Below are 49,716 nucleotides of genomic sequence, written 5' to 3'. Positions count from 1 at the left end.
CTAACCGTGAAATAAGATGACCGAAATAAGAACATTTCCAAATGTGTTTTGGATAGCTATTAATGTTGTGATTACTTTATTTTTCTTTTCATTGACTGTTTTTTTAACTTCAGTTTATTTAAAGGATAAAAATTCGGTGATTTTATTTCCAATATTTTTCTTATTCTTTTTTTCAGTTTTATTTTTTTATCAGCTTTCAAATCACTTTGTTTACATTAGTAAAGATGAGCATGGAATCACTATAACTCAACCACTAAAATTTAAGATTGTGAAATTAGATTGGGGGCAAATAAGAGGCTACTCAATTTCTGAAGTTTGGTTTGGCAAAAACTTACATTCATCGAAATCCTTTGTAATTTACACCATTGACAAAAAGATTTTCGAAATAATCAAAATTTGCAATTTCAGGTTTGACAAGATGTTACTGTCCTTTGACAATAACAAAATTCCAAATCTCGGTTATGAGCCATATCAAACCGGAGTCTATAAAAGAAAATATAAATATACCTGATCAGAAGCTAAAATAGACTATATGAAATAGCTGAAGCCGGTGCACAATTGAACTATTCGGAACAAAAGTCATTTCATTGTTCAATATTTCCTTTCATTTTCTTGGGTATATTTATAAGCATCAGTAATTAAAACACTCAACTCTATAAAGCAAAATACCACATCACTTTCATCATCTATTATCAAGAAAATCAACCGATTGAGAATATTTACGTAATTTTACAGGTAAATCCTAAATAAATAGCATCATGATTCGAAAATTAATACTCTATACGGTAACAGCCGTTGCCTGCGGTCTTCTATTCGTGAATCTTTACACTTCAATAGTTGATGCAGTCAATTGGGGCAGCAACATTCCTACTTCAATTCAGACTACCAGGGATTATTTTCAAACAGGCAACCCAGGTAAGTTCTTTCGCATTTTTTCTCCTCTCAATCAAATACTTGCCATGATTGCGTTGATCCTTTTTTGGAATGCGAGCAAAAAAATCCGGATATATTGTGGATTAGCTTTACTGACTGCCGTTGCAGTTGACGGTTTTACATTTGCATATTTTTATCCTAGAAACGATATTATGTTTGCTCAACCAATGGAAGGCAACCTTGAGACAATTAAATCTGCCTGGTCGAGTTGGAGTGCAATGAACTGGGTACGCAGCGGACTAATCTTAGTTAATGTTATCATTAATTTTACTGCCTTATCACTTGTATTAAAAAGTGAAAAATAATTTCAAAGATTGTCTCCCTACATCTATTTAGACAGAGACGGGAAATTTTCACGAAAACAATTCTTTAGGTGAACTCTTATTTTGATTACTGTGGGAATGCAGTATCAGACCAAAAATAACGAACCTCTAAAAACACTTTTGAATAAATTAGGACTAGGTAAATAATGACAATCTGGAACAAAAAATCTTTACTCCAATCCATCATTCTCCTTTTAAATCTTCTAACCAGAGAACAGATTAACTAACAATATTTAGTTTAAAAACACTTCAAACTAACTTCTAAAAAATGATACATTAAAAACCAAAATAGCAAATTTAAAATTAACAATATCAAATTCAAGAGAAATCTCTTAAAGTAATCTTCATACTGCTAGTGAATAAAGAAACTGTGATCAATTAAGTTTAAACATATTCCTAATCGAATGAAGCATTTTTTTCTACCTTTTAGTAATCATTTTTGTATGTGTTGCGCCAGATACATCCTTTAAAGTCATCAGATAAACACCTTGACTTAAAGAAGAAACATCAATCCTGGAAGTGTTTTTATCCGAAAGCATTAATTGTCCTAAGTGATTATAAATTTCAATGCTATTAATTGAAACATTGGAAACAATATTCAAAACTCCATTGGTAGGATTAGGATAAACAGACACCTTATCAACTTTAAAATCAACCGCAGACAAAGTTTCAACAAATTCTGTTGATTCAGTATTGGTAACAACCGGAGGATTGAAATCAAAATAAATAGCTGCAGTCGCGTTTATGATATCACCTACCTCAACATCTCCCTTTGGCTTAATTTTATAAGCGATAAAACCATGTGAGTTGGGCTCATCATTAGTACTGTCAGGTAAATTCATGTTGTTAAAAACAAAACTTACCTCACTACCATTGCGTATACTAACGCTACCCGGATGACTTAAACTTTCCAATTGCATGGTGGTCCAATCTAGTTTGTTGTCCAAGATATTGTCTACACGAACATTGACCGCATCAGCTGTACCCGTGTTTTGAAAACGGATAAGATAGTGCAGGTATTTATCTGCATCTCCTATCAATACTTGGTCGCCTTCAAGACAAGTGATATCATTAGGGTCTAAAGAACCAACTACAACTTGATTATGATAAATTACATTGTCTTGCGGAGTAAAATCACCAACAACAGGATTTATGGTTGCTTTAGCTATCAAGACATCTCCAATACTTGTGGTAGGAGGCACAAAAACATTAAATCGTAAATCTATGGTTTTTGTTTCAAAAGGATTTAAGTCTGTAAAATTGAAAGTCAAGGTGTTGCTTGTTTGTGATGCAATGTTTTCAGTAGCGTTTAGGAAATTTAGTTTTGAAGCGTCAAACTCAAAAGACACATCCCCACTTAATTGTGTAGTACCTGTATTTTTATAAACGATACGATACCCAGTCATAAAACCGGGTCTTGGGTTATTCATCACTTGATAAACACTAACCGATAAATCATTGATAGTAGCAATAGGTGCAATACAAAAATTGACATTATCGCTATTTCCTAAGCCCGTAAAATTTGATTCAAAATTCACTGGAGTTGCAGCATAATAGGTAGGCAATTGCGAAGTCAATTGGGTAGTTACCAAACCTTCCTCTGTGGTATAAATCTGAAATTGTCCATTTTCTTGAGAGAAGGTAGCATTAGTAGTCGTGTTATCTGTAGCAACCAACAAAATGCCGCTTACTAAAGCATCGGTGTCGGTGCAGCCGTCACCCAACAAATCAAAACGCACGGTTCCACTGATACTATTGGAAGACAAAACACCTAAATTTTTATGCCATGAAATCTTATCATCAAAGTTAGAGATGGATACAATATCAACTCTGTTATTGTTATCGATATCCGCAGCAAATAGATCAAACGGGCTGTTGGAAGTTTGAGAAATAATCTGTTGTGTATTGGCAAAAGTACCTTGGCCATCAGTATTCTCATACCATGCTATTACACCGCCATCACCTTGGGCAGAAGAAGCAACATCCATATCACCATCATTATCAAAATCGGCAACAATAACGCTTTTAGGAGTTGAAAGTATTGTACTGATGATTTGAAGCGAACCAAAACTTCCTAAACCATTCATATTTTCAGACCAACCTACAAAAGAGCTAGTAGCGGAGGTGCCTATATAACCTATGTACACAAGGTCATTATCACCGTCGCCGTCTATGTCTGTGATTTTAGTTGAAACCGCTTTATGATTACTAGTTTCAATGAGTAGCCTGGTGCCAAAAGTACCCTGACCATTGATATTAAGATAGCGCATCATTCCATAAGTTCCGGCTACAGAAATATCCAGATCACCGTCGCTATCCAAATCGCCGAAACTCATATCATACATCGTGAAATTGTTGATATTGTCTATCGTCTGCGGGGTACTAAAACTCCCTTGCCCATCAAGATTTTTGTACCATGCGATTTTAGTGCTTCCTAAAGCAAAAACATCCAGATCGCCATCATTATCGATATCTGAAAGATACACCCTTGAGGATTGATACAAGTTAGCATCTATAATTTGCGGAGCTGCAAAGGTGCCCAATCCATCTGTGTTTTTATACCATACAACAGTATTGTCTATATAAGAAGTAGTCAACACATCCTTAAAACCATCACCATTAACGTCGCCAACAAATACTGAAGACGCTCCATTAATCGTTGCAGATATAATGGTTTGCGAATTATAGAAATTGCCTTGACCATCCAGATTTTTAAACCATGAAATTTTATCATCCCAATAGGAAGCCGCAATGATGTCTTTATCTCCATCTCCGTCTAAATCATCAGCAACCACAATGCGTCCGCCATCGATGTGTTTGGTAAGGATACTAGATGCAAAATTGCCTGTACCATCAGTATTTTTAAACAATTTAATGTTATTGTCGATATTTGATGCGGTAAGAAAATCCAAATCGCCATCGGCATCCATATCAGAAAAATAAATATCGCGAATGTCCCCGGAATTTGGAGCAATAAAGGTTTCACTACTGAAATTACCCATGCCATCTATATTTTTGAACCAACCGATAGTTTTATCGTCATTAGATCCAAAAATCACATCCTTGTCATTATCACCATCTACATCGGCTATGCGTACCACAGCAGCTGCATCTGCCGTCAAAGACAAAACCTGTTGCGCGCCAAAAGTGCCAATACCGTCCAAATTTTTGTACCATGCAATTTTATCATCCCCTCCCGATGCAGATACCACATCCATATCACCATCGCCATCCAAATCACCCGCATAAACAGAAGTGACATAGTCTACAGCATTAGAAATTACTATTTTACTTCCAAAAATACCAAATCCATTATTTTTATACCATGTTACACCATGGGAACCGCCATCTGTCGCGTAACAAGACACAATATCGTTGTCTCCATCACCATCCATATCGGCAGGGTAAAAACTCATTACCGAAGATACATTGTTTTCTAGATTGAATGTAGTGGCAAAAGTTCCCAATCCATCGCTGTTTCTGATCCAATTGATTGTGCCATCATTTTTAGATGACCATACAAGATCCAAATCAGTGTCATTATCCATATCTGCGGCCATAACAAGATTAGGTTGATAGGCATAGGTAGCCTGCTTTAGAACAAATGTACCGTTGCCATCTGTGTTTTCATACCATGTAAGTCCGTTACCAGACAAAGAGGCTACAACCACATCCAAATCATCATCACCATCCAAATCTGCTGTATAAACTCCCCAAGCTGTCTGAATTGTTGACGAAATAACATGAAGTGCAACATCATCACCCAAACCGTTCAGATTCTCTAACCAAACCAATCTATTCCCATAATACGATGAAGTCAATACATCCTTATCACCATCACCATCCAAATCAGCAGACACAACAGAATTAGGCGTATTCACATAGAGCGCAGGGTCAATAACCACATGCTCCTCAAACTCAACTTGAGCGTTTGCCAATAAAGCAGTAAATAGCACTAATGAGAAGGTAATTATTGATTTCATTTAATCGTTTTTTAAGATACACAAATCTAAACAATTATTAATCTGTAACAAGTTAAAATGTAGGTTTTTATGTTATTTCCACACAAAATGAAACAAAAAAAATGTAATTAAAAACGAAAATAAAAATAGAAATTAAATAAAAAATACTCCTCTCAAGAGCTGCTTAACCCAAATAGGCAAAATGAGCCATACAGAAATCGCAACAGATTTCCAAAAATCATTTATACTTGAAAACTTTTATATAGCTTTACCTTACTATTCTCCTCAACGGATCCTTAACTATAATGTTCCAAGATTGTGAACCAAATGATAATAAAAATGAACGAAAACGAAAAAATATCCAACGAAAAAGGGAATTGGTATGTTGCAGAAATTATTGAGAAGCGTGAACCAACAAATCGAAATAAAGATAATGATTTACGCCGTGTTGTAACTTGGGGGAATCTTCATTTGATAAAAGCTGAAAACCCAAAAATGGCTTATGAAAAGGCAATAAAAATTGGTAAAGAAGCAGAAATTAAATTTATCAACTCTGACAATATTGAAATGGAATATTCTTTTGTTGGAATTGCTGATTTAATTCCTATCTATGACGATACTATTCAAGATGGATGCGAAATAATGTGGACTGACTATGGTTCAATAAGTAATAAAAAAACAAAAAGCTATATTCGTAGTGAAAAAGAAATATTAGAAAGTATCAAACCTAAAAAAGATTAATGCACAACAGTAACACCTTTTTGAGCAAACGGGATTTGGTTAAATTATTGGAGAAAACTGCGGTTGCACTTCTTTCCTGTTTTTTCAACTTTTTCTTTCAATCTTTTGGAATCTTTGTAAGTATCAGAAACAAAATAATCACTACTTAATTAACCTGTCTGTCCGTTAGGCATTATTCCATCAAAATATACAGAAGCAACTTTGGCTTACTCTAAAACAACTTTAAAACTAAAATTATGGCACTTATTAACCCTCACATCAATTTCAATGGAAATGCCGAAGAAGCATTTAATTTTTACAAATCAGTATTTGGTGGAGATTTTGCCACAATTATGCGGTTCAAGGATCTGCCCAATCCTGAATTCCCTATTGCAGAAAATGAAGCCAATAAAATAATGCACATTGCTTTACCTATTGGTCAAAATACTTTGATGGCTAATGATGTTCCCGAAATGCTTGGCCGGGTGAATGAAAATGAAAATAGATCCAAGATATGTATTAGTGCAGAAAGTCGTGAGGAGGCTGATAGGCTATTTTACGGGCTTTCAGCAGGCGGAAAAATTGAAATACCAATTGATGAAAGCCCATGGGGTTCCTATTTTGGAATGTTCAGAGATAAATACGGTATTGAGTGGATGATAGATTTTACTTCAAAGAAATAACACAAACCAACGAATACCTAGCAGCGACTTTAAAATTGGCAGATCCGATTCATATTTAGAGGAAATGGTACTTGTACTCTCTCCTGTTTTTTCAATTTTTTCTTTCAATCTTTTAGGCATAATTGTATACATGAGCAACAAAATAGCCGACACCTTATAAAAACTATCTTAACGTTAGAAGTAATTTTACTTAGAATAATCATGCAGAAATTACAATTTAAAAAAGAAATAAACGCATCAGCTCAAAAAGTATATGAAACGATGCTAGGCCTAAACAACAAAGCCACTTACGAATATTGGACAGCAACTTTTAACCCCACTTCAACTTATGAAGGCAGTTGGGACAAAGGAAGTAAAATCCATTTTGTTGGAACAGATGAAAACGGTAAAAAAGGAGGAATGGTTTCTGAAATTGAAGAACACAAACCTGCTAGTTTTATTTCCATTCGTCACTACGGATTTCTGGACGGAGATACCGAAGTTACCACAGGTGAACAGGTTGAAAAATGGGCTGGCGGACACGAAAATTACAGTTTTCAGGAAAATAATGGCATTACAACCGTAATGGTAGAGATGGACATTATTGATGAATATTTGGATTACTTCAACAACACTTACCCAAAAGCATTAGATAAATTAAAGGAAATTTCAGAACGGTAAAAAGAACTGTTGAAAAACTGACACTAAAAGCTACCTGACAGCTAAATAAAAGCAACAGAAAACTGCATCTAACAGGCAGTTAAGGAAAAGACTAAAACAAGTTTATATTTGGAGGATTTTGTTCATACAGTTTCTTCTCTTTTTAAAATTTATCTATTCAATCTTTTCGATATTTTGTGGCTTTAATTATTCTTATTGTCTGTACATTTATTGGAGTTTTAAATGGTATTAAACATTTCTTTTTAAAATAATTTATCCGCTAAATATTTGAAAAGCTAATCCCACACTTCTCTCCTATTTTTTTCAACTTCAATTAAACCGTTTCTACGATTTAAATTTCAGCAAAATAAACAAACACAAAGCCTTTTGAAGGTTAATAGAGTTTAGACTATATGAATAATTTTTCGTAAATTAATGGTCTAAAATATTTAATTATGTTTCTGGAAATCAATATAGAACATTCCGTTTTAGTTCCTGTACTTTCAGAAGTTATTGTTTCTTTATTATTAGTTAGCGGAGGTTACTTTTTGGGAAAATACCGTGAAAGACGCAAAGAAAAAGGAAAAAATCTCGACGAATATGATTTCTACCCCTTCGAAGTGGATAAAAATAATTTTCCTCAATTTAACATCAAAGATTTCCGGCTTGCAGTTCATTATTTCCTAAAAAACAAAGATTATACAGCCGCTCGACAACTTATCTTTATTGGCGAACAAAATAACATTCGAAATCAATTAGAATCGGTTGAACTGAAACAATACGAAAAACTATATCATATTTATCAAGGATCAAAAATTGAAAATGACAACAATGAATTTCTTGAAAATTACAAGCGTATCGTTCATCTTTTAGGTTTAACATTCAAAAATATGGGGATTGAAATCCTTCTGCACAATCTAATGAATCCTTCGCGTTCTATTATGGAAATAGAAAATGGTGAAGTTACGGGAAGAAAAACAGGAATGGGCACAACAATGCTTGTACTTGATTTAAAAAAAAGAAAAGAACTTAAAGAAGATAAGTTAAATTATGAATTGAATATTGGTTCAAGGAGATTCAAATGTACTACAATTCCAATTTATAGAAATGATTATGGTTTAATAGGAGCCATTTGCATAAATATTGACATAAATTACATTAGCGATGAAGTCTTAATGGTCAAAGAACAACTGGATGAGTTTTTTAAAAATTATTGTGCAACGGAAATGACTCTTGATGAGAACATTTTAAGCAAAGACGAATTCGAAAAAGCAAAAAACGGCAAAAAACATTGGAAAGAACATTAGAATTATACCAGAGATTTAAAAGTTGTTTTACAAAACGCTAGACAAATAAATTTGGGACAATATAACTTTGGATAAAGAAGACCTTTCTAAAAACACACGCTTAAAAACTACTTAAACCTTACTCATATACCATGACAAAACATAATTTACTCAGAATGGACAATGTTGGAATTGTGGTAGAATCTCTTGACGAAGCTATTTCATTTTTCCTTGAACTTGGCCTGCAATTAGAGGGAAGAGCGATGATTCAAGGCGAATGGGCTGGTCGCGTAACGGGGCTTAACAATCAATCGGTTGAAATTGCCATGATGATTACACCCGACCGAAACAGCCGTCTGGAACTTTCGCGATTTGATACCCCTAAAGCAATTGAAGATCATCGTAATGCTCCCGTAAATTCATTAGGTTATCTACGCGTTATGTTTGCTGTTGCCGATATAGATGATACACTTACCAGACTTTACAAACATGGTGCACAACTTGTTGAAGAGGTAGTGCAATACCAAGACACTTATAGACTTTGCTACATCCGTGGTCCTGAAGGAATTTTAATCGGAATTGCCCAACCACTTAAATAAAATATTTTGAGATAACATAATTTTTGTAAAATGTTCAAGTTCAATTTTGTATTTTTTAACAAAGTACAATTTTTCTTTCAATATTTTAATATATTTGTATGCAACTGTAGTATATTACCGCAACATAGTAACGTCGGTAAAACACATTAGCAGGAAGTACAGAACAAAAAACAACATGAAATAATATTTAATCCAAATTAAATATGACACAGAAAAAAATTGAAAATTTAACCGATCAAGAATTGCTTCAGCAACAAAAAAATGCAAAATTAAGCACTATCATAAACGCTGCTATTATGGGCTTGTTTATAGGAGTTGCAATATATAGCACTATAAAAAAAGGATTTGGTTTTTTTACCGTTTTTCCACTAATTTTTGCCTATCTTTTATTACAAAATAAGAAAAAAATAAAGGCTACTGAAGAGGAATTAAAATCTCGAAATTTAAACGAAAAGTCATCTAAAATATAGACGACAATATAACCTTAAATTTGATTCATAATTCAACAATTAAATGAAACAAAATACTTACCAAAACCTTACAAACGAACAATTAATAAAAAAGAGAAATTCATTAAAAGGAGCTTCGATTGGCTTTGCATTACTGTATTTTTTAGCTATAGTTGTTTTAATTTATCTCTTAACAACTAAAGGATTTAAAAACTTTTCGATTGCAACACTTATTCCTCTGTTTATAATGCCGATAACGTTTATTCCTTTGTTAATTAGCTTAAATTTAATGAATAAAGAATTAAAAAAACGAAATTAAATTTAGTAAATGGCGGAAAACTGCAAAAATTGTACTGAAATAATTACAGGAAACTTCTGTGTTAATTGTGGACAAAAAAAATATACCAAAATCAACAAAAAATATTTGTTGGATGAACTGCAATACACTCTACTCCATACTAATAAAGGACTTTTATATTCCGTAAAAAAAATTATTAGGAACCCAGGCAAAACAGCTAAGGAATATATTGAGGGCAACAGAGTCAACCATTACAAGCCTATATTGCTGGTTTTTGTCTTGAGCGGGCTCGCTACTTTTCTTTCATTTAAAGTTTTGAATCTGAAAGAAGTGATGACTTTATATTTTTCGCAGCAACACATCAACTCAAATTTGATGAGCGACATATTGTCTTTTATGTCCAGTTATAATTCAATATTAATGCTGCTTTACATTCCGCTATTTGCTTTGACAACCAAAATTGCCTTTAGAAGCTGGGGAAACAACTACTACGAACATGTAGTTATGAATGCTTACATTTTGGCATTTTACACTTTGATGAGCATTATTTTCTTGTATCCGATATTGTTCTTTTTCAGACATTCACCTGTTTCCTTTTATAACGTTACCCAAATTTCAGTATTACTTGTCCCGGTAATATTGCTTTTCTTTTTTAAAGAATTTTACAAAGACAAACCCCTGAAATCAATCATCTTACGAATCTTTGGTGTTTTAGGTTTGACGGTCTTGGGCTATTTAATTTTCATTTTAATAGCTGTTTTTATAGGTTTCGGTGTAGCGCTTTTAAAAGGTCCAGAGGCATTAGAGTATTTAAAAATGAAGTAAAGCAATCTTATTTTTAAAAAGGCTAGTCGAGGATACTCAATTGTAAATTGAAGAAATTAGCATTTTATCTCCCGTTTTTTTCGACTTTTGACTCCAAATCTTTCCAATATATTTGCAATAATCAACAACTTTCTAAAACAGAGAAGAAAGAAAAAATCGGTTTTTGAGTCGTTGATAGCATTTAACCAAAAGATACAACAGAAAATTTCATATGAGCATAGAGGAACAAATCAAAAATTACATTACAAGCCAACCAGAAACGAAGCGAAACGATATGCAAGTGTTGCACCAACGTATCCTTCAACTGTTTCCGAAATGTAAATTATGGTTCTTAGATGGTAAAAACACTGAAAATAAAATTGTCTCTAATCCTAATATAGGGTATGGCTTTCAGATCATAAAATATACTGATGGAAAAACCAGAGAATTTTATCAAATAGGCATCAGTGCAAATACTACCGGAATTTCCGTATATATTCTTGGTATCGATGATAAGAACTACTTAGTCAAGACCTATGGAGATAAAATTGGTAAGGCTAGCGTAAGTGGCTATTGCATCAAGTTCAAAACACTGAAAAATATAAATATCGAAGTACTTGAAGCAGCAATACACTACGGATTTGAACAAAATCAGTAATTTCATGGCAAACCTCGAAAAGTTTTAACAATTCCAAAACCACAATTCATTTAACTGACAAATTACTATCAAAGTAATAATCATAAAGAATTTGAACAATAAAATCAATGAAAACCAATATTTTAAAATTATTTTTTGTTTTTAGCCTCTTATTAAATTTTAATTCTACAACGGCGCAAAAATTATCTTATGGCGTTATTTTGGGAATAAATTTTTTTAACGATCAAAGTTCCAATGGTGGACCAAATGATGTTTTTTTTGATTCTGGAAACGATCAGTTTATTGTACCAAACCTAGGGGGTTATTTAGAATACGAAGCTACTCAAAACATAGGACTTAAATTAGAGTTAACAGCAAATACCAAAACTTTTGAAAAAGGATATGCCAATAAAAGTTTGGGAGAACAATACAAATTGAGTTTCATTGATTTCAACCCGAATTTTAAATACGATTTTGGTTCTGAATATCGAAAAGGATTTTATATGATCTTAGGTCCAAAAATCGCGGTATTAACCAAAGCTTCGTTTAACAGTCAAAATGTTACTTCAGATTTTGAAAAAGTTACTTTAGGTTTAGAATTAGGTTTAGGCCAAAGAATGTTGAAATTCCTTGAAATTGAAGGCAAGTTTGATTATGGATTAACTCCGTTTTATAAAGCTAACGGAAGTAAACCAAATAAGATCGCAGGTTTTTATCTTTCATTGCATGTTGATCTTCAAAAAATTATTTCCTCGAAATAAAACAAACTGTTACTACAGTTTTTAATAAACGGATCAAATCATTTTTTTTAACTTCATAAAGTCAAAATAGCGATATCATTGACATTTGGGGTTGAAACCATCCTTCATGATTTTAGCCAAATACTGCTTATTTTTTTGTAAATTAGTAAGAAAAAATACCATGACAGACAATAGCGTATCATTACATCGAGTGTTCTCAACTTCTCCCGAGAAAGTTTATCGCGCATTTTTAGATCCAAATGCGATTGCCTCCTGGCTTCCTCCCTACGGCTTTTTGTGTGTAGTTCATAATATGGAACCAAAAATCGGCGGTAGTTTTAAAATGTCATTTATTAACTTCAGCACAGGTAACAGACATTCTTTTGGAGGCAGCTATATTGAACTTAAACCAAATGAATTCATTAAATATACAGATACATTTGATGATCCGAATTTACCAGGAGAAATGACAACTTCAGTTTGGTTAAAAAAGGTTTCATGCGGAACCGAGATAAAAATAGTTCAGGAAAATATACCTTCTGTTATTCCAGCAGCAATGTGTTACCTTGGATGGCAGGAATCACTTGAGAAATTAAAAAAGCTGGTAGAGCCCGAAATTCCTGACGCTTAAAAAATAATCTATTGTGAAAAAACGTTTCAAAAACCAAATAGTGCTTAAAAACAACTTTAAAATAATTTAATTAGATATCGATGAAAAAAGTCTTATCCTTTTTGCTGATATATTGCTCCTGTTTACAAATAGTAGCGCAAAGCACAAAATACGACACTCTTCAATATTCAAAAGAGCATCATCAAAACCGATTGATTACTTTTAAGAGTGAGCCAATAGAGAAAAATCAGATTATATTTTTAGGAAACAGCATCACAGAGTTTGGTAACTGGCAAGAGCTTCTTCATGACAAAACCATTCTCAATCGAGGTATTGCGGGGGATAATACTTTTGGAGTTTTAAAACGTCTAAATGAAATAACAGAACGTGAGCCAAATAAACTCTTTCTTAAAATCGGAATCAATGATATCTCGCAAAACATTCCTGCAGATGTTATCCTTGAGAATATATCCGCAATAATCGTTAAAATTAAAGAGCAGTCTCCAAAAACTAAAATATTCATTCAGAGCATTTTACCTACTAACAAAAATTCAAAAAATGTATTTCCCGATGCCTACAATAAAAATGAAGTCGTAGCTTTAATAAATGCTAGTCTTAAAAAAACAGCTAAAAAAAACAACGCAACTTACATTGATATTAATTCATTGCTCAAAGATTCAAATGGCGAACTTGACACAAAGTATGCAAATACTGATGGGCTACACCTCAATGAATTAGGCTATAAAACATGGGCTGAATTTCTTAAAAAGAAGAAGTATTTATAAGATCCAAATCTTGCCAAAAAGTTTACCAACACCCAGAAGTACATAGAGAATTAACAGTTATAATACCATTACAAAATGGATTTGTTCAATCAGGAAAACCCGGAAAATAAAAATCACCTTCCTAAAGACGGAACGGTAAATTATTACGGTAAACTGTTTTCTCAAGAACAAGCCAACCGCTTCTATCAAATACTGATGGATTCCATTGCATGGGATAATGATCAGGCCGTCATTTACGGAAAACTGATAACCACTAAACGAAAAGTAGCTTGGTACGGCGATAAAGAATTTAGTTACACTTATTCGAATACTACCAAACTAGCACTACCCTGGACAAAAGAACTTCTTGAATTAAAAGAAATAGTCGAGAACAAAACCGGTGAAACTTTCAATTCGTGTCTTCTTAATTTATATCATAATGGCGAAGAAGGAATGGCTTGGCACAGCGATGCCGAAAAAGATTTAAAGAAAAACGGCGCTATCGGTTCGCTAAGTTTTGGTGCAGAACGAAAATTCGCTTTCAAACATAAAAAAACCAAAGAAACGGTTGGATTACTTTTAGAACACGGAAGCCTTTTGGTAATGAAAGATGAAACCCAAACGCATTGGCTGCACAGGCTTCCTCCTACCAAAACTGTATCGAAACCTAGGATCAATCTGACTTTTAGAACGATAATCGAATCAAGATAAGTCTTAAAAAGTTGCCTTATCTTTGTGCCTTAATGCTGAACAAATGAATATCAAACTGCTCGCCATCGGAAAGACCGACAACAAATCCCTACAAACCCTGATTGACGATTATACCAAACGTTTGTCGTTTTACATCAAATTTGAATTGGAGATCATTCCCGATATCAAAAACGTTAAGAACCTTTCCGAAAATCAGCAAAAAGAAAAAGAAGGCGAATTGATTTTAAGCAAACTCTCCCCTACCGATCAGCTTATTTTATTGGATGAAAACGGAAAATCCTTCTCCAGCGTTGGTTTTTCGGAAGAATTACAGAAAAAAATGAATTCCGGAGTAAAGACTTTGGTGTTTGTAATTGGCGGCCCTTACGGATTCAGTGAAGAAGTATACAAAAAAGCCCAAGGAAAAATATCGCTTTCCCTAATGACGTTCTCCCATCAAATGGTACGTTTGTTTTTCATCGAACAGTTGTACAGAGGTTTTACGATTTTACGAAACGAACCGTATCATCATCAGTAAACATATTCGGTAACTCCGGTCATTTTGTGCTCAATCGTGTTTAGAAACAATTTATTTAAAATGTAATCATTGTACAACATGTTTTTATCAAAACAATAATGAACCTCTTTTAATTCCTGATTCAGGTTAACAATTTGTTTCTGAAGATTTTCGCGTTCCACAAGTGAATCGTTTACATAAACTTTATTGCTTTTATCGAAATAAACAACAATACCTTTCAATGGTTTTTGCAACTTATAAACCGTGTTGGTAAAACTGAAAAAGGCAAGGTTTTTTCCGATACTGTCTGCATAAGAATAATAATTAGCGGTTTTGGCAACTGCTCCCTCCTGTTTTTTACGTTTCTTTTCCTGAAGCTTGATTATATCCGGCAGAATCGTTTTTAAAGGTAATCGCTTGTCAATATTAAAAACCCAATTGGTCGTTGAGATTACGGTATTTTTGCTCACATTGGCAATCGTATCGTTATTTTCAGTAGTAAAAAAGAAATCGATTGTTGAAATATCATCTACATTTTTAACCACGGAAACATTCGCTTTCGGCAAAAGGATTTTCTTTTTTTCTCCACAGGAAAAAGCCAAAACGGCTAAAAATAAAACGACCAGTTTTTTCATCTTAATAAGGGTTATGCATTTTTTCATATAAACGAACACATTCCACAGCTTCTTTTACATCATGAACTCTAAGGATTTTTGCGCCTTTTAGTAGTGAAACCGTATTTAAAAAAGTGGTTCCGTTGAGTGCTTCCTGTGCACTGGTTTCCAGTAATTTATAAATCATTGATTTTCTGGATATTGCAGAAAGCAATGGCAATTCCAACATTTGGAACAATTCGAGTTTTTGCAGTACTTCATAATTCTGCTCCAAAGTCTTTGCAAAACCAAATCCGGGATCAATAATGAGGTCGTTAATTCCTAAACTTCTCGCAGCTGCAATTCTTTTAGAAAAATATAAAATCATCTCCTTTACAATATCCTCATAATCCGTTAAAGAAGTCATGGTTTGAGGTGTCCCGCGCATATGCATCATGATGTAAGGCACTTTTGCATCGGCTATGGTTTTCAGCATTTTATCGTCCAGTAAACCTGCGGAAATATCATTAATAATTGCGGCACCGTTATCAATAGCGACTTTGGCAGCTTCGGCACGAAAGGTATCAATTGAAAGGATGATTTCCGGAAATTCTTTTACCAATGAAGTGACAATTGGCTTTAATCTAGCAATTTCTTCTTCTTCGGAAACAAAAGCCGCATTTGGTCTGGAAGAATAAGCACCGAGATCAATAATCGAAGCACCCTCACCTAGCATTTTCTCAGTCTGATTTAAAAAATCCGAATCGGTTTTATATTTTCCGCCGTCAAAGAACGAATCGGGAGTAACATTGAGAATCCCCATTACTTTAGGCGATGTTAAATCAAGAAGTTTACCTTTACAATTGATTGTCATTGTCTTACAAAATTCAGATTGCTAATAAAATGTTACAAAGCAGCATAAACTTTGAACTTCATTTGAATTTCTTTACATTTGAAAATTCAAGAACAAAGATAGACAGAAATGAGTAACACCTCACAGGAATTTGATAAAGTAATCGCCATCTGCCGCGATTTATACAGCAAAAAAATGAAAGATTACGGAAGTGCATGGCGCATTTTACGGCTTCCATCCCTAACCGACCAAATTTTCATTAAAGCACAACGTATCAGAAGTTTACAGGAAAACGAAGTGCGTAAAGTAGACGAAGATGAAACTTCAGAATTCATCGGAATTATCAATTACTGCATTATGGCATTGATTCAGTTGGATTTAGGCGTTGTAGACCAGCCGGATTTGGATTGGGAAACTGCAGTTCGTCTTTATGATGAAAAAGTACTGATTACCAAAACTTTAATGGAAGCTAAAAACCACGATTACGGTGAAGCCTGGCGCGATATGCGTGTAAGCTCCCTAACGGATTTGATTTTGCAGAAGCTTTTACGCGTAAAACAAATCGAAGACAACAAAGGAAAAACCTTAGTATCGGAAGGTATTGATGCAAATTATCAGGATATGATTAATTATTCTGTGTTTGCTTTAATTCTGATGGGATTTACAAAATAACAATCAATAATGATTTTCAGAGAAGCCCAAATAGCAGATATACCTCAGATTCAAATCGTTAGAAATTCGGTAAAAGAAAACACTTTGTCTGATCCTGCACTGGTTTCCGATAAAGATTGCGAAGTTTTTATGTTTGAACGAGGCAAAGGCTGGGTTTGCGAAATTGATAACAGAATTGTAGGATTTGCCATTGCCGATTTACAAGACGATAATATTTGGGCTTTATTCATTCATCCTGATTTTGAAAAAAAAGGAATTGGTCGAAAGCTTCAGGAAATAATGCTTACTTGGTATTTTGAGCAACCCAAAGAAAAAGTTTGGCTTGGAACGGCATTCAATACCAGAGCCGAACAATTTTACAGAAAAACAGGCTGGAAAGAAACCGGAATGCACGGATCCAAAGAAATAAAATTTGAAATGACCAAAAACGACTGGTTAAACATTAGTAATAGATAATATGAAATACTTAGTACACTTATCACGCTTAATAGTTGGTGTTTTATTCATCATTTCCGGGTTAATCAAACTCAATGACCCGACAGGTTTTTCTTTTAAACTAGAAGAATATTTCTCGGAAAGCGTTTTAAACATTCCCGCTTTAGTTCCTTATGCTTTGGCAATTGCTCTTTTTGTAGTAATTTTTGAAGTGGTTTTAGGCGTAGCTTTACTAATCGGTTTCAAACCAAAATGGACGATGTGGAGCTTACTGCTAATGATCGTATTTTTCACGTTCCTTACTTTTTATTCGGCCTATTTTAATAAAGTTACCGATTGTGGTTGTTTTGGAGACGCTTTAAAATTAACGCCTTGGCAATCGTTTTACAAAGACGTTGTTTTGTTGTTTTTCATACTGATCTTGTTCTTTAATCAGAAGCATATCAACTCGTTATTACCTCCGATGCCATCAGCTTTGACGGTTTTTATATCGTATTCGCTATGTCTTTTCATGGGCTATTGGGTTTTGAATCATTTGCCTTTGAAAGATTTCCGAGCTTATAAAATAGGAACCAACATCCAAAAAGGAATGGAATTCCCGGAAGGCGCTCCGCGTTCGGTTTACGAGATGAATTTTGTCTATAAAGTAAACGGAAAAGAGCAAAATTTCGGGGAAAAAGATTTAATGAGTTTGCCAGCCGGTGCAGAATTTGTCCGTCGTGAAGACAAACTTATTTCTCAGGGTTATGTTCCTCCTATCCATGATTTCACCATCGAATTAGACGGTCAGGATTTTACTCAGGAAATGTTAAACGCACCAAAAGTGGTTATGTTGATTTCCTATGATTTAAACAAAGCTAATCCGGAAGGTTTATCTAAACTTGAAGCTTTCTCTAAAAAAGCTCAGGCTCAAGGCTATAAAGTATTAGGTATGACTGCATCCGGAATTGAAGACATTGCAAAATACCGCAAGGAACATAAAATCACGTTCGATTATTATTTTTGTGACGCCACAACGCTTAAAACTATCGAAAGAGGAAACCCAAGTATCGTAGTGCTTCACAAAGGAACGATTATTGATAAGAAACATTGGAACGACATTGAGGACGTAAACTTATAATTAACTACACATGAAAAAGATTTTAATGTTTTTGGTATTTGGAATTGCCGCTTTTGTGACCTATTCCTATACTCAGAAAAAAGAAGACACCAGTTTTAAAAAAGAAGCGCTTGAGAACGTTATGCTCGCTTCAGACGGGAGTCAGATCACTTTCAAAGAGATTCTAAAAAAATACAAAGGAAAAACCATTGTTATGGACGTTTGGGCTTCCTGGTGTTCCGATTGCATCAAAGGAATGCCGAAAGTAAAAGCATTGCAAGCAGAAAACCCAGATGTTGCATATCTTTTCATCTCTATGGATAAAACGCCGGAAGCTTGGAAAAAAAGTATTGAGCGTTTTGAAATACAAGGTGAACATTATATGGCTACCGACGGAATGAAAGGTATTTTCGGAAAATCAATTAATCTGGATTGGATTCCGCGTTATATGGTAATCGACAAAAAAGGAAAAATTGCTTTATACCGAGCTATTGAAGCAGATGATACTAAACTAATTGAGACAATAAAAACACTAAAATAATGAGACACAACATAGTTGCAGGAAACTGGAAAATGAATAAAAATGCAGGCGAAACTTCACAATTGTTAGCCGATATTTTAAATCAGCTGCCTTCAGGAAAAGAAGTAGAAGTACTTGTAGCACCATCATTTGTAAATTTATCACAGGCCATTCATGTTCTGGAGCATACCAATATCGGAGTTGCTGCACAAAACATGCATCAGGCAGAAGGTGGTGCATTTACAGGGGAAATTTCTGCAGATATGTTAACTTCCATCGGAGTAAACAATGTAATTCTTGGACATTCTGAAAGACGTCAATATTTCAAAGAAACCGATGCACTTTTAGCCAATAAAGTGGATACAGCTTTAAAACACGAAATGCGCATTATTTTCTGTATTGGTGAAGAACTTAAAGACCGTCAGAACAAACAGCATTTCAATGTGGTTGACACTCAATTACGCGATGGATTATTTCATTTAGGAGCTAATGCTTGGGTAAATATCGTTTTAGCTTACGAACCAGTTTGGGCCATCGGAACTGGAGAAACTGCTTCGCCGGAACAGGCTCAGGAAATGCACCAATTCATCCGTGAGACTATTCGTCACAAATACGGAAGCAGTGTTGCTGAAAACGTTTCCATCCTTTATGGAGGAAGTGTAAAACCAGACAATGCCAAAGAAATTTTCTCAAAACCAGATGTAGACGGAGGTTTAATCGGTGGAGCAGCATTAAAAGCTGAAGATTTCGTTGCAATTGTAGACGCTTTCTAAACTAGAAAAGTACAACTTCATGAAGACCGCATATCCTGCGGTCTTTTTATTTGCCTAAAGTTCTGTTAAAACAATTTCTTACAAAATCTTTACTCTTTATTTTTATCTCATTAAAGCATCAATCATGAACAAAATCAGTTACTTTCTTTTATTTGTCCCATTCTTTATCACTGCCCAACAGGCAAAAATTTATGAACCCGGAATCATTTCTAACGATGGTGTGTTCGGTTTTACACTTTCCCCTGATTCCAATCGGGCATTGTGGGTAAATTCAAATGGAGGAAGAGACACATTGATAATCATGGAAAGCGTTAAGAGAAACGGAAAATGGCAAAAACCGGTAAAAGCATCGTTTTCCAATCAACTTCCACATAAAGATATTGATCCTATTTTTAGTCCGGACGGAAAAACCGTTTTGTTTCAATCGAACCGACCAGTTAAAGGATTGCCTAACCGAACCCGATTCGATATTTATTCCACAGAAAAAACCGAAAACGGATGGTCTGAACCTGTAAATCTTTCAGAAATTAATACCGATGCTTCCGAATCGTTTGCCTCCATCTCAAAAAAGGGAACGATTTACTTCATGAAAGACAATGAAAACGGTACAGGAAAGTCAGACATTTACTTTTCAGAATTCATAAACGGAAAACATACCGCAGCTAAAAATTTAGGGGAACCGATAAACACTAATGAACGGGAATCAAACCCCTATATTTCTGAAAAAGAAGATTATATCATCTATTTTTCGACCGATCCGAAAGGTTTTGGCGATGTGGATTTGTACATCAGCTTCCGTAAAAACAATAAGTGGACGATTCCTCAAAATTTAGGTTCGGAAATCAATTCTGAAGTTGCGGAATTTTGCCCGTTTGTTCACCAAAAAGAGAACCGCCTGTACTTTGCCCGTCAGAAAAAGAAAGACGAAAAACGTTTTATCGAAAATATCTACTATTACGAAAATTTCAATGCGTTACTTAAAAAACTAAAAAAGAAAGCTGTGCTGCCAAAAGCATAAACAATTCGTAATTTTGTGCTACTTTAGCAACATGATTACAGTAAACATCATAGGATCCGGAAATGTAGCGCAGCACTTGATCTCTGTTTTTCAACAAACGGAAAGCCTTGTGTTGCAACAGGTTTTTTCGCGCAAACGGGAAAACATCAGCCATTTGGTTTCCAATGATACAATTGTGACGAAATATATTGATTTAAAACCTGCTACCGTAACAATAATTGCAGTTTCCGACGATGCTATCTCAGAAGTTTCTAACTTGATTCCCTTTGAAAATCAGCTGGTTGTTCACACTTCAGGAAGTATGGGTTTTGATGCCCTGAACGACAAAAACCGTAAAGGTGTTTTTTATCCGTTACAAACATTTTCCAAATCGAAAGCAATTGATTTTTCTGTGGTTCCTTTATGTTTGGAAACGCAAAATGAAAGCGATTACGGAATTCTGGAGAATATTGGCAAATCGATTTCCGAAAAAGTCTTCAAAATCAGCTCCGAGCAACGACAAAGCCTTCATGTAGCCGCTGTTTTTTCCTGTAATTTCGTAAATCATTTGTATCAACTTGGAAATGAAATCTGTGAAGAAAACAACGTTCCATTCGAGATTTTATACCCACTGATTCAGGAAACCGCCGATAAAATTAAAACGCTATCGCCAAAAAAAGCGCAAACTGGTCCGGCAATCCGTCACGATCAAAAAACAATTGAAAAACACCTTGATTTTCTGAAAGACCAAAGCAGAAAAACGATCTATAAACTCCTAACCCAATCCATACAAAACAATAATGAGTAAAAGCTATAAAGAAATCATGAACGACATCACAACTTTTGTATTTGATGTTGATGGCGTTCTAACCGACGGAACCGTTCACATTACCCCAACCGGAGAAATGCTACGCGAGATGAACATTCGAGACGGTTACGCAATGAAAGCTGCAGTTGAAAATGGCTATACCGTTTGTATTATTTCCGGCGGAAGTAATGAAGGCGTTCGCATCCGTTTAAGAAATCTTGGAATTACCGATATTCATTTAGGCGTTCACGATAAAGTGGAAGTTTTCAAAGAGTTTACTGACATTTACAACATTAAATCAGAACAGGTTTTGTATATGGGCGACGATATCCCTGATTTCCATGTGATGAAATTGGTAGGATTGCCGACCTGTCCGCAAGACGCTTCTCCGGAAATCAAAGGAATCAGTAACTATATTTCTCATAAAAATGGAGGAAAAGGCGCCGTTCGTGATGTAATTGAACAGGTTATGAAAGTTCAGGGCAAATGGATGGAACATTTCGATGCCAAATACGATTAATTTTTTTCCAAAACATTATAAATCTTTACACTAACGAATGAAATTTCTAAAACTAATCCGTTACCAAAACTTATTGATGCTGGCCTTGATGCAGCTTGTTTTTCACTTCGTGTTTTTTAAAAATCAAACAGATATTTTTCTTGCCTTAGCCGATTGGCAATTTCTTTTACTGGTACTGGCAACAGTAACTATCGCAGCCGGCGGTTATGTGATCAACAACATCATGGATCAGGAAACCGATCAAATAACAAAGCCTGAAAATCAGGTTGTGGGCAACTCTATTTCGGAAGCAGCGGCCTACAATATCTATGCGGCATTGAATATAATTGGTGTTGGAATTGGATTTTATCTTTCTAATCTTATAGGAAAACCAATGTTTTCGGGAGTTTTTATTGGCGTTTCCGCTACTTTGTACATGTATGCGACCAACTTAAAACAAAACTTATTAGTTGGAAACATTATTGTAGCTTTATTGCTTTCATTCAGTGTAATCCTTGTTGGAATTTTTGATTTGTACCCGGCCACTTATGAAGAGAATCGAGTTCAGATGGCGATGCTTTTCAGTATACTTCTCGATTATGCGGTTTTTGCGTTTATTATCAACTTTATCCGTGAAATTGTAAAAGACATTGAAGACATGGATGGTGATTATAATGCGGGAATGAGTACCCTTCCTATTATTTTAGGTAAAGAACGAACTACAAAACTGGTGTTCGGATTAACATTCATTCCGATTGCCTTGTTATTGTGGTATTTAAACGAAAACCTTTTATCGTTGGAATGGGTGCTGTTTTATCTTTTGCTTTTTGTATTGGCTCCGTTATTGTATTTTCTGATCAAAATCTGGAGTGCTAAATCCAAAAAAGAATACAGTCATTTAAGCCTTATCCTGAAATTAGTTTTACTTTTTGGAATCTTATCCATTGTAGTAATCACCGTAAATATGAAATTCAATGCTTAGGGAAAAATTAAAGAAATACAACCTTATTCTTGCTTCAGGATCACCGCGCAGACAACAGTTTTTTAAGGAACTGGATTTGGATTTCGATATTCGACTAAAAGATATTGAAGAAGTCTATTCCGATGATTTAAAAGCTGAAGAAATCACCAATTATTTAGCCGAATTAAAAGCCAATGCTTTCTTAGGAGAACTTTCTGAAAACGATATTTTGGTAACCAGCGACACTATTGTCTGGCATGAAAACAAAGCGCTTGGGAAACCTAAAAATTATGAAGATGCGTTTAAAATGCTACAATCGTTATCCGGAAAAACCCATGAAGTAATTACTTCGGTTTGCATCCGAACAAAAACAAAAACTGATACTTTTTACGAAGTGACAAAAGTTACCTTCAACCCGCTTTCCGACGAAGCCATCACCTATTATTTAAACAACTACAAACCTTTCGACAAAGCCGGATCGTATGGAATCCAGGAATGGATAGGTCTTGTTGCCATTTCAAGAATCGATGGTTCTTATGCCAATGTTGTAGGGTTACCTGTTGATAAAGTTTATAAACATTTGCTTACATTTGTATAGAAATACAGATGTATGTTAGACAATCATTTTTTAGTCGAAACTATAGCAACCATAGTAACCGTGGCGTTATTTGTAATGGTTCGTTTTTTTGTGCCTAAAATTGTCCGAAGTTTTGCTCAGGACTCCAATATAATTGAGCATCGTCGTACTAATCTGGTTGTTAAATACATAAAAATTTTACTTAACCTTCTTTTATTAATTGTACTTTTTACCATTTGGGGGATACGCACAACGCATATTCTTCTTTTTGCATCGTCCATTTCTGCAGTAATTGGTGTGGCGATGTTTGCTCAATGGTCTATCTTGAGTAACATTACAGCGGGCATCATTTTGTTTTTTAATTTTCCTTTTAAGATTGGGGATGTAATTCTCATTCACGACAAAGATTTTCCTGTAGAAGGAGAAATTGTAGATATTACAGCATTTCACGCGCTTTTAAAAACAAAAGACGGAGAACGCATTACCTACCCCAACAACTTATTAATCCAAAAGGGAATTACCATTGTTAAGCAGTACCGCGACGAGCAGGAATTCATGGATTAATAACAATCCTTTAACAGTTTTTGTGATTTTCTTTATACTTTGAAAAAATATTTTGCGTTTTAACATGAATAAACGTAACTTATTTATTCAAAAAACAAAAAATTATGAAAGCACTTAAAGTTTTAGTATTAGGTTTTGTTTTATTATTTGCTGCCGGCACGAAAGCGCAAGTTTCTGTTAATGTCAATATTGGAACACCTCCGCCTTGGGGTCCCGTTGGTTATGCTGAAGCCCGTTATTACTATATTCCGGATATCCAAACCTATTACGATATCCGAACCGCGAACTTCATTTATTTTGGTCCTCACGGATGGATCCATGCAACAGTATTACCTTCGATGTATGCCCATTTTGACTTATACAGTGGCTATAAAGTTGTTTTGAATTTCAGAGGAGACAATCCGTACCGTTATTACGAAGTTCATAAAGTGAAATATCCGAAGGGTTACAAGAAATACAAACAAAAATCTTATAAGATGAAACACGATAATGGCAACCATTATGGTGAATTCAAGGGTGGAAAAGTAAAAAGCAAAAACGTAGTCCGTTACAATGATAATTTTCATGAAGGAAAACACGACAAAGGTGGAAAACATGATGGAAATGATCACGGTGGTGGTCATGGTGGTGGAAACGGAAAAGGTCACGGAAAAGGTAAATAATAATTAGCCTAATAATTATAAAAAAGCAAGGTTTTACAGCCTTGCTTTTTTATTTTTTTTTAAATTAAAAATCCTAGTAAAACCAACACTTTCAGACAAAAAATTAAAATCAATTTCAGTATTTTATTCCTCAAAAAACAAGTTTTGGCACGGTAGTTGGAATTAGTCTAACATCAAACGAATATTGATTTATTTAAAATATAAAATTATGAAAGCTATTAGATTTTTACTTGCAGGATTTTTGTTCATGACGTTAAGCTCTCAGGCACAAGTTTCGGTTAATGTTAATATCGGTGCTCCACCGGTTTGGGGTCCGGTTGGATATGCACCTGAAATCAGATACTACTACCTTCCGGATATTGAAGTGTACTACGATATTCCAACCTCAATGTTTATTTATTTTGATGGTGGCGGATGGATTAGAGCGGCCTATTTGCCTTACAGATACAGACATTATGATTTGTATGGAGCCTATAAAGTATGTTTAGATGATTACGGACCAAATCCATACATTTATTACAAAAAGCATAAAGTAAAATACTACCATGGTTACCGAGGTGGTTATCAAAGATCAATCGGACCTAGACCACAAGTAGTATACAACGGACCTAGAGGCGGTTATTACAGAGACCGTGATGACAATGATAGAAACGACGACAGAAACTATTATAGAAGAGAAGAAAGACGAAACGATAACTACAGAAACGATAATTACAGAAACGATTATCGTCAGAATAATGAATTTCGTGGCGGGCGCGACAATGGAAATGGTAATGGTCATGAGCCAGGACGCGGTCACGGAAATGGAAACGGAAACGGTCGAGGACACGGAAACGGAAAAAGAGGGTAACCTAACCCAATTAATTTAAATAAAGGCAAGGGCTGTGAAGTTCTTGCCTTTTTTTAATTTCCTGTTAAATATCTTTACCAGCGCTCGGTTTTCACTATATTTGAAAGACCTGAATAACATTACATTTATGAAGAAGTATTACTTACTTTTATCTACCATTTTATTGCTTCTGACCCAATCCATTTTTGCGCAACAACCTCAAAAATGGAATGCTACCGATATCTATAATCAGATTGAAAAACTGAACTTTTTAGGCTCAGTGCTTTATATAGCAGCACATCCGGACGATGAAAACACCAAACTCATCTCCTATTTATCAAATGAAACCAAAGCAAGGACTGGTTATTTATCGTTAACTCGCGGTGACGGCGGCCAGAACCTCATCGGAACAGAATTAAAAGAATTGCTTGGCGTTTTAAGAACTCAGGAACTTTTAGCGGCCAGAAGAATCGACGGCGGTGAACAGTTTTTTTCCCGCGCTTACGACTTCGGCTATTCCAAAGAACCAGAGGAAACTTTTGAAATCTGGAACAAACAAGAAGTTTTAAGCGACGTAATCTTAACCATTCGAAAATTCAAACCGGACGTTATCATTAATCGTTTTAATCACAGAACACCTGGAACTACACATGGTCATCACACTGCTTCCGCAATGTTAAGTGTAGAAGCTTTTGACAAAACAAACGATGCTTCGGTATTTCCAGAACAGTTAAAATCAACAAGCACTTGGCAGCCAAAACGTTTGTTTTTCAATACTTCATGGTGGTTTTATGGTAGTGAAGAAAATTTCAAAAAAGCAGACAAAACCAACTTATTCAACATCAATACCGGAGTTTATTATCCTTTAAAAGGAAAAAGCAACGGGGAAATTGCCGCTTTAAGCAGAAGTCAGCATCAATGCCAAGGTTTTGGAAGTACAGGAACAAGAGGCAATGAAACCGAATATCTCGAATTTTTAAAAGGCGATTTCCCGAAAGACAAAACCAATATTTTTGAAGGCATCAACACCACCTGGTCACGTGTTAAAGGCGGTGAAGCAATCGGTAAAATTTTATACGATGTTCAAAACAACTTCAACTTTAAAAATCCTGAAGTACATCTAACCAAACTGGTTGAAGCTTATAAATTAGTCAACCAACTCGAAGACGAACACTGGAGAACTTTGAAAAAGCAAGAACTTGAAAACATTATTGTCGCTTGTTGCGGTTTGTATTTGGAAGGTGTTGCGTCCATTCAAAACACAAATCCAAATGGGGAAATTACTCTTAAAATTGAAGCGACCAATAGAAGTAATGAGCCAATTGAAATAGCTTCTGTAGATTTCTTAAACACCAAAATCCTGGAAAACAAAAAACTGGAAAATAACGTTGCCTTTAAGGTTGAAAAAAACATTACTGTTCCAAATACGAGCTCCTTCTCCTCTCCTTATTGGCTGAACGAGAAAGGGACTTTAGGTTTGTTTTCCGTAAACGATAAAAACCAAATAGGAAAACCGGAATCGGATTATTTAAAATTACGTTGGAAACTAAACATTTGCGATACGACATTCGACATCTATAAGAACATCGTTTATAAATTTAATGATGCCGTAAAAGGGGAACTCTACCAGCCTTTTGCAGTTTTACCTGAAGTTACAACGGAAATTTTAAACAAAGTCGAGTTATTTCCGAACAACCGAAAGCACAAAATATCCGTAAAAATAAGAGCCGGAAAAGACAATTGTAAAGGCGATGTTCTTCTGGATTTACCCGCCGACTGGAAAGTTTATCCAAAGAGTATTCCGTTTGAACTAGCTCAAAAAGGAAGTGAAAAAACCGTTTCTTTTGAAGTAACGCCACCTTATTATGCCACAGAAGCTATTGCAAAAAGCATTGCTATAATAGACAACGTCCGTTTTGATAAAAAACTGGTTACTATTGATTATCCGCATATTCCATTGCAACAGGTTTTATTGCCATCGGAGGCAAAATTCAACAAAATTGAAATTGAAACCCGTGGAAGCAATATCGGTTATGTAATGGGCGCTGGTGATGAAATCCCGGAGAGTTTACGCCAAATGGATTACAACGTAACGGTAATTGCTCCTGAGAAAATTACAGCGGAAAGCCTTTTAGAGTATGATGCCATAATTATGGGAATCCGCGCCTACAACACGGTTGATCTGTTAAAATTCAAACAGAAAATCTTGCTGGATTATGTAAAAAACGGTGGAACAATGATCGTGCAATACAATACCACCGGAAAATTAGTAACACCAGATCTTGCTCCTTACGATTTACAAATTTCACAAGATCGTGTTACGGAAGAAACCGCAGAAGTGACTTTTCTAGACCCTAAACACACAGTTTTGAATTATCCGAACAAAATCACCAACAAAGATTTTGAGTGTTGGATACAGGAACAGGGACTCAATTATCCAAACAAATGGGCAAAAGAATTTACCCCGATTCTTGCCTCAAATGATAAAGGCGAAACAGCTAAACAAGGAGCTTTATTAGTATCAAAATACGGGAAAGGGCATTATATTTATACTGGATTGAGTTTCTTTAGAGAATTGCCTGAAGGTGTTCCCGGAGCTTTTCGATTAATGGCCAACCTTATCGCAATAGGCAAATAATTTATTAACCGAACTATGAAAGAACAGGAATTTAAGTGGAAAAAAAGTTACACCATTGTATTGTTACTCAATGCGTTCTACATTTTATTGTTCTATTTTTTAATGCAAATGTATTCGTAACCTATGCAAACAATTGATTGGATCGTACTTTCGGTAACTCTTTTATTCATAGTAATTTACGGATCATTAAAAACAAGAGGAAGCAAAAACGTAGAAGAATTTATTTTAGGGAACAACGAAACCCCTTGGTGGACAGTTGGTTTATCGGTAATGGCAACACAAGCCAGCGCGATTACCTTTCTTTCTACCCCAGGACAGGCCTATCACGACGGTATGGGATTTGTTCAGTTTTACTTTGGTTTACCTATTGCCATGGTGGTCATCTGTATCACCTTCATCCCGATTTATCACAAACTCAGAGTTTTTACGGCCTATGAATTTTTAGAACAGCGTTTTGATGTTAAAACTCGTTCACTTGCTTCAATATTATTCTTGGTACAAAGAGGATTAGGAACCGGTCTTACTATTTATGCACCGGCTATCATTCTATCAGCCTTATTGGGATGGAACTTGACCTTTATGAACATTGCCATTGGAATTTTGGTAATCATTTATACATTTTCCGGTGGAACTAAAGCGGTAAACGTAACTCAAAAGCAACAGATGTTTGTAATCATGACCGGAATGTTCATCACGTTCTTTTTGATTTTAAGTTATTTACCGGAAGAATTGAGTTTCAGTAATGCCTTAGGAATTGCGGGTGCCAATGACAAAATGAACATCGTCGATTTCTCTTTTGATCCTGAAACCCGTTATACATTCTGGAGCGGAATTACCGGCGGATTCTTTTTAGCGCTTTCATATTTCGGTACCGATCAGTCTCAAGTTGGACGTTATTTGACAGGAAGATCAATTCGCGAAAGCCAAATGGGCTTGATCATGAACGGTATATTAAAAGTTCCGATGCAGTTTTTCATTTTGCTAACCGGTGTGATGGTTTTTGTGTTTTTTCAGTTTCATTCGTCTCCTTTGCATTTCAATCCGACCAACAATGCTTTGGCAAAAAAATCGGAATACAAAACCGAATATGAAAAACTCGAAAAAGAATTGGAATCGGTTCAAAACGAGAAAAAAGAAATCAGTATGCTTTATGTTGGTCAGTTAAATCAGGACTTTGACAACCCTATCCTACAGCAAAAAATGGTTTCACTATCTGGAAAAGAGAAAGATTTACGCGAACAGGCAAAAGAAATCATCAGTAAAGTAGATGCTAAAACAGAAACCAACGACAAAGATTATGTCTTTTTATATTTTATTCTGAATTTCCTACCAAAAGGTCTTATTGGTTTATTGTTGGCCGTTATTTTTTCGGCGGCAATGTCTTCTTCGGCTTCTGGATTGAATGCATTGGCATCTACTACAACCATCGACATTTACAAACGTAATTTAAGAGCTGATAAATCTGAAAAACACTTTGTTACCGCTACCAAACTTTTCACCTTAATGTGGGGAATAATCGCAATTTTGTTTGCCTGCGTTGGAACTTTGTTTGAGAACCTGATTCAATTGGTTAACATAGTAGGTTCCATCTTTTATGGTACTGTATTAGGGATCTTCTTGGTAGCATTTTATGTGAAGTTCGTAAAAGCACGTGCGGTATTTTGGAGTGCGGTTGTTTCACAGCTAACGATATTCTACATTTACTATTTAGATATTGTCAGCTTCTTGTGGCTTAACTTTATTGGGGCATTCCTTACCATTATTCTAGGAATCTTTTTTCAATCGTTCCTTAAAACCAAAGAATAAAAAAAGGCTGTCTCGATAAAAGACAGCCTTTTTAAATACTATTGACTACTTAAGATTTCTTATTCCATTCTGCAATAGAATCTTTGTTCATCTTTACATAATCCTGATTGTTCGCTTTTTCAGCTCCGGCTAAAGAAAGTTTAGCAGTTTCAATAGCTCCCATTTTATCTCCTTTTTTAGCTTGAATTAGAGATTTTAAACGTAAATACCAAAATGGAGTATCTGCGCCTTTCATTTCAACTGCTTTATTTACCCAAGTTAATGCTTTTCCTAAATCTCCATTAGATTGATATAAATATTGAGCAGAAGAAAAATAATCGTTTGCAGAAGGCCCAGCTAATGTAGTTTCGATGCTTTTTAAAGCTACTTTTTGCGTAGGAACTTCAAACTTAACAGGAATTAAAGTTTTTTCCCAAAGTAATTCCAAAACAGCATAATCATTGTCTACATTATTGATGTCGATTGTAAAGGTTTCCACTTTTCTGGAAATAGTTTCAGGTTTAACAGTTGTACGCAATGCCACGTTTGCTTCGTCCCAGTTTTCAGGATTTCCCCAATTGTCTGTGGTTGTGTAAAAAATCACTTCCCAGCTATCTGCTTTTGGCAATGTATATAGTGAGTACTTTCCTTTTTTTAAAGTCTTTCCACCAATAACAATGTCTTCGCTGAAAGAAATTGTAGTATTAGCGTTGGCTCCGGTTCTCCAAATCTTTCCGTAAGGAACCAATTCTCCAAAAACTGTTCTTCCTTTCATACTAGGACGTGAATAGTCAATTTCAACATTGGTTAAGCCTACCATTTGTTCTACTTTAGAACTAGGACTCGCCTGTGGGGTTTTCACCTGTGCCTGCATTGCCACTGTAGCAAACGCAAACGCAGCGGTAAGGATTATTTTTTTCATACTATGGTTTAGTTTTTATTTTATGCAAACGAAAATAACAAAAATTACATTTTTAAAATGTTAAGAATACCCTAAATAGAATTTCTTTACATAATATTTTCAAATAATTCCAAATAGTAAGTAATTTTACAAAAAAAGATGTTTGCAATTAAAGTAAGACAGCAGCTTCCTATTTCATTGGAAAAAGCCTGGGACTTTTTTTCCGATCCGAAAAATTTAAACACAATTACTCCGGATTCGATGAAATTCCAAACACTTTCCGGCGACGATAAAAAGATGTTTTCCGGTCAGATCATCCACTATAAAATAACTCCGTTTAAAGGAATTACAATGGAATGGGTAACCGAAATAACTCATGTAAAAGACCAGATTTTTTTTGTCGACGAACAACGCTTCGGCCCTTACAAATTCTGGCATCACAAGCATTTTTTCAAAGAAATTGATGGTGGAGTAGAAATAGAAGACATTGTTCATTATAAACTGCCTTTTGGTTTTTTGGGCAAACTGGTTCATCCGATTATTGTAAAACCAAAACTGAATGAAATTTTCAGTTACCGAAGAGCAAAACTTGAAGCACTTTTTGGAAAATATTAAAACATACCTATGACAATTTTTTGGTTCCGCCGTGATTTACGACTGGATGACAATACGGCCCTTTTTCATGCCCTAAATAATGATTCCGCAGTACTTCCTATTTTTATTTTTGATGAAAATATACTTTCTCAACTCGAGCCAGACGATTCCAGAGTTACTTTTATACACAATCAACTGGAAAAAATTCAACGCAGTTTAGAAGAAAAAGGGAAATCATTGGCTGTTTTTTATGGAAAACCTGAACTTGTTTTTAAGCAATTAATTTCTGAAAATAAAATTGTAACGGTTTACACTAACCATGATTATGAACCTTCAGCCAGAAAGCGTGATAAAGAAGTTTATAACTTATTAAAAGAGCATCAAATCGAATTTAAAACCTGTAAAGATCAGGTGGTATTTGAGAAAAATGATGTGGTCAAAGACGACGGTAGCCCGTATGTGGTTTTTACACCTTACTCTAAAAAATGGAAAGAGCAACTTTCTAAAACTAAACTTATCTCTTATCCCTCAGAGGAATTATTAGACAAAATCACAGTTCACCCCTACCCTTTTTTAAGTTTAAAGGATATTGGTTTTCAAACATCGGAAATTACTCCATTGCCTTTTAATATTTCAGAAGAACTAATTTCCAATTATCAAGCAACCCGAAATTATCCTTCCATAGCAGGAACTTCCATGCTTGGTATTTATTTACGTTTCGGGACTATTTCAATTAGAAAATTAGTACTTACGGCAAAAGAATTTAAAAACGAAACTTTCCTGAATGAACTTATCTGGCGTGAGTTTTTTATGCAAATTTTATGGCATTTTCCTCATACCATAAACCGAAGTTTCAAAGAAAAATACGATGCCGTTAAATGGAGTAATGATGAGGCTCTATTCGAAAAATGGTGCGATGGAAAAACCGGTTATCCTTTTGTGGATGCAGGAATGCGGGAACTTAACACTACCGGCCACATGCACAACCGCGTTCGGATGATTGTGGCGAGTTTTTTGTGCAAACATCTTTTGATTGACTGGCGTTGGGGCGAGGCGTATTTTGCCCAAAAATTATTGGATTACGAACAATCCAGCAATGTTGGTAACTGGCAATGGGCCGCAGGATCTGGTGTGGACGCCGCCCCTTATTTTCGAATATTCAATCCTACGGAACAGATTAAAAAATTCGATCCCGATTTAAAATACATCAAAAAATGGGTTCCGGAACTGGAAACTTCTTTATACCCAAAACCTATTGTAGACCATAAAGAAGCGCGAGAAAAATGCTTAAAAACATACAAATCTGCGTTAGACAATTTAACTTGAGGAATAAACTCCAAAAGCAAATATGATTACCAAAGTGCTCAATACTGAAATTAGAACCGAAACGATAACAGTTTTTACAAAAAGAAGGCTTTTATAGCGATAATAAAAGGAGAAAAACTGATAGTAGAACACAATTATATAAAGCAAAATCAGCAGTTGCAACCCAACATATAAAACACTTATCAAATCAATGTCTTTCACAAGAATACAACTCAGGTAAAACAAAAAAGTAAACAAATATTCAATTGCGGTACGGTACGAATTCAATACTAAATTTTCGGCGAAATTGAGTTTGCTTTTTCTGAAGAACAAAAAACTGAATATCGAATAAACTGGGATTGAAAGCAGAAGATAACCCTTTGGATATTTACTCTGGAATTGCTGAACTTCTGAAAAAACCCCTTGCCCATTTTTCTCATAAATTTGGGTAATATTGACCTCTGCAAAACGACTTACAAAAAAACAAAGCGTTACCAAAATGATCAATAACGTAAAATAACTGAAATGTTTGGCTCTTTTGCCTTGAATGTACTCTCTTATACTATGTCCGGGCCTTGTCAGCAACTCTTTCAAAGTATAGAAAAACCCCTTTTCCAAATGAAAAATTCCATGCAAAAATTCGGAAAAAACAACCTCTGAGAGGGAAAACCTATGCGTAGATGCCTTTTGCCCGCAGAGGCCGCAATAAGCAGACGCTACTTCCGAATTACATTGAAGACAATTAATCGGTTCACTCATAAGCCTTAGTTTTTCACTAAGTTATGCTTTTTTCTTAATGTTTAAAAGTGTTTCAAAGTCTATTTCACTGAAATCATGGATGATATGATCTGCCAAAGACAAATCCTGATGTTTAGAATTATCACTATTGTAACCTATACAAAAAATCTCTGCCGCTTTAGCTGCTTTGATTCCGTTAGTACTGTCTTCAATGATGATACAGTTTTCTTTCGGAGCTAAAGATAAAGAAGCAGCATGAAGAAAAATAGCCGGATCCGGTTTCGATTTTGGAAAATCTTCCCCGCTTACAATATGGGTAAAGAACTGATACAAGTCGAAACGTTTAAAAACGCGGTTAATAGTACTGTTTGATGCTGAGGAAGCCACAATAAGCTGCATTCCGTTTTGGTGCAGGTTCCGGATTAGTTTGTGAACGCCTTCAATTAATTCTAAATCGGGTTTGGTATCGAACGCTTCGTTAAACAAGTGACGTTTTCTCAAAACCAAATCTTCTACGTTATGATCAAGGTTGAACGTATCTTTTATTTTCTGAAAAACATTTTTAGTCGAATTTCCGGTAAAGGAAGCATACATTTTCTCAGGAACCTCTATTCCCAATTCGTCAAAATGTTGATGATAGGCAAACTTGTGAACAGGTTCTGTGTCTACAATTACCCCGTCCATGTCGAAAATTACTGTTTTGATCATTGTTGTTGTGTTGTAAAGCGGCAAAGGTACAAAGTTACCGGCTTATTTTAGTTAACAAAAAGAAAAATGGTTTCCTCTCCAGCCCTGATGGGAGCGGCACCTTGTAAAGCGTACAGCAGGAATTACCATTCCCGACACAAAACGACCTTTCGCTCCAAAAAATTTTTCTCTACTCCCTTTCCCTTCTCCCTCTTCCCATGTCTCTTTTCCCTATTATCTACACTCTAAATTAAACCTTTTCCATTATCTTTAGTCTTAACAATAAACCGAGATTCTCTTGCACAACGAAAAGGCTTTTATCGAAGAGTTGCTCAACCCAAAAACGCAAAACGAAGCGTTTGGGAAATTGGTGCGCGAATATCAAAAACCTTTATACAGTCACATTAGAAACATTGCTCTTAATCATGACGATACTAATGATATTCTGCAAAATACGTTTGTGAAAGTATTTCAAAACCTGAAGAATTTTAAAGGCGAGAGCAAACTTTTTTCGTGGATGTACCGCATAGCAACCAATGAAGCAATCACTTTTATTAATCAACGGGCAAAAAAACAAGGGATTTCAAGCGAAGAGCTTCAGGAGAAACTCGTAAATAATTTAGAAGCCGATGTGGATTATGATGGTGATGAAATCCAGTTGAAACTTCAAAAAGCCATTGCCACCTTGCCGGAAAAACAACAATTGGTCTTTAAGATGAAGTATTTTGAAGAATTGAAATATGAGGAACTATCGGAGATTTTAGATACTTCCGTTGGAGCGCTGAAGGCTTCTTATTTCCATGCAGTTAAAAAAATAGAAGAATTTTTAAATGAACATTAAACCTTTCGGGTGTAAATTTGTCCAATACATATGAAGAAGTTTGATTTACATAACGGCGAGAAAATCGAGAGCGGTTTTAAAATTCCCGATAATTATTTCGAGGATTTTGAAGCACGACTGATGGAGCAACTTCCTGAAAAAGAAGTAAACGTGATTTCTTTTTGGCAAAGAAAATCGGTTTGGATTTCAAGTGTTGCTGCGGTATTGGTTTTGTCTTTCGCTACCTGGATGTATTTGAAAAATGCTTCGGAAAACAGTTTATCCACACAGGAATACCTTGCTTACGACGCAGACATTTCCACAGAAGATATTGCCATGCATTTATCGGATGAAGACATTACCGCTGTGGAAAAATCCCTGAATTTATACCAGAAAGAATCTGAAACTTATGTTAACGAATATTAGAATTAAGATGAAAAAATTATTTGTATTTATTTTACTTTTTACTTCCATCTTTTCTTTTTCTCAAGACAAGGAAAAACGAATTGATCGTGTCAAAGCCTTGCGTGTGGCTTTTATTTCTGACCGTTTGGATTTAACCACAGACGAAGCGCAGAAATTCTGGCCGGTTTTTAATCAATATGATGAGCGTCAGCATGAATTGCGCAAACAAAAAAGACATCTGATGCACCAACTCAGACCGGAAAACACAATGGGTTTGTCAGAAAAAGAAACCGCTGCTTTAATGACCCAAGACGATAAACTGGAAGACGATATGCAGGAAAACAAACGAAAACTTGTAAAAGACTTACAAGGTGTTATCCCTACTCAAAAAATATTGTTGCTCAAGCAATTAGAAATAGAATTCAAAGAAAAACTATTGGAACAAATGCGTAACAGAAAATCACGCAAGCCTTAAACACTTTTCATTTTACTAAACCGGTTGCAAATTGTAACCGGTTTTTTTTTGCTTTAAACAAAGCTTTTATAATTAAGAACACCTGATTTTTGTCATATTTTATTGCTGTTTATTTGAATTTCTTTGCCCCATCAAAAACCTATTAATAATCAATATTTTTAATAAAATGGAAGTATTAGAAAGACCAACCCCGATCGACAAAGAAGTTTCCTGGGACAAAACCAAAACCATCATGAGCAAAACAGACCGTTTCGGCACCATTGAATATGCCAACGAGGTTTTCATCGATGTTTCCGGATACGAAGATTACGAACTGATGTCGCAGCCTCATAACATTATTCGTCATCCCGACATGCCAAAAGTGATCTTTAAAGTGCTTTGGGACAATTTAAAAAAAGGAAACAATTACCATGCTATTGTAAAAAACATGGCCAAATCCGGTCGTTATTATTGGGTAATTACCGATTTCGATATTTCTAAAGACGAAAAAGGAAACATCGTTAATTATTTTGCCCGAAGAAAAGCCGTTCCGCAAGAAGTAATAACCAAACACATCGAGCCCTTATACAAAAGATTACTCCAAATTGAAGCCGCCAGCAGCATGGAAGCCAGTGAGAAATACCTGATCGGTTATCTGGAAGAACAAAACAAAACCTATGTAGATTTCATCATGGAGATCATGAGTGAGCATGAAAAATCCGTTGAACTTCAAAATGCGGCCGCCGCAGCTACCAATGAAGTTAAAACTGAAGACAAAAAAGGATTTTTTTCGAAATTCTTTGGTTAGTTAAGTTTTAGAAAGGTCGGTTATTCCGGCCTTTTTATTTGAATATAAATCTCAATATTTTTTTATTTCCGGCTGCAATTGCCGTTTTATTATCAATAAATCGAATGGTGAACAAATCTTTGCAATCGGCAATTTTAGCCCAGCTTTTTCCTTGATCAAAAGAATAATAAACTCCGGAAGCGCCAACACTAATGAGTTCCTTTCCATTGCTGTTCGGCACAAACTGTACACATGAACCATAACCGAAACCTTCATTTTCCGCTATTAAATTCCAGCTTTTTCCTCCATCGGTTGTAATGATTTTATTTCCGAAATTCTGCTGTGGTTTTTCATAATCACCTCCCGTTGCAAAACCAAGGCTCTCATCATAAAAATCTGCAGAAAAAATCCCTGTCATGGAACTCCCCTGAACAATTGGAGTTTCTGTAACGCTCCATGATTTGCCTTTATCTTCCGAATAAAAAACACGTGATTTCTTACCTCCGGAAACGATCCAGGTTTTAGTTCCTTTTATAATGATATTGGAATTACTGGCTGCAAAAAAAGCTTCACCCTCTGCAAGTTTGGGTAAGGTTTCACAACTGGTTTTAGTCCAGCTTTGACCACCATCTCTTGTAATAATCAAAGAAAAACAGCCCTCGGTAGGATCTCCAACAGCAAGGCCTTCATTATCATTCCAAAACTGCATGGAATCGTAAAAAACCTTCTCACCTTTTTCCTGATACACCAATTGGGTTTCTTTTCCGTCTTTGGAAATTCGGTACAAAAGACCCGGATTGGCAACACTTAACACGAAAATATTGTCTTTCGCTTGAGCAATACTTCGAAATTCTAGTTTAAGCGAATCTTTTACAATGTTCCCGACGAAATGCTTACCATTTTTCAAATCAAGATTTCCGTAATTCCCGTTATTGGCTGCATACCAGATCTTTCCTCCATCAATAGTTAATCCACGGATGCTTAACTTCTCCTGCAACAAAGTGTCTATGGTTACGGATGTAAAACTAGGTTTTACAACTTCAATTGCCGTGTTGTTTTTAACTTCTTCCGTTTTTGGCGTTTCGGAAACCGATTTCACACCACAGGAAAAGCAAAACAAAGTGATCCCGGTAACTACGATTTTTCTCATTCGCTAAGAATTTATAGAGCGAATGTACAAATTAGAAATCAGATTTTTTTGTCTTTTCCGTCAAGCAGGTAAATCCATAACATTCTGGAAAACCTAAAATTAAATGTGCTCATAATCAAAGAAAGAAAAGCAATCATAATTACAATAGTCAAATAGCTTTCAACAAACTGATTTACAATAAGAAAGAAAACTACCATTTCAGCCACTGCAACAGCATAACTCACAAACATAGATCCGAAAAAATAACCCGGTTCTTTTTCAAATTTGTGATGACAATGTGAACAGCTTGTGTTCATTTTCGGCATTCGAAGCAAAAAGATGTTTCCTTTTTCAGCAAACACTTTTCCTTTTTCACATTTAGGACATTTTTCACCTAGAATATTCATTAAAACTGACATAACTTATTTTTTATACAAATTTCGTTAGTTTTCATTTATCAGCTACAAACAAATTACACAAATATTTGTACTTTTAAGACATATTTCATCTTTACAGACAATGAAAAAAATTACCATTTTAGATATTCAGCAATTTGAAACCACAGAAAAAAGAAAGGAATTTTATACCAATACTATAGAAAATCATTTAATTACCAGCCATAAAAACATTCACAAACCTCACAAACACAACTTTTATTTAACTGTACTTTTCACTCATGGAAAAGGAATTCACGAAATTGATTTCATAAAGTACGATGTACACCCCGGAAGTCTATTCTTTTTAAACCCTGGACAAATGCATCATTGGGAATTATCAGAGGATATTCAAGGATTTATTTTTTTTCACACGCAATTGTTTTTCGATTTACATTTCACTAAAAATCCCGTTACTAATTTTCCTTTTTTCAGCAGCGTGCAAAATTCGCCTGTCTTGTATCTGGAAACTACTGATTTAGATTATTTTCAACTTCTTTTTAAGGAAATATTTAAGGAAAACCAAACGGAAAGCCTGATGAAATCTCAAAAAATAACATCCTTAATGAATCTCATCTATATTGAAAGTACAAGGTATTACATTGAAAAGAACGAAACTGAAGTTATCAAACAAAACGCCTATTCCCATAAGTTTCAGGAATTTGAAGCTTTAGTCGAAGAACATTATAAAACCGAAAAATCTGCTTCACAATATGCAGATTGGCTTAACATATCGCCCAAACATCTTAACAGGATCAATCAGGAAATGGTTGGAAAAACCACCACAGACATTATATTGGAACGGGTCTTTTTAGAAGCAAAACGCGAACTTATCACTCAAAAATTCAGTTTTAATGAAATTGCCGATGATTTAGGTTATGAGGACTATGCCTATTTTTCAAGACTTTTCCGAAAAAAATGCGGAGAAACACCTTCTTCTTTTATAAATAAGTACAGATAAGCTGTTTAACAAGATAATTTACTTACCTTTGCAGGCTTATTTTTTTGCACAATGAGATTACACAGAAATTTAGTTTTTACCGTTATTGATTCGCTTATGGCGATTTTCAATGAAGGACAATATGCCGATAAAGTGGTAGCTTTAGCTTTGAAAAAAGACAAACGCTGGGGAAGCCACGATAGAAAATTCGTAGCCGAAACCATTTACGAAATCGTTCGTTGGAAGCGTTTATATGCTGAAATTGCAGAAGTTAAAGAACCTTACGACCGCGACAACATCTGGAGAATGTTTGCCGTTTGGGCCGTTTTACGCGGTTATACCCTACCCGATTGGAAATATTTTGAAAACACACCTGCGCGTAAAATCAAAGGCCGTTTTGACGAACTTTCTAAAATCAGAAAGTACCGTGAATCTATTCCGGACTGGATGGACGAATTAGGTGTTAAGGAATTAGGTGAAGAACTTTGGAACAAAGAAATTGCAGCTCAAAACGAACAGGCAAGAGTAATTTTACGTGTTAATCGACTAAAAACAACAAAAGAAAAATTGCGCGCGATTTTGATGGATTTAGACATTGAAACCGAATTCGACTCTAAATATGAAGACGCTTTAATTCTTAAAGAAAGAGCCAATGTATTTTTAACTCAGGCTTTTAAAGACGGTTTGTTTGAGGTTCAGGATGCTTCTTCTCAGTTAGTGGCGCCTTTCCTTGAAGTAAAACCGGGAATGCGCGTTGTGGATACTTGTGCAGGTGCAGGCGGAAAAACACTTCACATGGCTTCGTTAATGGATAACAAAGGGCAGCTAATTGCAATGGATTTGTATGAAAGCAAATTAAACCAATTAAAATTACGTGCCAGAAGAAACGGAGTTCACAACATCGAACCACGTGTTATTGAAGGAACAAAAACCATTAAAAAATTACACGAAAAAGCTGATCGTGTTTTAATTGATGCTCCTTGTAGCGGATTAGGAGTTTTAAAAAGAAACCCTGACAGCAAATGGAAATTACAGCCGGAATTCATCGAAAACATCAAAAAAGTTCAGGCTGAAGTTTTGGAAAATTATTCTAAAATTGTGAAGCCTGGCGGAAAGATGGTTTATGCTACTTGCTCAGTCTTACCTTCTGAAAATCAGGAACAAATTAAGAAATTCTTAAGTTCTGAAAGCGGAAAAAACTTTACCTTTGTCAAAGACATAAAAGTGCTTGCATCCGAATCAGGATTTGATGGTTTCTACATGGCGTTATTAGAAAGAAAACAATAAATTAATCCCAAAATGAAAAAAATCTACAATTTATTATTCCTATTTACATTTACGCTTGGCTTAGCTCAAGCTGGCGCGCCTGCGTCACCCTATTACAACGGTTTTAACTGGACACTTACCGGTACCGCTTTAAAAGATGCTCTTGCTACAAAAATCACCACCACACATACTAAATTTCTTTCATACACGCCTGGCGTGTGGGAGGCTTTAAAGGTTGTTGATACAGATCCGAACAATGCTAACAATGTATTGCTTGTTTACGGTTGGGAAAACGGAACAGATGCAGATGTAACCAACGATTTGTCCCGAAGCAAAAGCAGCAACGGAGGTGCAGTAGGAGATTGGAACAGAGAACACACTTATGCCCAATCTGTTGGTACTCCTGATTTAGGAACTTCAGGCGCAGGATCTGATGCTCATCATTTAAGAGCCGCAGACGTACAAAGAAACGGAACCAGAGGAAACAGACTTTTTACAACCGGAACTGGAAATTCTGGAGCTGTAGGAGCATATTGGTATCCAGGTGATCAGTGGAAAGGTGATATTGCCCGTATGATGATGTATATGTATTTAAGATATGGTTCACAATGCCTTCCTAAAAATATTGGTGTTGGAACAATCGTTAGTTCAGATTCGAACATGATTGATCTTTTCTTACAATGGAATGCGGAAGATCCGGTATCCCAGTTTGAAGACAACCGAAATACGTATTTAGGAAATACCTCAAACACTTATGGACAAGGAAACAGAAACCCATTTATTGACAATCCTTATTTAGCTACCCGTATTTGGGGAGGTATTGCTGCAGAAAACAGATGGCCTACAGTTTTCCTATCTACAACATCTTTCGATGCTTTGGCTAATGTATCGGTTTACCCGAACCCTTCAAATGATCACAGAATCAACATTAACTCAGAGGTGGAATTAGATGAAATCCAATTAATAAACATTAACGGACAGGTAATTCAGTACATTAAAAAACCGAATCGAGTTCAGGAAGTATACACCATTGAAAACCTTCCTCAAGGGTTTTATTTTGTAAAACTTTCAACTTCAGACAATCAAACTTCAACCAAAAAAATATTGATTAATTAATAGTTTATCCAAGATTTACGCTTAACGCTTAAATCCTATATTATAAGCCACGATTTCACCTTACTCATTAAAAGTAAAATTTGTGAAATCGTGGTTTTTTATTTCATAGAATTGAATCATGAAACGCATTGCAAACATAGGCATACTCTTCACCTCCTTATTAGGTTATATGGAATGGGGAAAGGGGCAAAATTCGTTTATTTATGAAATTGAATACGAGTTGTTTTTCAAAAAACCGCATTTAATAGAAAATTTAACCCACCCAATACTATTAGCCAGTCTTAGCGGGCAGATTTTGATCATCTATTGTATTGTAAAAAACAAAAAAACAGCTAAATCCAACATAGTCGGAATGATTTTATTGAGTTTAATCATGTTGCTCATCCTTTTGGCAGGGGCATTATCATCAAATGCAAAGATGATTTTTTCAACCTTTCCTTTTTTAATATTTTCAGCGATACTAATTATCTGTATAAAAAAAGAGAGGTTCAAAACCTCTCTCTAATCTATAAGATCACACTTAATTTTAGTCGTTCATTGAAATCAAAAATTCTTCGTTATTTCTGGTTTTCTTGAATCGGTCGTTGATGAATTCCATAGCTTCAACCGGATTCATATCCGCAAGATATTTACGCATGATCCACATTCTCTGAATGGTGTTATCATCTAATAATAAATCATCACGACGAGTACTGGAAGATGTTAAATCGATAGCCGGGAAAATACGACGGTTTGCAATTTTTCGATCCAACTGCAACTCCATGTTTCCGGTTCCTTTAAATTCCTCAAAGATCACCTCGTCCATTTTAGAACCTGTTTCCGTTAAAGCAGTTGCAATAATACTTAAAGAACCTCCGTTTTCAATATTACGTGCTGCTCCAAAGAAACGTTTTGGCTTCTGAAGTGCATTAGCATCCACTCCCCCACTCAATACTTTACCGGAAGCCGGTTGTACCGTGTTGTAAGCTCTGGCCAAACGTGTAATTGAATCTAGCAGAATTACAACATCATGACCACATTCCACCAAACGTTTTGCTTTTTCCAAAACAATATTAGCAACTTTTACGTGACGTTCAGCAGGTTCATCAAACGTTGACGCGATAACTTCTCCACGCACACTGCGCTGCATATCGGTTACCTCTTCCGGACGTTCATCAATCAGTAAAACAATCAAATAAACCTCAGGATGATTTGCAGCAATTGTATTGGCTATATCCTTCAACAACATCGTTTTACCAGTTTTAGGCTGAGCTACAATCATACCACGTTGCCCTTTTCCAATTGGTGAAAACAAATCAATGATTCGCGTAGAGATTGTGCTTTGTTTTTCCGCTAAACGGAATTTTTCTTCAGGGAAAAGCGGTGTCAAATGTTCAAAAGAAATACGGTCACGAACAACCTGTGGATCATGTCCATTGATCTTTAAAACTTTAACTAAAGGGAAGTATTTCTCCCCTTCTTTAGGAGGACGCACCACCCCTTTTACCGTATCTCCGGTTTTCAATCCGAACAAACGAATTTGAGAAGTCGACAAATAAATATCGTCAGGAGAGGCTAAGTAGTTATAATCCGAAGAACGCAAAAAACCATAGCCATCCGGCATCATTTCCAAAACACCTTCACTTTCAATAATTCCATCGAACTCATAATCAGGCTCTCTGAAATTAGGCTTTTTATTTTTTTGATTTTGGTTAGGGCTCTGATTTTGGTTGGGATTCGAATGCTGACCTTGGTTTTGATTTTGGTGCTGATTCTGAACCTGGTTCTGTTGTTGTTGCGGCTGTTTTGGAGCTTGGTTTGCAACTTGTGGTTTTTCTGCAGTTGCTTCTTCGGTTGCTTCAGTATTTTGTTGACGCGGTTGAGAATTTGGGTTGTTTTCTCTTGCAATTTTGGGCTTTTGCTGAAATTCTTTCTTTTTGTTGAATCCTTCTCGCTTATTTTCCTGTTTTACAGGCTTTTCTGCAGCGATAGATTCAGAAATGATTTCATTTTTCGGAGCCTCTGGTTGCTTTTTCTGGTCTGTTTTAGCAATTCGGGCTCTTTTAGTTTTTTCTGCTGCAGGCTCTTGTTTTGATTCCTGTGCAGGGATAACCGGCTCGATTACTTTAGGATTGGCAGCCTGAAGGTCTAAAATCTGATAAATCAGTTCGTCTTTTTTAAGATTTCGAAACTTATTGATTTTAGCCACTTTGGCAATTTCCTGAAGCTCAGACAGCTTCATTTCTTTTAACACATCAATATCAAACATGTATGTTCTTTGAGTTTAGTTAGTCTAAAAATAGAGAAATAAAAAATTGTGGTGATTTTTTTGATTTGAAACAATCGTAAAATGAAGTACTTACGATTTTGTTATGCAATAATACGAATTAAATTTAAGAAACAATAGCATTTTATTGAAAAAGACGCTATTTTTGTGCAACAATAAACACTGGAATGCTACAACGAATTCAAACCATATATCTTTTCATTGCCTTTGTATTTTCGGGTATTTTACCGTTTGTTCTTCCTTTGTGGAAAGACAGCAAAGGTGAAGTCTTTATGGCTTCGAACATACTATATGTTTCTTTGTTCGGGTTAAGTACAGCTTTAACGTTGGTTAGCATCATCAGTTTCAAAAAAAGACAAAACCAGTTTGTGATGAACAGACTGAATATGATATTAAACTTTATATTACTAGGATTATTTGTGTATCATTCACTAACACTATCCGGAGAAACTGCTGTTTCTGAGAAGGGTATTGGGATGTTCCTCCCTATTGTTTCTATCGTTTTCTTGGCCCTTGCCAACAAAGCCATCAAAAAGGATGAAGATCTTGTAAAATCTGTGGACCGATTACGATAAACCTATCATCTTAGTTTATTAGTGCGCGAAAAATCCGAATCTTTAGATTCGGATTTTTTTTATTTACATCACTAAATTTAGTGATGTAAAATCATCATTTTTAATGATACTAAATTCCGTTAATTATTCTACATTTGATAAACAACCACAACAAGAATGAGCAATAAAATAAGACTATATCTGGCCGATGACCACCAAATACTTATTGATGGATTGTTAGCCGTTTTAAAAACCAATAAATCGTTCGAAGTTATCGGTTATTCTCTTTCCGGTGAAAATCTTGTTAATGAAATAAAAGCCAACAATATTGACATTCTCATCATGGATATTAATATGCCCGGCAAAGACGGTATTGAGGTTTTAAAAGAATTTTCATCAAAAAACATTTTCTGTAATGTTATTGTCTTTTCAAGTTTTGATGACATCAAACTAATCAGAGAGGTTCTTCAATTGGGAGCAAAAGGATACCTAACCAAGCAAGCTGCCGGGGAAAACATAATTGAAGCAATCAACACGGTATATAACGGAGAGGAGTACTATTCAAAAACGATTCGTGAAAAAATATTTCAGTCGTTTACCGGAAAAGGGAACGGAGAATCAAAAGAAGATGACAACCATTTACTGCAATCCATCACCGATCGTGAAATGGAAATACTCAAACTCATTACTCTGGAATTTAGTGGTAAAGAAATAAGCGATACATTGTTCATCAGCACAAACACAGTGGAAACCCACCGAAAAAACTTGATAAAAAAGTTAAATGTCAAAACGACCGTTGGTCTTGTCAAATTCGCATTTAAACACAATCTTATCAATAACTAAATTAACCTAAAAAACAAAAAATATGATCCTAGTACAAACTTTTTCTCTTCAACAAACAGGAGCTACTGATTTTGACCTTACCTTTTCAATTCCAAACAACAGCAACTACAGCCTTAGCTATGACGCTACAAAAAACAAAAATTTTGTTACTGTTCAATTAAATTCAGGTCAAAGCCAACCTTCTGGAGTATTTGTATCTTATACAGAAGGTTACAGCATCTATAATAATTTATTAGATATTACATTTGAACAAAAACTAAATGGTGTTACAACCTCAAAACCAAGGACATACGTCCAGGTCTAATCAGTTTAAGTATTGAAAAAAAATCTCTTAATACCAATTCTATTATTTTCTTTCACGGTTTTTTCGCAACAAAAGACCGTGAGAGATTCTGTAAGTTACTATGTAGAGAAAAAAAAGATTGTTAAAGCCTTACAGTATTGCAATAAAAAAATAGACTATTCATCTAAAATGAGAGATATTGCTAATTACACAAACTATATTTGTAAAAAAGCAAGAATCTATAACTATCAACTTAATGAACATGAAAAGGCTTTAAAATTACTTTATGACGCGAAGGCTGTATTAGACAAAAAAGGAAGCAATCAAAACAAATCACTACTTGCCAATGAGATTTCAAACACCTACAGGCATTTTGGCCTATATAGTGAGGCCATCTCTGTTTCAAAAAAGGCTTTAAAAAATTATGTGAAAGAGAACGATACTGTTAAAGGGTATCTATTAGAAGAAATACTAGAATCTTATCATAGATTAGGTAATAAAGATAGTGTATATCGTTATTTAGAACCAAATTTAAAAGAATCAAAAAAACTAAACAACTATCACAAAATAAGTGATGCTTTTAATTTATATTATGGTTTTCACTTTTCAATTAAAGAGTATGATATTGGTAAAAAATATTTAGACACAGCTTTAGTTTACGCCGAAAAATCAAAATCCATCAGGATGATTACCACTACTAAAGGTAATTTAGCATTGTTTTATCTTCTTAATGAAAAAGACTATAGAAAAGCAATAAAAATACATGAGGAGCTTATTAAAGGTTTTGAAGATACTCCTATAAATGAAGAAATAGCCACCTATCACCTTAATTTAAATTATGCATTCGAACAAATAGGTAATTACAAAAAAGCAAATGAACATCTTAATGTTTATTTACAGTACGTTGAAGATAATTTTAATTCACGGATTAATGAAGAAGTCAAAAACATCAAAGCAAAATATGAGGTAGATAAAATTGAAGAAGAATATGACCAAAAAGAAGCACAATTAAAAGTCAAGCAGCGCAAAAGCGAAAAATTGATGTATATTCTCTTGTCACTTTTATTGTTTGCCGGCGTTTTGTTTTACTTCTTTTACCAAAATTTAAAACTGAAACAAAAAAACAAACTGAAAGATGTTACCCAAAAGGTTCAGCAAAACTTAATTAACGCAACTATAGACGGTCAGGAAGAAGAACGTAAACGCCTCTCTGGGGTACTTCACGATAACATAAGTGCTTTATTATCATCGGCAGGATTGCATATTTCTGCATTTGAAGCTACTTATCCTGATATGAAAGACGAACTTAAAAAGACAAAAAACATCTTAAAAGAAGCTCATGACAAAGTTCGCGATCTTTCCCACGATTTAATTCCGCCGGTTTTGGAAAAACTTGGATTAGTAGCTGCTTTTGAAGATTTATGCGAGAAGAATTCCAACACGCTTATTCAGTTCAATTTCAACAACTTTATAAAAGAAGAAGTACGTTTTCAAAGTGAATTTGAAATGAAATTATATTTTATCGTTGCCGAGCTTTTCAACAACATCATCAAACACAGTAACGCTTCTGAAGCTTCTTTAACAATAGATAAAAATCAGCGTCAGCTTTCCATCAATATTGAGGATAACGGAATTGGGTTCAAAAACAAAGACGGCAAACATGCAGACGGATTCGGGCTTTCACAAATTAAGGCGCGAATTAAAAACATGAACGGAAGCATCGTGATAAATTCTAAAGAAAATGCAGGTACTTTAATTTATATAAAAGTGGAAATTCCGGACGCCAAATCAAACTCGGGCTCCCAGTTCCACAATGTTTAAATTCTGAATTTTATCGCCATCAATCTCAAACTGAAGCATCGTACGCACCTGATGAAAGCCATGTTTTCCAGCTGCGCCAGGATTCATGTGTAACAAGTTCAACTCTTTATCGAACTGAACTTTTAATATATGGGAATGTCCGCAAATGAAAATTTTTGGAGGATTTTGTTTTATTTCTGCTCTAATTTCCTGATTGTATTTTCCGGGATACCCACCAATATGGGTGATCCAAACATCAACTTCTTCACACATAAAACGATTGTGCAAGGGGAATTCCAAACGCGCTTTTCCGTCGTCAATATTACCATAAACGGCACGCAAGGGTTTTAGTTTTTTTAGGGTATCGGTTACGGATAAATCGCCAATGTCTCCGGCATGCCACACTTCATCAGCAAGTTTAACATATTTTAGAATGGTATCGTCTATATGACTGTGCGTATCGGAAAGGAGAAGGATTTTTTTCATTGATTTACTGAAGATAATGAACTGCTAAGATACTTTCATTTTTTAAAAGAACTCTAAATTCAACAGCCATTCTTAATTTAACACACTACTCTTCTTCTTGCTTATCGCTTCTTTTCCTTTTTCCCTTACAACTTTAACCTTTTCACAACATAAAAACTTCGTAACTTTGCTTTTCTTAAAACTTTTGAGCTTTAATTACCTTGAGATACTTCATCGAATTCGCATACAACGGAAAAAATTACCACGGTTGGCAATATCAGCCACAGTCAGCATCTGTACAGGAAACCCTGAACAAAGCACTATCCACTTTACTAAAAAAAGAGATTGATGTTGTTGGGGCAGGAAGAACCGATACCGGGGTGCACGCCAAACAGATGTATGCCCATTTCAACTACGAAGAAAACCTTGATTCCGGTTATTGGACTCAAAAGCTAAACTCTTTTTTACCAAAAGATATCGTGGTTTACCGCTTGATTCCTTTACACGAAGAAGCCCATGCCCGTTTTGATGCAACAAGCCGCACCTACGAATACCACATCCATACTTTCAAAGACGCTTTTGATCATGAAGGAAGTTGGTATCATTTTCATCCGCTTGATGTAAAAAAAATGAATGAAGCCGCAAAAATCCTTTTTGAATACACTGATTTTGAATGCTTTTCAAAAGTACATACCGATGTTAGAACCTTTAATTGTGTTATCAAAGAAGCGAATTGGCAGCAAAACGGAACACAGCTTGTTTTTACAATTTCAGCTGATCGTTTTCTGAGAAATATGGTACGTGCCATCGTGGGAACACTTATTGGAGTTGGTTTAGGTAAAATTTCTCAAGATGATTTCCGAAAAATCATCGAAAGTAAAAACAGAGGAAATGCAGGATTTTCGGTTCCAGCCCACGGTTTGTATTTAACCAAAGTAATTTATCCGTATCTTCACAAGCACTAATGAAAGCCCTTCAATCCATATCGCTCAAAAAAGTAATGCACTATGCGAAACCTTACAAATCAAGGCTTTACATGGTGGTTGTTTTTGCAATTACACTGTCCGTTTTTGCGGCACTTCGCCCCTATTTACTAAAAGAAACTGTAGACGGTTACTTAAAAACACACGATAAAGCAGGTCTTTTATACTATATTGGAATAATGGGATTTGTTCTTTTACTTGAAGTTGGGTCTCAGTTTTATTTTACCTATTGGGCAAGTTGGCTTGGTCAGGACATTGTAAAAGATATTCGCGAAAAACTCTTCAGCCATATTACAAAGTTCCGAATGAAGTATTTCGATCACGAGCCTGTTGGAAAATTAGTAACCCGTTCGGTAACCGATATCGAGTCCATCGCCAGTATTTTCAGTCAGGGATTATTCATGATTATCAGTGATCTGATGAAAATGGTTGTGGTTATGGGAATCATGTTTTACATGAACTGGAAATTGAGCTGTATCGTAGTTTTAGGAATGCCGATTTTAGTTTACGCCACAAGAATCTTTCAGAAAAAAATGAAAGTCGCTTTCGAAGAAGTTCGTAACCAGGTTGCGGCACTGAACACTTTTGTACAGGAACGTGTTACGGGTATGAAAATCGTACAATTGTTCAACCGTGAAGACATCGAACTTGAAAAATTCAAAGAAATTAACCGCCTTCACAACAAAGCATGGCTTAAAAATATTTTATACAACTCTATCTTCTTCCCTATTGCTGATATCTTATCCTCGTTAACGTTAGGTTTAGTGGTTTGGTACGGAGGCTGGAACATTATGAACGGTGACACCATGACCTCTTTTGGAGATTTATTCGCTTACACCATGCTTATTGGAATGTTGTTCAACCCTTTACGACAAATTGCGGATAAGTTCAATGTGATGCAAATGGGAATTATTGCAGCGGAGCGCGTTTTTGAGGTTTTGGATAAAGAAGAACAGGTTCAGGAATCCGGAACGGTAATTCCCGGACATTTTAAAGGTGACTTGCTTTTGGACAATGTTCGTTTTAG

57 protein-coding genes and 1 pseudogene (1 of these 58 only partly in view) are annotated in these 49,716 nt (G+C 35.2%); 48 read left to right on the top strand and 10 right to left on the bottom strand.

Translation table 11 applies throughout. The annotated features are described in order from the left end of the window. The first annotated feature begins 16 nt into the window (after positions 1–16). Together LZZ90_RS10795 and LZZ90_RS10790 are read left to right on the top strand one after the other, a co-directional pair. The gene (locus tag LZZ90_RS10795) at positions 17–511 is read left to right on the top strand and encodes a hypothetical protein (protein ID WP_237790709.1); all 495 of its coding nucleotides are present in this window, start codon (positions 17–19) and stop codon (positions 509–511) included. A gap of 247 nt (positions 512–758) precedes the next feature. Beyond that, on the top strand, positions 759–1,238 hold the full coding sequence (locus LZZ90_RS10790) for a DUF1772 domain-containing protein (protein ID WP_237790708.1): 480 nt from the start codon (positions 759–761) through the stop codon (positions 1,236–1,238). 437 nt (positions 1,239–1,675) lie between these two features. On the opposite strand, the gene LZZ90_RS10785 is transcribed toward LZZ90_RS10790, so the two are convergent. After that, positions 1,676–5,239 (bottom strand): T9SS type A sorting domain-containing protein, encoded by a 3,564-nt coding sequence (locus LZZ90_RS10785; protein WP_237790707.1) that lies wholly within the window; start codon positions 5,237–5,239, stop codon positions 1,676–1,678. A 318-nt stretch (positions 5,240–5,557) separates the two neighbouring features. Between LZZ90_RS10785 and LZZ90_RS10780 the strand changes: the two genes are divergently transcribed. The 15 genes and pseudogenes from LZZ90_RS10780 (at position 5,558) to rlmH (ending at position 14,675) form a co-directional block, all read left to right on the top strand. Next, entirely contained in the window at positions 5,558–5,959 is a 402-nt protein-coding gene (locus tag LZZ90_RS10780) for a DUF4288 domain-containing protein (protein WP_237790706.1), read from the top strand. Between the two features lie 236 nt (positions 5,960–6,195). Further along, complete coding sequence (locus LZZ90_RS10775) at positions 6,196–6,621, top strand: VOC family protein (RefSeq protein WP_237790705.1); 426 nt, start codon at positions 6,196–6,198, stop codon at positions 6,619–6,621. 201 nt (positions 6,622–6,822) lie between these two features. Beyond that, positions 6,823–7,281 (top strand): SRPBCC domain-containing protein, encoded by a 459-nt coding sequence (locus tag LZZ90_RS10770; protein ID WP_237790704.1) that lies wholly within the window; start codon positions 6,823–6,825, stop codon positions 7,279–7,281. Positions 7,282–7,715: 434 nt separating this feature from the next. Beyond that, positions 7,716–8,567, top strand: coding sequence for a PAS domain-containing protein (locus LZZ90_RS10765; protein WP_237790703.1), 852 nt, complete (start codon positions 7,716–7,718; stop codon positions 8,565–8,567). 131 nt (positions 8,568–8,698) lie between these two features. Continuing rightward, entirely contained in the window at positions 8,699–9,145 is a 447-nt protein-coding gene (locus tag LZZ90_RS10760; protein WP_237790702.1) for a VOC family protein, read from the top strand. A 203-nt stretch (positions 9,146–9,348) separates the two neighbouring features. Further along, positions 9,349–9,615: a hypothetical protein gene (locus LZZ90_RS10755; protein WP_237790701.1), complete on the top strand. Its 267-nt coding sequence runs from the start codon at positions 9,349–9,351 to the stop codon at positions 9,613–9,615. Positions 9,616–9,658: 43 nt separating this feature from the next. After that, complete coding sequence (locus tag LZZ90_RS10750; RefSeq protein ID WP_237790700.1) at positions 9,659–9,913, top strand: hypothetical protein; 255 nt, start codon at positions 9,659–9,661, stop codon at positions 9,911–9,913. A 9-nt stretch (positions 9,914–9,922) separates the two neighbouring features. Next, positions 9,923–10,171 (top strand): annotated as a pseudogene (locus tag LZZ90_RS10745) (DUF3667 domain-containing protein); the annotation flags it as partial. A gap of 96 nt (positions 10,172–10,267) precedes the next feature. Continuing rightward, complete coding sequence (locus LZZ90_RS10740) at positions 10,268–10,717, top strand: hypothetical protein (protein WP_237790712.1); 450 nt, start codon at positions 10,268–10,270, stop codon at positions 10,715–10,717. A 211-nt stretch (positions 10,718–10,928) separates the two neighbouring features. After that, entirely contained in the window at positions 10,929–11,354 is a 426-nt protein-coding gene (locus LZZ90_RS10735) for a DUF1801 domain-containing protein (protein ID WP_237790699.1), read from the top strand. Positions 11,355–11,461: 107 nt separating this feature from the next. Then, on the top strand, positions 11,462–12,094 hold the full coding sequence (locus LZZ90_RS10730) for an outer membrane beta-barrel protein (protein WP_237790698.1): 633 nt from the start codon (positions 11,462–11,464) through the stop codon (positions 12,092–12,094). Between the two features lie 106 nt (positions 12,095–12,200). Continuing rightward, positions 12,201–12,704, top strand: coding sequence for an SRPBCC family protein (locus tag LZZ90_RS10725; RefSeq protein WP_237790697.1), 504 nt, complete (start codon positions 12,201–12,203; stop codon positions 12,702–12,704). 80 nt (positions 12,705–12,784) lie between these two features. Continuing rightward, positions 12,785–13,468 carry a GDSL-type esterase/lipase family protein gene (locus tag LZZ90_RS10720; RefSeq protein WP_237790696.1) on the top strand — a complete coding sequence of 228 codons (684 nt, stop codon included), beginning with the start codon at positions 12,785–12,787 and terminating at the stop codon, positions 13,466–13,468. A gap of 75 nt (positions 13,469–13,543) precedes the next feature. Beyond that, a complete protein-coding gene (locus LZZ90_RS10715; RefSeq protein ID WP_237790695.1) occupies positions 13,544–14,158 on the top strand; it encodes an alpha-ketoglutarate-dependent dioxygenase AlkB in 615 nt (204 codons plus the stop codon). A 43-nt stretch (positions 14,159–14,201) separates the two neighbouring features. Beyond that, positions 14,202–14,675, top strand: coding sequence for a 23S rRNA (pseudouridine(1915)-N(3))-methyltransferase RlmH (rlmH, locus tag LZZ90_RS10710; RefSeq protein WP_237790694.1), 474 nt, complete (start codon positions 14,202–14,204; stop codon positions 14,673–14,675). Here the strand turns inward: rlmH and LZZ90_RS10705 are convergent. Continuing rightward, positions 14,669–15,289, bottom strand: a complete 621-nt coding sequence (locus LZZ90_RS10705; RefSeq protein ID WP_237790693.1) for a hypothetical protein — start codon at positions 15,287–15,289, stop codon at positions 14,669–14,671. The two genes, rlmH and LZZ90_RS10705, sit on opposite strands and share 7 nt — an antisense overlap. A 1-nt stretch (position 15,290) precedes the next feature. Beyond that, positions 15,291–16,121, bottom strand: coding sequence for a dihydropteroate synthase (gene folP / locus LZZ90_RS10700; RefSeq protein WP_237790692.1), 831 nt, complete (start codon positions 16,119–16,121; stop codon positions 15,291–15,293). Positions 16,122–16,229: 108 nt separating this feature from the next. Between folP and LZZ90_RS10695 the strand changes: the two genes are divergently transcribed. From LZZ90_RS10695 to LZZ90_RS10625, 15 genes are all read left to right on the top strand, one after another. Beyond that, positions 16,230–16,772 (top strand): DUF1599 domain-containing protein, encoded by a 543-nt coding sequence (locus LZZ90_RS10695; protein WP_237790691.1) that lies wholly within the window; start codon positions 16,230–16,232, stop codon positions 16,770–16,772. Between the two features lie 9 nt (positions 16,773–16,781). Next, positions 16,782–17,228 (top strand): GNAT family N-acetyltransferase, encoded by a 447-nt coding sequence (locus LZZ90_RS10690; RefSeq protein ID WP_237790690.1) that lies wholly within the window; start codon positions 16,782–16,784, stop codon positions 17,226–17,228. A gap of 1 nt (position 17,229) precedes the next feature. After that, complete coding sequence (locus LZZ90_RS10685; RefSeq protein WP_237790689.1) at positions 17,230–18,327, top strand: BT_3928 family protein; 1,098 nt, start codon at positions 17,230–17,232, stop codon at positions 18,325–18,327. Positions 18,328–18,337: 10 nt separating this feature from the next. Then, entirely contained in the window at positions 18,338–18,847 is a 510-nt protein-coding gene (locus LZZ90_RS10680; protein ID WP_237790688.1) for a TlpA disulfide reductase family protein, read from the top strand. Continuing rightward, positions 18,847–19,599, top strand: coding sequence for a triose-phosphate isomerase (gene tpiA, locus LZZ90_RS10675; protein ID WP_237790687.1), 753 nt, complete (start codon positions 18,847–18,849; stop codon positions 19,597–19,599). Before LZZ90_RS10680 ends, tpiA begins: the two co-directional genes overlap by 1 nt. A gap of 124 nt (positions 19,600–19,723) precedes the next feature. Continuing rightward, positions 19,724–20,617: a hypothetical protein gene (locus LZZ90_RS10670; protein ID WP_237790686.1), complete on the top strand. Its 894-nt coding sequence runs from the start codon at positions 19,724–19,726 to the stop codon at positions 20,615–20,617. Positions 20,618–20,648: 31 nt separating this feature from the next. Next, positions 20,649–21,404, top strand: coding sequence for a Rossmann-like and DUF2520 domain-containing protein (locus LZZ90_RS10665; protein WP_237790685.1), 756 nt, complete (start codon positions 20,649–20,651; stop codon positions 21,402–21,404). Beyond that, on the top strand, positions 21,397–21,924 hold the full coding sequence (locus tag LZZ90_RS10660; protein WP_237790684.1) for an HAD family hydrolase: 528 nt from the start codon (positions 21,397–21,399) through the stop codon (positions 21,922–21,924). Before LZZ90_RS10665 ends, LZZ90_RS10660 begins: the two co-directional genes overlap by 8 nt. A 37-nt stretch (positions 21,925–21,961) precedes the next feature. Further along, positions 21,962–22,885, top strand: a complete 924-nt coding sequence (locus LZZ90_RS10655; protein WP_237790683.1) for a geranylgeranylglycerol-phosphate geranylgeranyltransferase — start codon at positions 21,962–21,964, stop codon at positions 22,883–22,885. Beyond that, positions 22,878–23,462, top strand: a complete 585-nt coding sequence (locus LZZ90_RS10650) for a Maf-like protein (protein ID WP_237790682.1) — start codon at positions 22,878–22,880, stop codon at positions 23,460–23,462. The genes LZZ90_RS10655 and LZZ90_RS10650 overlap by 8 nt, the downstream gene beginning before the upstream one ends. 12 nt (positions 23,463–23,474) lie before the next feature. Continuing rightward, the gene (locus LZZ90_RS10645) at positions 23,475–24,005 is read left to right on the top strand and encodes a mechanosensitive ion channel family protein (RefSeq protein ID WP_237790681.1); all 531 of its coding nucleotides are present in this window, start codon (positions 23,475–23,477) and stop codon (positions 24,003–24,005) included. Positions 24,006–24,109: 104 nt separating this feature from the next. Further along, on the top strand, positions 24,110–24,667 hold the full coding sequence (locus LZZ90_RS10640; protein ID WP_237790680.1) for a hypothetical protein: 558 nt from the start codon (positions 24,110–24,112) through the stop codon (positions 24,665–24,667). A gap of 208 nt (positions 24,668–24,875) precedes the next feature. Beyond that, positions 24,876–25,517 carry a hypothetical protein gene (locus LZZ90_RS10635; protein WP_237790679.1) on the top strand — a complete coding sequence of 214 codons (642 nt, stop codon included), beginning with the start codon at positions 24,876–24,878 and terminating at the stop codon, positions 25,515–25,517. A 127-nt stretch (positions 25,518–25,644) separates the two neighbouring features. Beyond that, complete coding sequence (locus tag LZZ90_RS10630; RefSeq protein WP_237790678.1) at positions 25,645–28,134, top strand: PIG-L family deacetylase; 2,490 nt, start codon at positions 25,645–25,647, stop codon at positions 28,132–28,134. 123 nt (positions 28,135–28,257) lie between these two features. Continuing rightward, positions 28,258–29,940: a sodium:solute symporter gene (locus LZZ90_RS10625; RefSeq protein WP_237790677.1), complete on the top strand. Its 1,683-nt coding sequence runs from the start codon at positions 28,258–28,260 to the stop codon at positions 29,938–29,940. Between the two features lie 49 nt (positions 29,941–29,989). On the opposite strand, the gene LZZ90_RS10620 is transcribed toward LZZ90_RS10625, so the two are convergent. Next, on the bottom strand, positions 29,990–30,841 hold the full coding sequence (locus tag LZZ90_RS10620; RefSeq protein ID WP_237790676.1) for a DUF2911 domain-containing protein: 852 nt from the start codon (positions 30,839–30,841) through the stop codon (positions 29,990–29,992). A gap of 138 nt (positions 30,842–30,979) precedes the next feature. Between LZZ90_RS10620 and LZZ90_RS10615 the strand changes: the two genes are divergently transcribed. Then, on the top strand, positions 30,980–31,435 hold the full coding sequence (locus LZZ90_RS10615; protein ID WP_237790675.1) for an SRPBCC family protein: 456 nt from the start codon (positions 30,980–30,982) through the stop codon (positions 31,433–31,435). Between the two features lie 9 nt (positions 31,436–31,444). Continuing rightward, the gene (locus LZZ90_RS10610; RefSeq protein ID WP_237790674.1) at positions 31,445–32,740 is read left to right on the top strand and encodes a deoxyribodipyrimidine photo-lyase; all 1,296 of its coding nucleotides are present in this window, start codon (positions 31,445–31,447) and stop codon (positions 32,738–32,740) included. Here the strand turns inward: LZZ90_RS10610 and LZZ90_RS10605 are convergent. Then, a complete protein-coding gene (locus LZZ90_RS10605) occupies positions 32,732–33,478 on the bottom strand; it encodes a DUF3667 domain-containing protein (protein WP_237790673.1) in 747 nt (248 codons plus the stop codon). The two genes, LZZ90_RS10610 and LZZ90_RS10605, sit on opposite strands and share 9 nt — an antisense overlap. Before the next feature lie 21 nt (positions 33,479–33,499). Beyond that, entirely contained in the window at positions 33,500–34,165 is a 666-nt protein-coding gene (locus LZZ90_RS10600) for an HAD family phosphatase (protein WP_237790672.1), read from the bottom strand. A 277-nt stretch (positions 34,166–34,442) separates the two neighbouring features. Here LZZ90_RS10600 and LZZ90_RS10595 point away from each other — a divergent pair, with 277 nt between their 5' ends. From LZZ90_RS10595 to LZZ90_RS10580, 4 genes are all read left to right on the top strand, one after another. Then, on the top strand, positions 34,443–34,985 hold the full coding sequence (locus LZZ90_RS10595) for an RNA polymerase sigma factor (protein ID WP_237790671.1): 543 nt from the start codon (positions 34,443–34,445) through the stop codon (positions 34,983–34,985). A 30-nt stretch (positions 34,986–35,015) separates the two neighbouring features. Then, positions 35,016–35,390, top strand: a complete 375-nt coding sequence (locus LZZ90_RS10590) for a hypothetical protein (protein ID WP_237790670.1) — start codon at positions 35,016–35,018, stop codon at positions 35,388–35,390. Positions 35,391–35,397: 7 nt separating this feature from the next. After that, positions 35,398–35,844, top strand: coding sequence for a sensor of ECF-type sigma factor (locus LZZ90_RS10585; RefSeq protein ID WP_237790669.1), 447 nt, complete (start codon positions 35,398–35,400; stop codon positions 35,842–35,844). Positions 35,845–36,010: 166 nt separating this feature from the next. Then, the gene (locus LZZ90_RS10580) at positions 36,011–36,631 is read left to right on the top strand and encodes a PAS domain-containing protein (protein ID WP_237790668.1); all 621 of its coding nucleotides are present in this window, start codon (positions 36,011–36,013) and stop codon (positions 36,629–36,631) included. 34 nt (positions 36,632–36,665) lie between these two features. Here LZZ90_RS10580 and LZZ90_RS10575 read toward each other — a convergent pair whose 3' ends face one another. Then, on the bottom strand, positions 36,666–37,760 hold the full coding sequence (locus LZZ90_RS10575; RefSeq protein ID WP_237790667.1) for an oxidoreductase: 1,095 nt from the start codon (positions 37,758–37,760) through the stop codon (positions 36,666–36,668). Positions 37,761–37,798: 38 nt separating this feature from the next. Beyond that, the gene (locus tag LZZ90_RS10570; protein ID WP_237790666.1) at positions 37,799–38,158 is read right to left on the bottom strand and encodes a DUF983 domain-containing protein; all 360 of its coding nucleotides are present in this window, start codon (positions 38,156–38,158) and stop codon (positions 37,799–37,801) included. Positions 38,159–38,258: 100 nt separating this feature from the next. Between LZZ90_RS10570 and LZZ90_RS10565 the strand changes: the two genes are divergently transcribed. The 4 genes from LZZ90_RS10565 (at position 38,259) to LZZ90_RS10550 (ending at position 42,000) form a co-directional block, all read left to right on the top strand. Continuing rightward, positions 38,259–39,134 (top strand): AraC family transcriptional regulator, encoded by an 876-nt coding sequence (locus LZZ90_RS10565; protein ID WP_237790665.1) that lies wholly within the window; start codon positions 38,259–38,261, stop codon positions 39,132–39,134. A gap of 51 nt (positions 39,135–39,185) precedes the next feature. Then, positions 39,186–40,400: an RsmB/NOP family class I SAM-dependent RNA methyltransferase gene (locus tag LZZ90_RS10560; protein WP_237790664.1), complete on the top strand. Its 1,215-nt coding sequence runs from the start codon at positions 39,186–39,188 to the stop codon at positions 40,398–40,400. A gap of 12 nt (positions 40,401–40,412) precedes the next feature. Continuing rightward, positions 40,413–41,495: an endonuclease gene (locus LZZ90_RS10555; RefSeq protein WP_237790663.1), complete on the top strand. Its 1,083-nt coding sequence runs from the start codon at positions 40,413–40,415 to the stop codon at positions 41,493–41,495. A 118-nt stretch (positions 41,496–41,613) separates the two neighbouring features. After that, a complete protein-coding gene (locus LZZ90_RS10550; protein ID WP_237790662.1) occupies positions 41,614–42,000 on the top strand; it encodes a hypothetical protein in 387 nt (128 codons plus the stop codon). A gap of 21 nt (positions 42,001–42,021) precedes the next feature. On the opposite strand, the gene rho is transcribed toward LZZ90_RS10550, so the two are convergent. Beyond that, entirely contained in the window at positions 42,022–43,743 is a 1,722-nt protein-coding gene (rho, locus tag LZZ90_RS10545; protein ID WP_237790661.1) for a transcription termination factor Rho, read from the bottom strand. A 185-nt stretch (positions 43,744–43,928) separates the two neighbouring features. Here rho and LZZ90_RS10540 point away from each other — a divergent pair, with 185 nt between their 5' ends. From LZZ90_RS10540 to LZZ90_RS14100, 4 genes are all read left to right on the top strand, one after another. Continuing rightward, positions 43,929–44,336 carry a DUF4293 domain-containing protein gene (locus LZZ90_RS10540; protein ID WP_237790660.1) on the top strand — a complete coding sequence of 136 codons (408 nt, stop codon included), beginning with the start codon at positions 43,929–43,931 and terminating at the stop codon, positions 44,334–44,336. 156 nt (positions 44,337–44,492) lie between these two features. After that, positions 44,493–45,158, top strand: coding sequence for a response regulator transcription factor (locus LZZ90_RS10535; RefSeq protein WP_237790659.1), 666 nt, complete (start codon positions 44,493–44,495; stop codon positions 45,156–45,158). A 22-nt stretch (positions 45,159–45,180) separates the two neighbouring features. Next, positions 45,181–45,462: a hypothetical protein gene (locus LZZ90_RS10530; RefSeq protein WP_237790658.1), complete on the top strand. Its 282-nt coding sequence runs from the start codon at positions 45,181–45,183 to the stop codon at positions 45,460–45,462. A gap of 78 nt (positions 45,463–45,540) precedes the next feature. Then, positions 45,541–47,262 (top strand): ATP-binding protein, encoded by a 1,722-nt coding sequence (locus LZZ90_RS14100; protein WP_237790657.1) that lies wholly within the window; start codon positions 45,541–45,543, stop codon positions 47,260–47,262. Here LZZ90_RS14100 and LZZ90_RS10520 read toward each other — a convergent pair. Beyond that, positions 47,230–47,727 (bottom strand): metallophosphoesterase, encoded by a 498-nt coding sequence (locus LZZ90_RS10520; protein WP_237790656.1) that lies wholly within the window; start codon positions 47,725–47,727, stop codon positions 47,230–47,232. The genes LZZ90_RS14100 and LZZ90_RS10520 overlap by 33 nt on opposite strands. Positions 47,728–47,927: 200 nt before the next feature. Between LZZ90_RS10520 and truA the strand changes: the two genes are divergently transcribed. Both truA and LZZ90_RS10510 read left to right on the top strand, forming a co-directional pair. Next, the gene (gene truA / locus LZZ90_RS10515) at positions 47,928–48,671 is read left to right on the top strand and encodes a tRNA pseudouridine(38-40) synthase TruA (protein WP_237790655.1); all 744 of its coding nucleotides are present in this window, start codon (positions 47,928–47,930) and stop codon (positions 48,669–48,671) included. Further along, on the top strand, positions 48,671–49,716 hold the 5' portion of the coding sequence (locus tag LZZ90_RS10510; protein WP_237790654.1) for an ABC transporter ATP-binding protein. Its footprint extends 703 nt past the window's final position; 1,046 of the gene's 1,749 nt are visible here — the first part of the coding sequence; it begins with the start codon at positions 48,671–48,673; its stop codon lies beyond the right edge, outside the window. The genes truA and LZZ90_RS10510 overlap by 1 nt, the downstream gene beginning before the upstream one ends.

Origin of the sequence: Flavobacterium sp. SM15, assembly GCF_022012335.1 — a bacterium.
Taxonomy (GTDB): domain Bacteria; phylum Bacteroidota; class Bacteroidia; order Flavobacteriales; family Flavobacteriaceae; genus Flavobacterium.
The sequence above is the reverse complement of the archived record's forward strand: the minus strand, read 5'-3'. Positions and strand labels throughout refer to the sequence as shown.

Coding starts and splice junctions, on each gene's coding strand:
- LZZ90_RS10795 (WP_237790709.1), top strand. CDS start 17: ATGACCGAAATAAGAACATTTCCAAATGTGTTTTGGATAGCTATTAAT.
- LZZ90_RS10790 (WP_237790708.1), top strand. CDS start 759: ATGATTCGAAAATTAATACTCTATACGGTAACAGCCGTTGCCTGCGGT.
- LZZ90_RS10785 (WP_237790707.1), bottom strand. CDS start 5,239: ATGAAATCAATAATTACCTTCTCATTAGTGCTATTTACTGCTTTATTG.
- LZZ90_RS10780 (WP_237790706.1), top strand. CDS start 5,558: ATGAACGAAAACGAAAAAATATCCAACGAAAAAGGGAATTGGTATGTT.
- LZZ90_RS10775 (WP_237790705.1), top strand. CDS start 6,196: ATGGCACTTATTAACCCTCACATCAATTTCAATGGAAATGCCGAAGAA.
- LZZ90_RS10770 (WP_237790704.1), top strand. CDS start 6,823: ATGCAGAAATTACAATTTAAAAAAGAAATAAACGCATCAGCTCAAAAA.
- LZZ90_RS10765 (WP_237790703.1), top strand. CDS start 7,716: ATGTTTCTGGAAATCAATATAGAACATTCCGTTTTAGTTCCTGTACTT.
- LZZ90_RS10760 (WP_237790702.1), top strand. CDS start 8,699: ATGACAAAACATAATTTACTCAGAATGGACAATGTTGGAATTGTGGTA.
- LZZ90_RS10755 (WP_237790701.1), top strand. CDS start 9,349: ATGACACAGAAAAAAATTGAAAATTTAACCGATCAAGAATTGCTTCAG.
- LZZ90_RS10750 (WP_237790700.1), top strand. CDS start 9,659: ATGAAACAAAATACTTACCAAAACCTTACAAACGAACAATTAATAAAA.
- LZZ90_RS10740 (WP_237790712.1), top strand. CDS start 10,268: ATGAGCGACATATTGTCTTTTATGTCCAGTTATAATTCAATATTAATG.
- LZZ90_RS10735 (WP_237790699.1), top strand. CDS start 10,929: ATGAGCATAGAGGAACAAATCAAAAATTACATTACAAGCCAACCAGAA.
- LZZ90_RS10730 (WP_237790698.1), top strand. CDS start 11,462: ATGAAAACCAATATTTTAAAATTATTTTTTGTTTTTAGCCTCTTATTA.
- LZZ90_RS10725 (WP_237790697.1), top strand. CDS start 12,201: ATGATTTTAGCCAAATACTGCTTATTTTTTTGTAAATTAGTAAGAAAA.
- LZZ90_RS10720 (WP_237790696.1), top strand. CDS start 12,785: ATGAAAAAAGTCTTATCCTTTTTGCTGATATATTGCTCCTGTTTACAA.
- LZZ90_RS10715 (WP_237790695.1), top strand. CDS start 13,544: ATGGATTTGTTCAATCAGGAAAACCCGGAAAATAAAAATCACCTTCCT.
- rlmH (WP_237790694.1), top strand. CDS start 14,202: ATGAATATCAAACTGCTCGCCATCGGAAAGACCGACAACAAATCCCTA.
- LZZ90_RS10705 (WP_237790693.1), bottom strand. CDS start 15,289: ATGAAAAAACTGGTCGTTTTATTTTTAGCCGTTTTGGCTTTTTCCTGT.
- folP (WP_237790692.1), bottom strand. CDS start 16,121: ATGACAATCAATTGTAAAGGTAAACTTCTTGATTTAACATCGCCTAAA.
- LZZ90_RS10695 (WP_237790691.1), top strand. CDS start 16,230: ATGAGTAACACCTCACAGGAATTTGATAAAGTAATCGCCATCTGCCGC.
- LZZ90_RS10690 (WP_237790690.1), top strand. CDS start 16,782: ATGATTTTCAGAGAAGCCCAAATAGCAGATATACCTCAGATTCAAATC.
- LZZ90_RS10685 (WP_237790689.1), top strand. CDS start 17,230: ATGAAATACTTAGTACACTTATCACGCTTAATAGTTGGTGTTTTATTC.
- LZZ90_RS10680 (WP_237790688.1), top strand. CDS start 18,338: ATGAAAAAGATTTTAATGTTTTTGGTATTTGGAATTGCCGCTTTTGTG.
- tpiA (WP_237790687.1), top strand. CDS start 18,847: ATGAGACACAACATAGTTGCAGGAAACTGGAAAATGAATAAAAATGCA.
- LZZ90_RS10670 (WP_237790686.1), top strand. CDS start 19,724: ATGAACAAAATCAGTTACTTTCTTTTATTTGTCCCATTCTTTATCACT.
- LZZ90_RS10665 (WP_237790685.1), top strand. CDS start 20,649: ATGATTACAGTAAACATCATAGGATCCGGAAATGTAGCGCAGCACTTG.
- LZZ90_RS10660 (WP_237790684.1), top strand. CDS start 21,397: ATGAGTAAAAGCTATAAAGAAATCATGAACGACATCACAACTTTTGTA.
- LZZ90_RS10655 (WP_237790683.1), top strand. CDS start 21,962: ATGAAATTTCTAAAACTAATCCGTTACCAAAACTTATTGATGCTGGCC.
- LZZ90_RS10650 (WP_237790682.1), top strand. CDS start 22,878: ATGCTTAGGGAAAAATTAAAGAAATACAACCTTATTCTTGCTTCAGGA.
- LZZ90_RS10645 (WP_237790681.1), top strand. CDS start 23,475: ATGTTAGACAATCATTTTTTAGTCGAAACTATAGCAACCATAGTAACC.
- LZZ90_RS10640 (WP_237790680.1), top strand. CDS start 24,110: ATGAAAGCACTTAAAGTTTTAGTATTAGGTTTTGTTTTATTATTTGCT.
- LZZ90_RS10635 (WP_237790679.1), top strand. CDS start 24,876: ATGAAAGCTATTAGATTTTTACTTGCAGGATTTTTGTTCATGACGTTA.
- LZZ90_RS10630 (WP_237790678.1), top strand. CDS start 25,645: ATGAAGAAGTATTACTTACTTTTATCTACCATTTTATTGCTTCTGACC.
- LZZ90_RS10625 (WP_237790677.1), top strand. CDS start 28,258: ATGCAAACAATTGATTGGATCGTACTTTCGGTAACTCTTTTATTCATA.
- LZZ90_RS10620 (WP_237790676.1), bottom strand. CDS start 30,841: ATGAAAAAAATAATCCTTACCGCTGCGTTTGCGTTTGCTACAGTGGCA.
- LZZ90_RS10615 (WP_237790675.1), top strand. CDS start 30,980: ATGTTTGCAATTAAAGTAAGACAGCAGCTTCCTATTTCATTGGAAAAA.
- LZZ90_RS10610 (WP_237790674.1), top strand. CDS start 31,445: ATGACAATTTTTTGGTTCCGCCGTGATTTACGACTGGATGACAATACG.
- LZZ90_RS10605 (WP_237790673.1), bottom strand. CDS start 33,478: ATGAGTGAACCGATTAATTGTCTTCAATGTAATTCGGAAGTAGCGTCT.
- LZZ90_RS10600 (WP_237790672.1), bottom strand. CDS start 34,165: ATGATCAAAACAGTAATTTTCGACATGGACGGGGTAATTGTAGACACA.
- LZZ90_RS10590 (WP_237790670.1), top strand. CDS start 35,016: ATGAAGAAGTTTGATTTACATAACGGCGAGAAAATCGAGAGCGGTTTT.
- LZZ90_RS10585 (WP_237790669.1), top strand. CDS start 35,398: ATGAAAAAATTATTTGTATTTATTTTACTTTTTACTTCCATCTTTTCT.
- LZZ90_RS10580 (WP_237790668.1), top strand. CDS start 36,011: ATGGAAGTATTAGAAAGACCAACCCCGATCGACAAAGAAGTTTCCTGG.
- LZZ90_RS10575 (WP_237790667.1), bottom strand. CDS start 37,760: ATGAGAAAAATCGTAGTTACCGGGATCACTTTGTTTTGCTTTTCCTGT.
- LZZ90_RS10570 (WP_237790666.1), bottom strand. CDS start 38,158: ATGTCAGTTTTAATGAATATTCTAGGTGAAAAATGTCCTAAATGTGAA.
- LZZ90_RS10565 (WP_237790665.1), top strand. CDS start 38,259: ATGAAAAAAATTACCATTTTAGATATTCAGCAATTTGAAACCACAGAA.
- LZZ90_RS10560 (WP_237790664.1), top strand. CDS start 39,186: ATGAGATTACACAGAAATTTAGTTTTTACCGTTATTGATTCGCTTATG.
- LZZ90_RS10555 (WP_237790663.1), top strand. CDS start 40,413: ATGAAAAAAATCTACAATTTATTATTCCTATTTACATTTACGCTTGGC.
- LZZ90_RS10550 (WP_237790662.1), top strand. CDS start 41,614: ATGAAACGCATTGCAAACATAGGCATACTCTTCACCTCCTTATTAGGT.
- rho (WP_237790661.1), bottom strand. CDS start 43,743: ATGTTTGATATTGATGTGTTAAAAGAAATGAAGCTGTCTGAGCTTCAG.
- LZZ90_RS10540 (WP_237790660.1), top strand. CDS start 43,929: ATGCTACAACGAATTCAAACCATATATCTTTTCATTGCCTTTGTATTT.
- LZZ90_RS10535 (WP_237790659.1), top strand. CDS start 44,493: ATGAGCAATAAAATAAGACTATATCTGGCCGATGACCACCAAATACTT.
- LZZ90_RS10530 (WP_237790658.1), top strand. CDS start 45,181: ATGATCCTAGTACAAACTTTTTCTCTTCAACAAACAGGAGCTACTGAT.
- LZZ90_RS10520 (WP_237790656.1), bottom strand. CDS start 47,727: ATGAAAAAAATCCTTCTCCTTTCCGATACGCACAGTCATATAGACGAT.